The organism is Kitasatospora albolonga (genome assembly GCA_002082585.1).
Taxonomy (GTDB): domain Bacteria; phylum Actinomycetota; class Actinomycetes; order Streptomycetales; family Streptomycetaceae; genus Streptomyces; species Streptomyces stephensoniae.
Window position 1 is genome coordinate 4,704,685 of record CP020563.1, and the last position, 57,671, is coordinate 4,762,355.

The following is a 57,671-nucleotide window of genomic DNA, read 5'->3' on the forward strand; positions in this document are numbered from 1 at the left end:
ACCGGAGGTGATGCCCTTCGCATACGCCCTGCCCTTTCCATCGACTGTGTAGACGGGCCCGCCCGAGTCACCGGGCCTGGCGCACGCGCTTTTGGTCCTCTTCGCAGCCCAGGACCGACGGCTCGGCTCTCTCTGCCATCCGGCTCTGCCCCCCCCGGACTGGCGGCCAGATCCTACGACTCGGCTCTCGCAGCCCGGCCCTGCCGTTCGGGTCTCCTGCCCGGGCGCACCGCTTGGAGCTGGCGCCGGGTCCTGTCTCCCGGCCCTACTGCCCGGGCCGACCGCTCGTACCCGCTGCCCCGCCGCCCTGCTGCGCCTCGGCATCGGTCTTCTTCCACGGCCTGACGCCGAGCTTTCCGGTGGTTCCCAGATCGAGGCCCGGGGTCACCGTCACCGGTTCGGCACCGGCCTTGGCCCGGACCTGGACGTAGGGCACGTTCACCGGCGTACCGGACTCGGTGGTGTTCCGCCAGACCAGGCCCGCGGTCGCCGTTTCGCCGGGGCCGAGGGTGACGGGGCGGGGCGGCTCGTCGGGCCCGGCGCCCGTGGTGATCTCGCCGCTGCCGTCGAGGATCTCGATGCCGTCGACGGGCTTCATGCCGTGGTCCAGGAGCCTCAGCAGGGGATAGCCCTGGACGGTGTAGTCACGTGTACCGCAGTTCTCCAGATGCAGGCCCACGACGCGCAGCCCCATGGCCGCGTCGCCCTGGTCGGCGCTGACCCGGATGCCGGAGGCGGGGCACGTACCCGGTTCGGCGGGCGCCTCGCTCGCGGGGACCTTGGTCACCTGGAGCACCTTGGCCCCGGTGATCCGGGGCGCACCGGGCGGCAGCCCCTCCGCCCGGACCGTGCCCCGCACGGTCTTGCCGGGGCCCACGTCGCGTACGGTCGCGGTCTCGTTGGCCATGGCCCCGCCGTCGTCGCTCGTGAAGGTGATGATGACGGTGTACGTCAGCTTCTCCGAGCTCTCGTTGGTCACCTCGAAGTCGGCACCGGCCCCCGTGTCCGGGGCGAGGCGATCGGCGGAGACCGCATAGCCGTGGCTGGGCGAGGGGGAAGCCGAGGGGGAGGCAGGGACTGACGGGAGGGTCAGCGAGGTGACCCGTACGCCGTCCTTCCCCGGGTCGTCGACCGGCGTGGAGGACGACGACGGTCCGGCCGCGTCGGGAACCCCGCCGCCCCCGGTGTCCCCGACACCCGCGCGCTCCGTCCCGCAGGCCGTGAGCAGCAGGGCGGTCACGGCGACGGCCGACAGGAAGGGGGCGGGGCGGAGCGGAGAGGTTCGGCGCATCGAGCCATCTGATCAGTACGTGAACCACGACTATGTGATGGAGGGCACAGTTCCGGTCACAACGCTGCTACAGAGGGGGGAGGTTGGTCCGGATGAGCCGGTCGGGTGGGTGGGGTGCACCGCGCAGACGACGCTGCTGCGGAAAGGGGGCAGAGCCAACCGCGCCGCCCCGCCCGGTCTCGCCCCGCGTCCCACCCCCACGTGCCCCACGTCTTGTTGTCCCATTTTCCGGTGGGATTGCCCAGGCCGGAGGCCCGGCCGTCCCGCGGTGTCCCGGGACGACCGCGCGCACCCGCCCTGGGACGGCAGCCGAACCGTACGGTCCTTGCGATTCCTCCAAACCCATACAGGGAGAAGAGCATGCGACTCAGCACCTGGAAGCGCTCGTTCGTCAGCAGCGTCGCCGCTGCCGGAATCGTTGTCGGCACCCTCGCCGGTGCGAGTGGCACCGCCGCCGCGGCCCCGGCGGACACCAAGTCGGCCGCCGCCACCAAGATCGCCCCGCAAGCGGTGCAGAACCTCGGGCTGAGCGTCAGGCAGGCCAAGGGAATCCAGCGCCGACACCAGGAAGTCGGCTACAACCCCGGTGCCATCGACGGCCAGTTGGGCACAGGCAGCTGGAAGGCGATCCAGCGCGCACTGCGCGATCATCACGGATACGCGGGTGCCATCGATGGGATCGTCGGCCCCAACACCATCAGGGCGCTGCAGCGTTCGTTGAAGGCCAACAACTGGGGCTACACCGGCGCCATCGACGGCATCGCCGGGCCCGGCACCCGGGCCGCCTTCGCGCGCTGGGCCAACTGGTGCGTGGACCGCTACAACTACTGATCCGAACCTCCGTGAGGCCCCTCGGGCCACCTCCACTGCGGAGGCGGTCCGAGGGGATTCTGCCGGTCCGGCCCGCGAGTGATCACGGCCGGTGGCGGGCCCTCACCCGGCCGGGACGGGCGTCGCCTGGTGGTAGTACAGCCGCCACGCCGTCCCGCCGTCCTGCCTGCGCCACAGCGAACTCCGCCGGGCCCGGTTGCCGTCGAAGACGCTCTCGTACGTGAGATGAACGAGCCCCGGAGCCAGTACGGTCCCCGTCATACCGGACGCCTCGAAGCGCGGTCCGCCGCCCGTGTTCCCGCCGTCCAGCTGGGGCAGCGCGGCGAGCATCTCCTCGTACGTCCACCGCCGCCCCGAAGCCCCGACCTCGATGAACTCCGGATCGAGCAGCTCCGCGGCGAGTGACGGCGACATGCGCACATCGGGGTCCAGCAACTGCAACTCACCGGTGATGGCCGCGCTGATGTCTGTAGTCTCTCCGCTCATCCACTGATCTTCCCCAATGGCATCGGCGCTGGGGACTGGGGGGCTTGGGGGCGAGACGTCAGCTGATGCTGTCCCGGCGGAGCCGACGCCGTTCACGTCGCCGCTCGGTCCTACGCGCGCGAGCTCGCCGCAACCGCTCCTCACGCATACGACGCTGACGCTCCTCCTGCCTGGCGCTACGAGCCTCAGGGGTGTTGAAGTGCGCGAGCCAGGGGACCAGGACACCGGTCCCTACGAGGGCGAACGCCACGATCCAGTGGCCGACGGAGCTGCCCATGACCAGGGCGAGCACGGCTCCCGCGCCCGCTCCGGCCGAGTACCCCAGGGCCGGGCGCCAGTCTCTGCGGTAGAACCCGGTCCTGACCATGATGAGGAGCGGTACGGGCGAGGCCATGAACGCCGCGAAGTGCTTTCCGCCACCGTCCGGCACACCACAGCCCCCTCTGGGGTGCGGAGCGCACCCCAAGGTCGCCAGCCCCGCCAGCCCCCAGCCGAAGCACAGGGCCAGCACCGCCGCCAGGACCGCCCCCACCCATGTGGCACGCATCCCCGCATCGTAGGGGAGAGGGCCCGGCGGGTCGGTCAACTGTTCGCCCTCAGACGGGTTTGAGGAGGTCGCGGAGGTTGGCCATGCGCGCCTTGACGTCGGCGACTTCGGCGGGTTGGACCGGGGCTTCGGCGGTGTGGGCAGTACGACAGGGGCGGCAGAGGCCGTCGGGGAGGTTCTCGGGCTGGCCGGGCCGTCCGCAGTCGGTGCACTCCATGAGGACGCGGCGGGTGGGGGTGTTGGCCGTTGTGGGGGTGGGGAGTTGGGGTGGGAGTTTGTCGGTGAGGCGGCGGCGGACGAGGCCGGCGGGGTGGTCGACCGTGGTGGGGAGTCCGGCGGTCAGCGCGCTGGTGAGGTAGTCGACGCTCACGCCCCGGCCGAGCCATTCGGCGGCCCGCGCTTCGAGGGCGGCGCAGTCGTCGGCGGAGAGGGCGAGCCGGTGGTCCTGGTGGCCGAGGCGGGCCAGGGCGAGGTAGGCGGGGGAGGGGAGGTCCGCTGCCGGGTCTTGGTCCGGGGCGCGTTGAGGCGGTACGGGGTTGGGCTCGGGGGCTTGTCGCGCGGCGGGGGCCTCGGGGGCGGGCCGGGCTGGTGCGGGACTCACGGCCTGCGTGGCCTGTACGGCCTTCTCGGTGGCGAGGTAGGTGCTCCACCATTCGTTGTCGCGGGCGGTGCGGGACCAGAAGGTGCGGAAGACCCAGCGGGTTTCGTCGCCCGCGCCGACCGAGCACCGTACGCGTCGCAAGTGCCCGGCGACGGAGAGGGCGTTGAGGGCGGTGGAGATGGCCTGCTGGCCGTAGAGGGGGAGCTGCTTGGCGAGCTGCTTCACGCTCATGGCCGCGCCGTCGGGGAGGTGGTCGACGAACCCGGCGACGTACCGCTCGCGGGTGGGGAGGAGAGTGAAGTCGTTGCGCGTACGGGGTTGTTGGTCCGGGGTGGAGCGTTTGCCGTAACCGGGCTTGGCCATCGGGTACGGGTCGGCGGGTGCGGGGGCAGGCAGGGCGGAGCTAGGCTGCTGTGTAGCCACGGGATCGTCCTTTAGGTTGTGCGCGATCTTGCGGTCAGACCCCGGCGTCGGTGTGGCAACACCTGCCGGGGTCGTTCGTTTCTCGAACCGTAAGCAGTCGTGACGCTCCGCCGCAAGCTGTCACGATTAGTCATACTTCCCCGGCCGCGACCGGGGAGGGAGGTAGGGGAGGTCTCCCCAACCCCCTTCTCGTGCCCGCCGGTTAAAGAAGGCGCTCGAACCTCGAAGCTCGCATCCCGACACCCGTGTCCCGGGACCCGAGCTTCGGACCGGGACCCGTCTACGTACCCCCGCAAGAGCGAACCGGACGCCCCGAAGCTCGGGTCCCGGTTCTTGGGACCCGAGCCCCGAGTCCCGGGCTTTCACATGAGTGGTGATCAGCGGGGCGGGAAGGAAGCCAGCGAAAGGTCCCACTGGTCAGCCGCGCGAAGCAGCGCCGCGGCATCCGTCCTGATCTCCACGGCATACTGGTAGATATCAGCCCTATCGTCATCTTGCTGCCATGGGGGCGCTGCCTCCAATGACAGATGAACGCGAATCGCCACGGCCCCGCCCTCGCTCCGACCGGCGAGGCTGAAAGCCACGACCGGCTCGATGAAACAGATGTCCGGCGACAGCTCACCTTCGGCATCGGGTCCGGTCACGGCCACTGTCCCTGCGGCCACTGCTCGCAGCCACGCGGCCACCTGGAGAGCCTCATTGGTGAGCAGACACGGTTCGGTGAAGGACCAGCTTCCCTCGGGAGTCGTCACCGTACCGTCAATGACCAGCCAGTTGTCGTCGTACGAGTCGCCCCGGACCGTGGAGAACTGATAGCGCACGGGGCGGAGGTCGACACTGCTGGTGAGATCGTTCAGGAGCACTGGACCAGGGTGCCATGCGCGGGCCAGCGGGGCGGCTGCGCCTTCCGGCTCGGATACCGCAGAGAGCTGGAGCGCCACCCCGGACTGCCCGCCGCTTCGGGAGCACGACCAGGGGGAGCACCGCGAGAGCCGATCACAGCAGCCCTCTGACCTGCTGCTTCGGGTTGGCGAAAGCCCGCTGGACCATCCCTGCATGCGCAGGGACCACTTCGAGGACCCGGCGCGGGACTGGGCGGCTTGGGGGCCATCCCCGCACGCGCGGGGACCACGTCCAGGCGATGCCCGTGCTCCGGTTCGAGCAGGGACCATCCCCGCGCACGCGGGGACCACCGGCGGTACTACCGCCCGGGCCAAGGTCGTCAGGGACCACCCCCGCACGCGCGGGGACCACGACGAGGAAAATTCCGGCCTGCTCCTGCTCGGAGGACCACCCCCGCACGCGCGGGGACCACGGACTCGTTCAACCGAGCCTGTGCAGCGTGACGGGACCACCCCCGCACGCGCGGGGACCACTCGGTCGCCACGCTGACCGCGTGGAAGTCGACGGGACCACCCCCGCACGCGCGGGGACCACCGGACGAGACGGTCAGCGGAGGCGGGAGGCAGGGGACCACCCCCGCACGCGCGGGGACCACCCGATGGGGCTGTCGGGCTCGGGGTGGCCGCAGGGACCACCCCCGCACGCGCGGGGACCACTGCGCCCGGACCACGAGCATCGGCGGCGCCTTGGGACCACCCCCGCACGCGCGGGGACCACCCGTTCTTGCCGGACTGGCGCTCGGACTGGCGGGGACCACCCCCGCACGCGCGGGGACCACGCAGCCCGTGTCCGACCGGATGGGAGCCGGGAGGGACCACCCCCGCACGCGCGGGGACCACATGGTCTTCTTGCAGTGGTAGGCGAGGGTCGGGGGACCACCCCCGCACGCGCGGGGACCACTTCAAAGCACCGGAACAAGAAGGGCCGGGGCAGGGACCACCCCCGCACGCGCGGGGACCACGAGGGCACGGTGCGCCTGTCGCGTGACGTGCGGGGACCACCCCCGCACGCGCGGGGACCACGGAGCGCCTCGTCACGAATGCATCGCTGCAGGGGGACCACCCCCGCACGCGCGGGGACCACGGCTGATCGTCGCAGGGTAACGGTGACCAGCTGGGACCACCCCCGCACGCGCGGGGACCACAGTTCGTGACCTGCGGGTTTATGAGGCCAGGGGCTCGTTTTTCATCACTTCCTGAGAAACGGACATATCCCCCAGCCTCATAGGTAGCTTCCGTCGGAACCCGTGCAGCCCTCATTGTCCCGAACACCCGCCACCGGTACACACGTTTCCTCCGTACCCATGCCGCCCTTGGACAGTGATTGCCAGCCGGGACCAGCCTTACGGCATGTGAGCCGACCTGGCACGCTGTGCGAGAGGCCCTGAGCGTGAACCGAATCGAGGAGACAGGTTGATCACGGAGTACCAGCAGCGCCTGCGTGAGCGCTACCTCGCTGCTCCCGTCATGCCGTCCCCGGCGCCCTGGCATCCAGTCCTGGACCGGAGCATTCCCATCGGCGGCCTGCTCGGCATCGGCTTCGCCGTCCATCCGGAGACCGGGCACGACCTCGCCATGGTCGTATCCCACGACGGGCACGGACTCTTCGACGCAGCCACCAGCAAGAAGATCGCCCGCGACCGGGACCCCGACCCCGCCACCAGCGCCCCCGAAGCCCACCCGGACCTCGCCTGCCCCGGACTCGGCCCCGTCGCGGGTACCGAGATCCGTATCGCCGGACTCTTCGGCGGCGGGCTGCACACCACCACCTCGGACGGCTGGACGGTGGATGTCGTTAGCCCCGACTGGCCCCACGACCGCGTCATCCTCTCCGCCGACGGTGGAGCGAACAACGGTGCTGCGGGAGGCACTTGGTGGCACGTCTTCCACTCGGACTACTCAGAACTGCGCACCGCCGGTTTCTCCCCAACCGGTCTCACCCTGGCAATCGCGACCAGCAGTGATCTCACTCTCTGGACCCGCCCTCAGTTCCACAGCGAGAACTGAACCGCCACCGGACCGCGTTCGGGCACCTTCCCGTCCATCCCCAGTCGGCAGTTGGCCCAGGCGGGCCGGACGGCACGTCCTCGTCCAAAGTGCTCCGCCCTCAGGACAGGGGGCTACTTCTCGGCCTCACCCAAGGCGCTGCGCAGCCAGTCGATGGTTCCCTGGGCCAGGAGTTCATCGGCCAGCCGGTTCGCCGTTCCGGTGACGAGGCGGCCGCGGCTGTTGTCGATCCAGCGCTGGGCGTTCTCGTAGCCCTGGGCCTTGTACTCGATGCCCTGGAGCAGGCACTCCAGCTTGTCCGCGTCGCGGGCGCAGACCGCTTCCGGTGACTCCTTGGCCTCGTACTCCGCGATCAGTTCGCGGACCGCCGTGGCCAGTACCTCCGGCATGCCCGCCGTCTGGTCGGCGGTGACCTGTTGCGGGTCGCCGGCAGGCGCGCGCTGTGATCAAGCTGGTCAAGTCTGTACCTCAGCCGGACGGGGCCTACCGCGTGTTCCTCGAGCACACCCTCAGTTGCGCCGCCTGCCGACTCTCCGGCGGTCCTTGTCCTACTGCGGCCCGGCTCGTCAGGGCCTGGCGCGAGAGCCGCCGATGAGCGCCACCGGCCCCGGGAATTCGCGCCCGCGGCCGCTGCATGCGCAGGAGCACCGGTGAACGCCTAGTGCCGCATCAGGCAACGTGCGTCCCGTCTTGTAGGGCGAGGCGGCAGCAGACGCCTATTGGATGCACCCTGCGTAGTCTCGCGGGGTGCATTCTCATCTGAGCTTCGAGAACCCTCCCGCGCTGCCTCACGAGGTGGTGGTCGAGACGCTGGAGCGTGCTCTGCGTGACCGTTCGGCTGAAGGCGAGGCGGCGGCGGTGCTGGTCGGGACCGCGCTGAACGACGACGACGCGGAGTTCGTCGAGCACTGGTGCGTGCAGGTGGGAACGCGGGCCGTGCCGGGCAGTCCGTTGCTCGGGCTGGCCGGCCTGTGCCTGGGACACACCGCCCGCCGCTTCAGACACCTCAGCGATGAAGCCCTCGCGCTGGCCCAGTCGCTTTCGGCGCGGGCCGAGACCGACCCGGCGGACGTGGACGGCCGGGCCGTCGACGGTTACGACGACGTCCGGAGCTTCCTACACCTGTGGTGACGCCGTCTGCTGGCGTGGCAGGTCAGGCGGCGTTGGCCCGGGTTCACCAGGGCTTTAAGGCGCTTGTCGGCGGCGTTCTTGTCCCGCCGTTTTCGCCGCTTCGCCAGATGATGTAGCGGCGGATCATGCTGCCCTGAGCCCCTGTGGGTGGGGTGGCCGGTGCCGTCGAGGGTGAAGTAGCGCAGGGCGGGCCGTACGGGAGACGGACCTGGCGTCACCACGCTCCGCCCGGCTCGGCGACACACACCGACGTCCCCGACGCCCCGGCCGCCGTCGACCGCATCGCTTCCAAGCCGTCGACACGGATCACACTCTCGATCCGGCCCCCGTCCTCGCTCAGCATGACACTCAGCACCGGCACAGCCTCCGCCCCCGCCATGCGTACCGTGGTGCGCCAGGGAAGACGCGGTCCCTCGACCACCACCTCGCCCGCGTCGCCACCAGGTCCTGTGGTGTAGGAAATCTCGCTCACGCCCACGCCGGTGACCACATACTCCACCTCGAAGGACCCGGCAGCGGCGTCTGCGGCCGGCAGGCTGAACGCCTCCGCCCCGCTCACCGCGCCCCGCAGAACCTCGGGGTCCTTCCAACGATCGCTCACCACTTGCTTCCTTCCAGAGAGGATTGGGTCAAACCTGCCCGTGCGCTTCGGACGCGGCAAGCGTCACGCATGCCCACGTCTATGTCACCACCGGACAGCGGGCCGACCACCGTGACCACCCGTCCTTGCTGTCAAACCGGCCAGAGAGTCTGCCAGGCAGCGGCCGACATGAGACTGTGGGCCCACACAATGATGCATGGGCCAGAAATCAAGTGCTCTGTCGGGGTGCAGAAAGGCCAGTCGGCGCTTGGCGCCGACTGCCACCTTCAGGAAGTCCCCGAAAGAAGAACCGAGTTCCCGGATTTGCCGTGCCAGCGGCGGGACTGCGAAATGTTTGTTTGACCCACTCCAGCGGTGACAGGTTGCCGTCAAACGGTACGAGGCTCTTCCAAAGAATTCGAGAGGGCCTCGTTTCAATGGCTACAATATTTCTGTCAACCATTCTCCTGTCCGGGGAGGAAGGCGCTCGAGGATTTAACGCAGATGAACCCTGCCTGCCCTGACCCCGACCCTGGACCCTATGCGAGCTGATTCACTGCGCGGATTGGCCTCAATCACCCGGTACTACCGCCTGGATGGAGGTTGAATCGTCATCCGGCCAAAGGAAGAATCCGAAATCATCGCCCAGGGGCACCTCTGCCTCGGTCGGCAGATCGACCCCCTCCCTGCATACCAGAATTTCTGGTGAGACTCCGCCGATCGACCGAGAGAAGATCACGACCGGCAATTCTTCGGCCATGGTGGCCGACTCAATTGCAGGCAGGAGATTTTGCCGGGAGATCCATTGGACGTTTGCGTCAAGATATGCCGTAACCAAGGAATGCGGTCGAATGGATCTGGAAATTATCGAGAGGTCCTCGTCCAAAATGGGATGCCATCGACAGCCGTAGGACCCATCCGCCCAGCGCTCAAGGATTGCAGTTGTGCCTCGCGACAGCCTGACGCTCTGCGCGACCTCCTCCCAGAACTCGCCATCTGCCGGACGGGAGGCCGCATCGCTTTCTTCTTTGCCGCAAGGCACAGAGACCACATGCAGCCCCAGGCGTTTCACCTCATCCAGAGAGTCCACCGCATCCGGTTGGATCTCCACCGAGAGGTAAAAGTCAGTCTCGACCGCCACCCGCAAGGTATCTCCACTTGTCAAAGTGCAAGAGAGCAAGCCATGTCGGAGCATCCACCTGAGCAACCTCAGGGCAGTGTGCCGATCAACAGAGCAGCCGTCATAAACGGCGCCAAGCCAGGCCGGCGGGGGCTCGTTGAGAACTAGGTTCCTCAACTCGAATCTGTCCGCCTGCATCGCGTCGGCCAGGTATGCCACGGCTGAGATGTAGGAATCCTCCACCCGCCGATACTCGGCAGCCGTCAGCACTTCGCCATTGAAGGACTTGCCGACATCTTCGAAGGAAGTCCAGTCGGCAATCAAACCACTACGCCTGGGCTCGTCATATTTGGAGACAAGAAAACAAAGAGTCACGGGCGAAGCCATTCCAGTCTGCCGGACTTTCCCAGCTCGTACGGACCGCTCCGGAGTGTACTCCTGGCTGTCTGGAGCGACTCAACGGAAGGCCCGGCCTTGTGAAAAGGTCCACGGTACGCCCGGCCGCCACATCAGCTGGGCGCGATCCGGCAGACACCCGCCCACAGGGGTGCCCCACCACTTGGCGGGCCGGAGCTCAGGCAGGATCGGGACCTGAGCGGGCGGAGAGGGACTCCCTCCCGCGACCCCGAACCCCACACCACGACGAAGCCGCACCTGACCCACATGCCCCACCCCCTCGGAGGGAGGGCCGGGGGCTGGGGCGGAGCCCCTGGAAAGGTTCGCTGGGTGGCTGTTGCGCGCCTGGTCCGGCGGGGTCGTCGGCAAGCAGGGCGGAGACAGGAGCGGGCGGCGGCCCCGAGGGGCCGGGCGCGCGGGTCGCGCCGGCGGGCCGCCTCGAACCAGTGAAGAGCTTTGAACAGCTCCGCTTGTGTGGACACCCGTCCCTGTCCTGTCGCATGCGGCGTGGCAGTCAGCGCCCGACCGCCACCCTTCCCTGGAGCAGGAGGTCGAAATCGTCGTCAAGGAACCGGTCGGACGCACCCGCATCGGTATTACCGCGCGTCCGTTCCGCCTCCGGCGCGACGCCGTCGACCGCCTTGAGGCTGCGCGCCCTCCGTACCCCTCGCCGACACAGGTCAGACCGGAAACTTGACTGCTTCACTTCAGGATCAGTTGCACTCAGCCGCTTCAGGACGCCTGGATCGCATCGCTGCCGATGGCGACAACCAGCGAGCCCGACCCCTCGGCCAGATAGCCATGTTCTGGGAAGTAATCCACATGAAGGTGGTCATTCTGATCCGCCTCCAAAGTGAACCCTTCGATGTTCTCAGCAAGGAGAGAAAGGGACTCCTGCCCGCCCTCAACCTCCAGAGCTTCACCATCTTCGGAAGAAGAAATTCTCATCTTCCCACTCGCTTGCTGAAATTCAATCCGCAACAACGATTTCGTGTACGGGAACGGATTCGAGACCTTCGCCAGGAGTATTTCTCCCCTGCCGTTCCGTAGCTTCTGAGCCAAGGCCAGCAGCTCGGAGCGGGTTCCGGACAGCTCCAATTCCCCGGTCGAATCGTCGCGCAATACCTTCAACATCGCGCCTCCTTCATCGGCCTAGGCCCTGTCGTCAAATGATCCCTGCTGGTGGATCATGATGTGGTGATACGTCGCCATGAACTGTCGGATGCTGAGTGGGAGTTCGTCCGGCCGTTGCTGCCTGTGTCGTTGCGGGGGCGGAAGCGTCTGGATGACCGCAGGGTCCTGAACGGGATCGTGTGGAAGTTCCGGACGGGGGTGGCCTGGCGGGATGTGCCCGGGAGGTATGGGCCGTGGGCCACGTTGCATACGCGTTTTCGCAGGTGGGCGGCGGACGGGGCGTCGATAGACCGCCGGACCTCAGTACTACCAAAGAGATTCCTGGGGAGTGGTGCTTTCCTTGCTCAGCGTCGACCTCAGTCTCTGGAGCATCGCAAGCCACTCTTCTCCGTCTCCTTCTTGGCTCCGGTCGTCCCACAAATCGTTGTCCTTGACAAGTAGGCGAGATACTGCGTCAACTGCCAGGGATATCACTTCTTTGGGGATATCCGGAATATCGCAGGATGGGCCACAAACCTCCGACTGGAACTCTCCTCCGCCTTCCGTCCTCCATGCGACCAAGGCGGCTGCGGCGATTGCCATCTCCGCGCTGCCTCCATCGACATGGGAGCTGGCGTCGTTCGCCACCGAAGCAAGAGTTGCGCGTAGCATCTCGACCCGTTCGGACTGCAGTGCACCATCTAGATCGCCAGCGAAGTCGGCGGCTGTGTCATTTTCAAACGGTTTGTGCCCCCATGTTCCCATGGATGCTCCCTAGCTACGAAAACCTCAGGTTCCCTATTGATCTTACTGGCGAAAGGGGATTTCGAGCTGAGTTGCCTCTGCTGGCGATCATTGAGCCTTTTCCAACCTCACGCTGACGCGTGGTGAAGGGCGAGGATGACCTGGATGATTGCTGTGATGCGGGTGGTGCTGCAGCGGAGCTTCCGTAGGAGACGCCAGCCCTTCAGGGTGGCCATGGCCTGCTCGCCGAGGCATCGGATCTTGGTGTGCGTGCTGTTGTGCCGGTGCTGCCACCGCTTGAGGCGGCGGCCGCGGAAGGGCACCCGGATGGGGCCGCCGGCACCCTGGTATGCCTTGTCGGCCCAGCACTTGAGGTCGGCGTCGGTGAGTGCGTCGACGATGCCGTGGGTGCGGGCGGCGGTCAGGTCGTGGGCGGATACGGGAAGCGCGGGCCAGGCCCACAGCAGGCGGCCGAACGGGTCGGTGAGGACCTGGACGTTCATACCGTGACGTTTGTGCTTGCCTGAGTAGTACGGCGTGCCGGCGGCGATCCGCCGATCGGCAGCAGAGTGCCGTCCAGGACCACGAACGCCTTCGTCCTCGCGATGCGTATCGCCTCGGCCAGGGTGGGCGCGAGCGCGGCCAGCAGATCGACGGCTTCGCCTATGTAGCGGTGTGCGGTCGCGATACCGATCCCGAACCCGGCGGCAAGCTGGGCGCAGGTGTCACCGCACCGCAGGTGGGGCCAGGGCGAGGAGAGCCTGACGGCTGGCGGTCAGGCGCCGCCACCTGGTCCCGATCTCCCTCGCCGCACCGCGAGTCGTCCAGTCAGGCACCGCAGGGTGCGACTGGACAGGTCGATCGACGACGGGTAGACAGCACGCGAAGCTCCTGGCGGACAGCGGATCTTGGTCGCGAAAACCGTCTACCAGGAGCTTCGTCGTTCCGTAGATCCGTCCAACACGCCAGCGTCGGCAGGTTGGAAAAGCTCACTTACGCTGCCGTCAAGGCGGAGCGGAAGTTGACGTATCAGACGCACCGAAGGCCCGAGGCTGCAGATGCAAAGTCTTGGGGCCTTCGGTACGTCTATCAACGCAGACCGCGATCAGTCGACAAGGATGTGGGTCGAAGGGACTCAGTCTGCCATCCGCTCCAGGATCAGATCGATCTCAGATTCGATCTCCTGGTCAGCAGTAAGGTGGACATGCATCCCATTGCTTACGCCCTCCTGCGCAAGTGTAAGAAGGTGTCGCGCCAATGAAGTGAGCCCCGCGCGGTTGGCCTTGATCAGCACTTCCGATCGAGTCGCAGAGACCGTGATCTCGAAACCCTCATCCCACGAGAAGCGCAGCCCTTCATTAGGCCGGTAATCGGGGGTGATAATTACTTGCTCCATCGAGTGCTCCTAACTTTCTGACCAGCGACTTCGCTGCTTAAAGGGAAGTGCTAGCTTCCTCGGACAGTAAAGTCACTGGAATTGCCCTACTCGAGATAGATGTGTCGATTCTCGGTGACCATCATTTTTCCAGGCTTCTTCGGATTGGGGGCGAGCCGCTCAAAATTCATATGCGGGCCACCGCCATGCTGTCCAGTGATATCCGATTCACCCATTCTTGCGACACGCGTACCGCTCCTCGAAACGTATCGCCCGCTACCCGGAACAGGCTCCCTGTATCCACGGCCAAGCCATTTCTCTGCTGCATTGAGCGCATCGTTCGTCGGTATGCGGGTTCCGTCCACCGGGTGGCCATCACCGTCATACTTGCGCACCGAGGTCCACGGACAATTTGAATTGTGAACCAGGACCGGAGTCTTCCTCGCCAGCACATAGTACGTGTGCGTGTCCGCAATGGTCAGGTTGTGAACAGTGGCGTTCTGTGTCCATGCCTGGACTGCGGTGATCTGCAGCCAGCTTCCCGTTGAGCTCTGGAGCCGCTGGCCGGGTTCCAGGTCATCGGCGTCCACCCACTCACCGAGGGCCGGAACCCAGAAGGGGTGTCCGTCCGTGGCGACGACCGTGCCGGTAGCGGTGCCGGCAACGTTCCCGTTGTTGTCCGGCTGGAGCTGGAGCAGCCCGGTGTCGACGGGAACCCCGTGGTCATCCCGGTTACTGGCCCGGACAGCATCACCGATGTTCCCGGGGGGTGCGTCCCCGGTCCGGACCGTGACCTTGACCAGGTTTTTCGCCCCGTCACCGAGGATGGTGGCGACCACCGGCTGCGCGGTTGTCTCACCGGTCTTCGGGTCGGTGGCCAGGACCTTGTCGCCGAGCTTGACGTCCTCGATCGGCTTACGGGTTCCGTCCGCCATCACCACGAGGGTGCCGGGCACGAAGCTGTTGCTGGGGCAGCCGACCTGCTCGGTGACAGCCTCCTCGGCCTGGCCCCTGGCCTCGCTCTTGATCTCCTCACGGGCCTTGCTGCCGGCCGACTGCTTCGGGCTGGCCTTCTTCTGCTGGGCCGGCTTCGCCTTCTGCGACGGCTTCGGCCTGGGCCTCGGCTGCGACTTCGGCTGCGGCCTGGGCTTGGGCTTGGCCTTGCGGGCGGCGGCGCGGGCCGCCTGGGCCCTCTTCGCCGCGGCGCGCTGGGCGCGCTGCTTGGCGCGGGCGGCAGCCTGGCGGGCTGCCGCGCGCTTTGCCGCGGCGCGCTGGGCGGCCCGCTTGGCGGCGGCGCGCTTCGCTGCTGCGGCCTTGCGGGCGGCTTCGCGCTTGGCCTTGGCGGCGGCCTTCTTGCGGGCCGCGGCGATGGCGCGCTTGCGGGCTTCGGCCAGGAGCCTCTTGCGGAGGGCCTCGGCCGCCTTGCGGGCGGCGATCTGGGCGGCCCGGCGGGCGGCGGCGCGGATGGCCGCCTGGATCGCGATACGGGCCGCGATACCGATCAGGATGGGGAAGAAGAGGCCGTCGGGGTCGGAGAAGGTGGCGGGGGCGTTGTTGGAGTAGGCGTAGGGGTTGATGGTGGCGGGCTGCTGGTAGTCGACCATGGGGTCGACGGACAGGAAGCGGCCGGTGGCGGGGTCGTAGGGGCGGGCGCCGAGCTGGGTGAGCCCGGTGTCCTGGTCGCGGGTGCCGCCGACGAATCCGCGGTATCCGGGCCAGGTGGACGGGGCCGCGCCGCGGTCCTCGCCGAACGGGGTGAGCAGGCGCCGGGTGACCGGCATGCCCGCCGCGACCATGTCGACGGATGCCTGGGTGGAGCCGTGGTGGTCGGCGAGGAGGATCTCGCGTCCGCCGTCGGAGGAGCGGACGGTGGTGGCGCCGTCGGGGTGCGCGTAGGAGCGCTGCACCGATTCGGTCCCGTCCGCCTTGACGGTCAGTTCGGTCTCGCCGAGGTAGAGGGTGGTGGCTCCGTCCGCGCCGGTGCGCAGGAGGCGCTCGCCGGAGGCGCCGTAGAAGTAGGAGGTCTTCTTCTCGCCTCCGCCTTCCAGGGGTTCGGTGACGGACTCCAGGTTGCCCTCGATGTCCCAGGTCAGGGACTGGGTGGTGCCGCCGTTCTGGCGGGTGGTGGTGTTGCCGGCCGTGTCGTAGCCGAAGGTGGACCTGGTGGTGCCGTCGGCGCCGGTGGAGGTGATCTCCCTCAGCCGGTTCGGGCCGCCCGCGTCACCGCCGTAGCTGTAGGTGCGGGTGATGTCCTTGGCGGCGTTCCCGGTGGGGTCGTGCTCGACCAGCTTGGTGCGGTTGCCGGACGCGTCGAACTCGTAGGACTGCCAGTACGCCTCGGGTCCGCCGACCGTCGCCCTGCTCGGGCCGTCCGCCGCGCACTTCTCCCGCGCCGTCCAGGCCGAGGTCATGCGGCGCAGCTGGTCGTAGGCGAAGCACTGGGTGTCGGTGCCGGTCTGCGCGTCGGGCATCCCCGGACCGGGGGTGCGGGAGATACCGGTGACGTTGCCTGCCTCGTCGTACGAGTAGGTGGTGTCGTCGATACGGCCGGGCTGGACGGAACGGTCGTGGACGACGCGGTCGGTCCGGCGGGTGAAGTCGTTGTGGAAGTAGGTGGAGAACAGCTTCTTGCCCGCGGGTCCGGCCTCGGAGCGCAGGATCTCCCCGTACTTGGAGTACGTGACGTCGGTGACGTAGTTGGCGGCGCCGGAGATGGAGATGGGCAGGTCGTCGCGGTTGTACCGGAAGACGATGCGTTCCTTGGCCATCGGCCCGACCTTGGGCAGCTCGACCCAGGACAGGTTGCCGGTGGACGTGTAGGCGTAGGTGTACGTGTACTCGCCCGCGGCCTTTCCGGCCGTGGCGGGGATGGTGGTCTTCGTGGTGCGGGGGCGGTAGTTGGCGTCGTACGCCGTCACCTCGTCGCGGTAGGCGTTGCCGTCCTTGTCGTAGCGGATGGAGGCGACGGGCAGGCCCTTGCCGAGGCTGTCGTAGGTCCACTCGAGCCGCTTGGGGCCGGTCGCGGAGTTCTCGCGCAGGCTGGTGGGGCGGCCGCCCTTGTCGAAGGTGGTGACCAGCTTGTTGCCGCGGGCGTCCACGACGGTGGTGAGGTTGTCGCCCCGGTCGTACTCGAAGCGCGTGGTGCCGCCGTCGGGATCGGTGGCCGAGGTCTGCCTGCCGCGGGCGTCGTAGGTGAAGGTGTGCTCACCGCCGCCGGGCTCGGTGACCTTGGTCAGCTGGTCCTGGTCGTCGTAGCCGTAGGTGGTGTCCTGCCAGGCGGACCGGTCGGCCTTGGTGTACTCGCGCAGCCTGGTGTCGCGGCCGTCGGTGTCCTGGTAGGTGGTGGTCACCGTCTCGCCCTTGGGCGGGGTGACGGTGACGGCGTCGCCGTCCTTGACGGTGGTGCTGCGGAGCTTCTCGTCCCCGTAGTGGTAGGTGACCTCGGAGGTCTCCTCACCGAGGCCGTTGAAGACGACCCGGGTCTGCGAGGGCACCACGTTGTCGCCGACGGTCAGCAGGCTGGGGGCGACGTTCTGGTCGTTGAAGTAGCCGTCGTTGCTCTTGTACGTACGGCCCACGCTGTCGTAGAAGGTGTCGCTCACGATGCGGCCCTCGCCGCCGACCGCGGCGTCCTGCGTCTGGCGGGTGCGCAGCAGGCCGTCGAGGATCTCGTAGCTCGTGGCGTACGAACCGTCGTCCTTCAGGGTCCTGTTGGTGACGACCGTCGGGCCGTCGCGCCGGATGGTGTAGTCGTACTCGGCGGACGGGGACTGGGTGGCCGGGTTCCGGTCGATGTCCCAGACCTTCAGCAGGCGCCCGAGCGGGTCGTAGCGCATGTCGACGCGCTTGCCGTTGGCGTCGATCTCCGCGGTGGGCAGGCCGCGCTGGTCGAACTCGGTGGTCTCGGTGTGGCCGAGCGGGTCGGTGTCGACCTGCTTGGTGGGGACGGCGCCGGTGGCCGGGGTGAAGGTGATCCGGGTCTCGTCGCCCTCGACGTCGAAGGTCTTGGTCTCCCGGCCGTGGATGTCGTACTCGGTCCGGTCCACCGTGATGTGGCCGTCGCCCGCCGCGTTGAGCTCCTGGACCTCGGTGACCAGGCCCCGGGTCGGAGCGGCCTTGTACGCGCCGCCGTCGTAGAGGGACCGCGTGTCGTCGATGACCTTCCCGCCGGTGGCACCGCACGCCCCGGTGGTGGTGACCTCGCGGGACTCGGTGTCGAGGATGTGCTTGGCGGTGTTGCGGGCGTACTCGATCCGGGTGCACGCCTTCTTGCCCGACGGGGTGGTCTCCTCGACCTCGGTGGGCAGTCCGGTGCTGTCGTACGTGGTGGTCTCCGAGCTGCGCCGCCAGGTGGTGTCCTTGACGTGCTCACGGGTCTCGGACTTGACCGGGGACACCATGTACGCCTGGAGCGGGGTGGTGCCGGTGCGCTTGCGCTCGGCGGTCTTCACCGCGGAGGGCGTCAGCTTGGTGGCCGCGGCGATGGCTCCGCCGTCGGAGGCGTAGGTGATCTCCTCGCGCAACTGGCCCTGGAACTCCGGGCGGTCGGCGATCTTGCCGCCCTCGGAGTCCTCGATCTCCACCGAACGGGTGCCCGACGGCAGCTTGTCGCCGTGCATACCGCGGAAGTAGCGGTTCTCGGTCAGCTGCTTGACGTCGGTGCCGGAGCCCAGCCGGGTGCGGACCCGCTCGTAACCGCGGTACTGCGACCAGGTACGCCGCTTGGCCTCGGTGTTCTCCGAGTCGTCGTACGCCCAGGCCGCGCCGCCCAGGTACTCGTAGCTCGTCACCTTGGCCACGGCGTCGGTGACGTTGTCCTCCTCGCGGACCTGGGTGACCAGGTACTTGTGGAAGTAGTCGGTGATCGGCTCCAGGGCGCCCTTCGGCGTCCAGACCTGCGGGTAGCAGCGCAGCGTGTTGGTGTGCGGGCTGGCGGGCATCGTGCCGCCGCGCTTGCACTGCTGCGGGGAGTAGGTGACGCCGATCGTGCCGCCGTTCTCGGTGTCCACGGCGTGGATGCGGTAGCGGGAGAACGGCTCCAGGCCCTCGAAGCCGTCGACCCGGTTGTCCATCTGCTCACCGCGGAAGGTGACCTTCGGCATGGTCGCGGTGGTGCCGTCCTGGCCGTGACCGGTGCGCTCGATGGACTTCAGCCACAGGGCCGGCGAGGTGCCGTCCCCGGTGGCGGGGAAGCTCTGGTCCAGGGTGAAGGAGTCGACGTTCTTGAAGCCGCCGTTGTTGACCTGGGTGGTGATCTTCGTGAGGCGCTTGGTGGACCAGAACGTCGGGGAGTTCTTGTCCTTGCACTGAGCACCGGCGTTGCACTGCTGGTCGATCGGGGTGTCGGGCCAGTGCCTGGCGTTGGCCGGGGTCCGGTCGGCCTCCGCGCAGCTGAAACCGGAGCCGGGTATGCAGCGCTCGGCCACGGTGAAGGTGATGCGCGCGGCGGCGTTCTGGGTGAACAGCTTGTCGGAGCGCTGGCCGTAGTCGATGTTCTTCAGGTAGGCGCCGCGGTCGTACTTCACACCGGCGGGCTTGTTGTTCTTGCCGTAGTGGTTGGACTCCTTGGTCCACCACAGGGACATGGCGTCGCCGCGCGGGTCGACGACGTAGTCCAGCATCCAGCGCCAGCCCTGGTCGCAGAACGAGTCGGCGAACGCGGAGGCGTAGCAGGGCTCCCCGGAGTGGTTGCCCGCGACGGGCACGGTCAGGGTGGAGTTGGTGCGCTGGGCGGCGGCGCCGGGCAGCTTGTTGAGGCCGAAGTGGTACTGCGTGCCGTCCGTGGTGGTGAGGACCCAGTACTCGCCGCCCCGGGCGCCGTTCTCCGCGCCGGTCTTGCGCTCCAGCCTGGAGCCGTCGTCGTCCGCGGGCCGCCAGGCGCCGCTCGTGTCGTCCTTGACCAGCTCGGTGGAGGACCCGCCGAGGGACATCACCATCTGGTCCGAACCGAAGCACAGGTCCCCGGTCTTGCCCGCCTGGCCCGGGTTGTTGGCACCGGTGCCCTGGTCGTCGGAGCAGGAGCGGTACCGGCGCTCGATGAAGCCGGGCTCGTAGTCCCAGCCCTCGGCGATCCACGAGGACTGCGCGTTCGTCGAGGCGGTACGTCCGTCGATGGCCTGCGAGGAGTACCCCAGCGCGACCTCCGGCTCAGGACCGCCCGGGACCTCCGGCGCGTCCACGGGGTAGGTCCAGGAGAAGCCGCCCGACGAGGAGCCGCCCATCCAGGAACCGGAAGGCGACAGCGAAGTGGCGGAGTAGTCGCCGCCCGATCCCGCCGCCCGTGCCACCGCGGCCAGGGCGACCGGCTGGGCGGCCCGGCCCGCGCGGGTCTCGGGGAGGTCGATCTCGCCGGTCAGCTGACGGGCGGAAGTGTCGTTGTGCTGGGTGAGCGACTTGCCGGTGGCGGTGTCGATCAGCTCCAGGCGGGAACCCCAGTTGGCGCCGAAACTTCCCTCGAAATCACGGTAATTGAACTTGACCTCTGCTTTACCCGAGGGGGGTTCTTCCATCGTGGAGACGGCTCTGCTCGCCATAAGCGGAACGGTGGGAGTCACCGTGAACAGGACCCCGTTGACGCCTGCCCGCTCGGCGGCCTTCCGGTCCAGGACTTCGATTTCCACGAGGCCGGTGTCGGCGATGTCCTCGGCCGGGGCGTCAGTCGCCTGCCGCACCGATACCGGTCCCGTGTCGAGGGCGGCCGCCCGGCCCTTGGCCGAGGTCGGGGCCGAGGCTGCGGCGATCCGCTCGGTCTGCTGGCCGGTCGGCCAACTCGCGTCAGGAGCCTTCCAGTTGCGGTCCGAGCCGCTGGAACGGTCCTGCTTCCCCGGTACGAAGTCCTTGCCGGGTATGGACTTCTCGTGCTGTATGCCCGGTGGTTCGGTCCGCTGTTCGGCGGCCTGGGCGACGTCCATGCCCGGGATCAGGGAGGCCAGAAGCGCCACCATGGTCACGATGGCGATGGTGACCAGCACCTGGGCCAGGTAACGAATTTTGGGCAGCGTGGTGTCCACGTACACGAGGGAATCCTCACAAGATCGCCGAGAGGCGCTCAATGTAAAGTTAATGTGAAGGTAAAGTCAATCCTTGACCTTTCCTTTTGGATGCAGATCACTTGCCCCTGTGCGGTCGACTCCCCGGGCGGAGGTGATCCGCGACCGGAAGGACCGCGCAGAGCGCCTCACGCAAGACGCACATACGGGCCCGAACGCCCCTTGTACGGCTTGCGGCTGTCGACTTCTCAGCAGAAGAAAGTGACCACATGTCGCACATACCGGGCAGGGCGAGACGGCGGCGCACCAGTGCGCTCCTCGCCGGCCTCCTCACCGCCGCCTGCCTCTCGGGCACCACCCCCGCCATCGCCGCACCGGGGCAGCCCGCAGCGGCCCCTGACGAGGCGACGGCCCTCATGGCCGCCGAGGCCAAGGCGTCCGCACGCGCGACGGCCGAGGGCGAGCCGGTCGAAGTCACCTCCGCCCGTACGGAGACCGGCGAGGTCCACGCCATGCCCGACGGCACCATGCGCCGCACCGAACACACCGCGCCGGTACGCGTCAAGCGGGCCGGCCAGTGGCGGGCCATCGACACCGACCTGCACCGCAGCGGTGACCGGCTGGCCCCCAAGGCGGCTCCCGGCGAGGTCACGTTCTCCTCCGGCGGCGACACGGAGCTGGCCACCTTCACCGACAAGGGGCGCAGCGTCACCCTGAAATGGCCCGACCCGCTGCCGCAGCCGCAGCTGGAAGGCCCCACCGCGACCTACCCGGAAGTCCTCCCCGGTGTCGACCTGGCGGTCTCGGCGAAGCTGGACGGCTTCGGACACGTACTCATCGTGAAGGACGCGCAAGCCGCCGCGCAGCCCCGTCTGAAGACCATCACCTACGGCCTCGAAGCGGACGGGGTGAAGATCGAGAAGGACGAGGCGTCGGACACCCTCCGCGCCCTCACCCCGCAGGGCCAGGAGGTCTTCTCCACCTCCACACCGCGCATGTGGGACTCATCGACCACCGGCACGGCCCGCCGTACCGCCCTCGCCCAGGAGTCCGACCCGGGCGTCCGGACGGCCGACCTGCCGCTGACCCTCTCGCCCGACGCCCTGACCCTGACGCCCGACCAGGATCTGCTCAACGGCGACGCCACCACCTACCCGGTCTACCTCGACCCGAACTTCAACGGCGCCCGGCAGGCGTGGACCATCGCCTACTCCCGCCACCCCTCCACCTCCTTCTGGAACGGCACCAACTGGAACGGCAGTTACAAGGACCAGCCGCGCGTCGGCTACGAGAAGGACACCGGCGGCAAGTCCCGCGCGTTCTTCCGCCTCAACTCGAAGGGCCTGGGCGGGGTTCAGGTCCTCTCCGCCCAGTTCCAGATCACCAACACCTACTCCTGGTCCTGCTCCGGGCGCAACACCGAGCTGTGGCTGACCGGCGCCATCTCCAACAAGACCACCTGGAGCAACCAGCCCTCGTGGTCGACCAAGCTGGAGACCAAGTCCTTCGCGTACGGCTACAACTCGAGCTGCGCCGCACGCGGGGTCGACTTCAACGCGAAGGTCGCCGCCGAGCGGGCCGCCGCGGGCAACTGGGCCGACATCACGGTGGGACTGCGCTCCACCTCGGAGACGGACACCTACACCTGGAAGCGGTTCAACAGCAACCCGAAGATCATCATCAACTACAACCGTAAGCCGAACACCCCGTCCAGCCTTCAGACTTCGCCTTCCACCAGCACGGACACGGCCTGCAACGTCGCCCCCTACGTCACCCTGGGCAACACGGACGTGACCCTCAGGGCGAAGGTCTCCGACCCGGACGGAGGCACCGTCAAGGCGCGCTTCCACCTGTGGCCCACCGGCAAGCACCCCAATGACGCCGCGGACGGCGTCATGATCATCAACCGCGATGTCCAGGTCACCTCGGGCAGCATGGCCTCCACCGTGGTCTCCAAGAACGACCTGAAGCGCTACGAGGGCTTCGGCTCCAGTGGCCGGTTCTCCTGGAAGGTGTCGGCCGTCGACGCCCATACGTCCTCCGGGTTCACGCCCACCGGCGGCGGCTGCGCGTTCGGCTTCGACTCCAGCCGTCCCTCGTCCCCGCCCGGCGTGACCTCAACCGACTTCCCGAGCGGTGACAGCGGATCGTGGGGCGCGCCTGCCCGGACCGAAGGATCGTTCACCCTGAACTCCGGTGGCGTCTCCGACGTCGTGAAGTACACCTACGGGCTGAACACCAACCCGCCCACCACCGTGGCCACTCCGGCGGCGGCAGGCGGCTCCGTGACGGTCAGGCTCACCCCGACCCACACCGGCCCCCACACCCTGTACGTCGTCAGCCACGACAGGGCGGGCAACAAGTCCGACACCCAGGCGTACCTCTTCTACGCGTCCAGCCCCGGCACCCCCGAGAAGCCGGGCGACCTCAACGGCGACGGCCATCCCGACCTCTACGCCGTCGACGCGAGCGGCAACCTGCGCTTCTACCCCGGCAACGGCGAAGGCCGCCTCGGCACCCGGATGGACGTCTCCACCACCGGCGAGTGGGCGGGCTCCCTGATCACCCACCGCGGCGACTGGACGGCGGACGGGTACGAGGACCTGATCACCCGCCGGAGCGACGGCAGGATCTGGCTCTACCCCACCGACGGCCTCGGCCGGGTGGACGAGGAGACCCGCCAGGAGATCGGCCAGTTCGCCTCCCCGGGCGAGCCCGAGTACATCGACCCCGCCTCCATCGACCAGCTCGTCTCCCTCGGTGACATGGGCGCCGACCCCGACGCCGCCAAGGTCGACTTCGCCGCCGTGATCGGCGACGCCCTGTGGTACCTGCCCGGCTACACCGGGGGCCACCTCGACTACGGCTACCCGATCGCCGCCACCGGCTGGAAGAACATGACCCTGGTCTCTCCCGGTGACCTCGACGGCGACGGACACACCGACCTGATCGCCCGCGACACCGTCAGCGGTCAGGTCTGGCTCCACCGGGGCAAGCCCGCCCCGGACGGCGGCACCGACCCGGCCTCCCTCGCCGACCCGGCCACCCGCACCGCCTACGCGACCGGCCTGCCCGCCGCCACCCACCCGCTGATGACCGCGACCGGAGACGCCAACGGGGACGGCGTCACCGACCTGTGGTCCACCCACCTGGTCACGGGCAGCGGCAACCTGATGTTCCACCCGGGCCGGGCAACCGGCGGGGCACAGCCGCCGCTCCTCGTCGGACCCGGCGGCTGGCACACCATCAGGTCCATCGCCTGACCCTGCCCCGATGACTCCCGGGGCGGTGCGGCCCGAACACCGAAGGGCCGCACCGCCCCGGGAGGCAGCAGCCGGGCCTTGGTGGAAGGGCCGGCGAACCGTGCCCCGGGCCTCGGCAAGAGCCGGGGTCAGCTCGGCGAACCCGCCCCGGGGCCACCCGGCAGACCCTCCGGCTCCGCCGTCCCCGCCGCCTCCCGCCGGTCCGGTGTGACCGCTTCCGCCGCCGTCAGCCGGTCCTCCGCCCTGATGTCCCTGGCCTGCTCCGCCACCCACTCGGGGCTGATCGCCGGAGTCTCGCCCGGCACCTGGTCGCTCACGACCAGGCAGAACGGGTGACCCGCCGGGTCGAGGAGCACCCGTACGTCGTGCTGGGGCTGGAACTCCGCCGGGATCGCGCCCTCCGCCACCGCGTGGGCCACTCCCGCCTCCAGGTCCGTCACCTCGAAGTCCAGGTGCAGCATCATCAGCTGGTCGCCGGGGGAGGCGGCGGGGGCGGGCCAGACCGGGGGCACGTACGCCTCCTCCGTCTGGAAGGCCAGGCCGGAACCCCCGCCGGGCGGCACGAGCTGCACCCAGCCCGGCTCCTCCCGCACGGTCTCCCACCCCAGGAGGCGACGGTAGAAGTCCGCCAGCTCCGCCGCGTCCGGGGCGTCGAGCACCGTGCAGGTCAGGGTCAGGGAGGGTCGCGGCGGTCGCGGGGTGGTGGTCACGGCGGGCTCCTCGGGTCGGAGATGTGCCGGTACGAGTACCCCGTACCGGCACATTCACCGGGCCCGCCGCGCCGTCCTCACCCCGCCGCGCCGTCCTCACCCCACGATGTCGGCGTACCCCTCGATCTCGCGCGGGTTCCGCGACCCCGGGCCCACGTACGTCGCCGACGGACGGACCAGGCGGCCCGTGCGCTTCTGCTCCAGAATGTGGGCCGACCAGCCCGCCGTACGGGCGCACGTGAACATCGACGTGAACATGTGCGCCGGGACCTCCGCGAAGTCCAGGACGATCGCCGCCCAGAATTCGACGTTCGTCGCCAGGACCCGGTCCGGGCGGCGGTTGTGCAGCTCCTCCAGTGCCGCCTTCTCCAGCGCCTCCGCCACCTCGAAGCGCGGCGCGGCCAGCTCGCGGGCCGTGCGGCGCAGGACGCGGGCGCGCGGGTCCTCGGCGCGGTAGACGCGGTGGCCGAAGCCCATCAGCCGCTCGCCCCGGTCCAGGGCGCCCTTCACATACGCCGTGGCGTCGCCCGTACGTTCGATCTCCTCGATCATGCCGAGGACCCGGGACGGGGCGCCGCCGTGCAGCGGGCCCGACATCGCGCCCACCGCACCGGAGAGCGCGGCGGCCACGTCCGCGCCCGTCGAGGCGATGACCCGGGCGGTGAACGTGGAGGCGTTCATTCCGTGCTCGGCTGCCGACGTCCAGTACGCGTCCACCGCCTTGACGTGCTTGGGGTCCGGCTCGCCGCGCCAGCGGATCATGAACCGCTCCACCACGGACTGGGCCTTGTCGATCTCGCTCTGGGGCACCATCGGCCGTCCCTGACCGCGTGCCGACTGGGCGACGTACGACAGGGCCATCACGGCGGCCCGCGCGAGGTCGTCCCGGGCGGTCTCCTCGTCGATGTCCAGCAGCGGTTTCAGGCCCCAGACGGGCGCGAGCATCGCCAGCGCGGACTGCACGTCGACCCGGATGTCACCGGAGTGGACGGGGATCGGGAACGGCTCGGCCGGCGGCAGCCCGGGGTTGAACGCCCCGTCCACCAGCAGGCCCCACACGTTCCCGAAGGAGACATGGCCGACGAGATCCTCGATGTCGACCCCGCGGTAACGGAGCGAACCGCCTTCCTTGTCCGGTTCGGCGATCTCCGTTTCGAACGCGACGACTCCCTCAAGACCGGGTACGAAGTCGGACATCAGGCGGCTCCCTCAGTTCGGCGGGCGGCGGGCGGCGGGCCGCGGCTGTGCGCGTACGCAGCAGGTGTACGGAGGCCGCGGCTGTGCGAAGGCCACAGGGGCCTGCCCCACGATATTGGCGGGTTCCCACGGAGCGGGGAAGCGTGACATCCGGCACAGGACTCCATTCCGGCGGTGAGTGGTTACGGGCCCTCCGGGCCGGGCACACTCGGCCACTGCGGCAGGATGGGCCCGTGTCCACATCAGATCACTCCGTGCCCACTCCGGATCACGCTGTGCCCGCACCGGATCACGCTGACCACCAGGCTCCTTCCGCCGGGCCCTCCGGTACGCACTCCCGTACCGATTCCACCATTGATCCGGCGGCCATGCGCGAGCAGTACCGCTCGGAGGACTTCACCGAGCGCGACCTCAGCCCCGACCCGATGGACCAGTTCGCCCGCTGGTTCCGCCAGGTCGCCGTGGGCGGGGTGCTCCACGAGCCCAACGCGATGGTCGTCTCGACCGCCACCCCGGACGGCCGTCCCTCCTCGCGCACGGTGCTGCTGAAGCAGTACGACGACCGGGGCTTCGTCTTCTTCACGAACTACGGCTCCCGCAAGGGCCGCGAGCTGGCCGCCAACCCGTATGTCTCGCTGCTCTTCCCCTGGCACCCGATGGCCCGCCAGGTGATCGTCACCGGCAGCGCGTCCCGGGTCTCCCGCGAGGAGACCGTCGCCTACTTCCGTACGCGCCCGCACGGCTCCCAGCTCGGCGCCTGGGCCAGCGACCAGTCGACGGTGGTCCCCTCCCGCGAGGAGCTGGTCAGCCGGTACGAGGAGCTGGCCGCGCGCTACCCGGAGGGCGAGAAGGTCCCCGTACCGCCGGAGTGGGGCGGCTTCCGGGTGGTCCCGGAGACCATCGAGTTCTGGCAGGGGCACGGCAACCGGCTGCATGACCGGCTGCGGTACGTGAAGGAGGGCGCGGACTCCGCCATGTGGCGGGTCGAGCGGCTCTGCCCGTAGGACCGGGGGCAGGGAGCCCGGGGGCTGGGGCCCGGGGCCGTACTGCCGGGGAGAAGGCTGCCCGGTGGAACGCAGAAACCCGCAGGCTCGGGGTCCTCCGTGCACAGAGGAGCCGGCCGGACTTACCGGCGAGCCTGCGGGTCGGTGACTGCTGGGAATTGGCCGGCGTCCGGCCAGGTGCACTGCGCAGAGTGCGACGGCGGGCGTCAGCCCGCAGTCACCTCACGAGTCCGAAAAGAAATCACTTCCGGAACACCTCCTTTCCTGTGTGCTGAACAGCCTAGGAACCCCGCGCGGGGCGCTCAACCGATTTATTCGGCGGCTTCACACTGCCGGGGCCCGGCCCCGGAGGTCAGTGGACGCTGAAGGCGTAGGTCATGGGGATGTCCTGGACGTAGAAGCCGGAGACGCGGTGGAAGAACAGGCGTCCGTCCTCGTAAAGGATCTTCTCCGGCATCCCGGGCTCGGAGATCTGTGCCGTCGCGTTCGAGGCTGCGAAGGTGTCGGGCTGCTTCAGGAGCACGGTCTGCTCCCCGTCGGCGGCGGCCAGGCGCAGCACACCGCTGCCGTCCTGCCCCGCCCCCGCGTTGCTGTAGGCGACGACCCCGTCGTCCTCGGCGCGCAGGGGCAGCATCTCCGACGAGCCGACGCTGTCCACGGTCCACTTGCGCTGCCCGGTACCGAGGTCGAACGCCGCGATGTGGTTGCCGCTGCTGAAGTTCTCCCGCCGACTGGCGAGGTAGACGGTGTCCTTCGAGGTCGCGACCGCGTTGCACCCCGTGGCCCCGCAGCCGGGAACGTAGTTGTCGATCTTGATCGTCGTCCTGACCGAGCCGTCCGGGTGGAACGTGAACAGCCTGTTCACGTCCAGTCCGCCCGCGTTGCCCACCTGGGCGCCGACCACCAGCGGGTCGACCGAGGCCAGATAGGCAGAAGTCGGCCCGGCGGGCAGCTTGATGGTCCGGGACGGCTTGCCGGTATCCGGATCACGTTGCGTCACCGCGAACCCATCGCCGCAGTAGGCCAGGCCCGTCACCGTCCTGCCGCCGAGGTACTCCTCGTAGTCGCATCCCTGCGGGGGCGCGTCCCACACCGGGTCGCCGGTGCCGATGGCGAAGCCCCGGGACGATGTGCCGTCCGACCAGCCGACCGCGGCGAAGTTCTCGGTGACAGCGACGCTGAGGTCCAGCCCGAAAGCGGCGTCGGGCAGGGACTTCTGCCAGACCTTGCGCCCCTTGTCGATGTCGATCACCGCGAACTCGGTGCACCTGCTGCGCTCCTTCTTGGAACCGGCGAACGACACCGCCACGTACCCCTTGTCGGTCACGTCCTGGGACGCGCCGCACAGGGTGCCGTCCAGCGGCACCTTCCAGGTCTGCTCTCCGCTGTCCAGGTCGTAACCGAGTACGGAGAAGGGGCCGCCGGAGGCGTAGGAGCGCGAGGTCACCCAAGTGCCGTACGCCCGGTGCCCGGTGTCCTCGATGTCCTCCTTCGGCGGTGGCACCTTGATCAGTTCGCGCCCCTGTGTGGGAAGGGCCGTCGGGGACGCGGACTTCGTCGGGGCGCTCGCCTTGGCGTCGGCCTCGGCCGGGCTCTCCCCGCCGTCGTTGAAGTGGAGGAACGCGAAGGTACCGGCGGCCAGGACGGCCACGGCCGCGGTGACGCAGCCCGCGATGACCGCGGTCCGGCGCTTGCTGCCTTGGGGCACTTGGGGCACTTGGGGCGGCGGCCCCGGGACCCCGGGAGGGACAGGGGGCATGGGCGGCTGCGACATGCGAGTTCCAGCTCCTTGTGAACCAGGCGGTGGCGGTGGGAGAGCCCCCGTGGGAAGCGGTGGCCGGTGTCGCCACAGGCTACGAGAGGTCGGTTTCCGGGACGGCGGCCAGGGGCCCGGTACGCGGAGGGCGGGATGGCGGGGCCCGGACATGCCGGTGGGCCCGGCAGCAGCCGCTGCCGGGCCCACCGGCTGCCGCCGGTACGAGGAACGAGCTTTCAGCTACGTCCGGTTACGCCCGTGTGTGCCTGTGCCCTCTCCCGGCTCCGGCGCTTGTCGCTCTTTCAGCACTTGTAGTTCTTCGCGCCGATGTAGGTCGGAATCGGGGTGATACCGGGAAGGGTGAACTTCATTTCCACGCACTTCTTGTACTTGGCCGCCGAGCTCCAGACGCCCGCGAGATGCGTGAGCGATCCGCCGGTGATCGCACCGCAGGCCACCGAAGCCAGCGGAATGGCGAGAAGGCCGCAGAGAACCGCGCCGCCCGGCGCGTACTTCACCTTGGATTCGTACTTCTTCACTTCGGACTTGCTGAACTTCACGTAAAGGAACCAGCCGGTGCTGACCTTGGGGTCGGCCACGACGGGAAACGCGGTGTCCTTGTTGATCTCGACGTCCTGGATGAGGGTCGACCCGTTCAGCTTGTAGCTGGTGGGTACGTCCTTTCCGTTTGCATCCTTCGCCCACGGGGCGTCGATGGCGCCGATGGCGACATCGGGGCCGTCGCTGTCGCTCCGGCGGACGAGGTCGAATCCACCGGTCTCGTTGGCGACCGCCTGGGTTCCGGCGGGGAGGTTCAGCTCGTAACGCTGCTGGGCCGGGGCGTTCGCGTCCTTGAGAGAGGTCAGGGCGCGGGCGCCGCCGTCGGCGGTGAGCTGGACGGCGATGTCCGTGGAGGCGGCGGCGTCGGTGTAGACCGTGGTCCCCGCGCCCGCCAGGGAGCCCTCGACGGTACGGCTCTGAGGCAGGCTCAGGCCCACGACGCTGCCGTCCGGCGCGGTGATCTCGATCTCGCCCGCCGAGCTCTTCGGGGCCCGGGCGGTGGTGGTCACACCGCTCTCGTCGGTCACCGACGCGGTGAGCGCGCCGTTCTGCGGGACTGCCGCGGCCAGGTCCTGGGTGCCGGTGGCGCCCTCGATGATCCGTGCCGTCCGCTCGGCCTGCGACGGCAGTCCGCCTGCCGTGGCGGTGGGCGCGATGGTCATCAGCAGGGCGCCCGCCACGGTGGTTGCGACGATGCCGCTGGTCATACGAGTGGTCCGCATCATATGCGGTTTCCCCCTTGTCGAAACGTTTGACGAAACGTCCGGGCACACCGCTGGTCGAGCTTCTTCCCCCATGGTTGAAGCAGGCGGCATCCCCGATTGGCCGTGGTCATTGAAGCATCCGGCGGAAGCGGCGCATTCAGGGATTCGAGAGGGCTTCAGAGACCGGAAGTTTGCAACTGCACTTCACCTTGCAGGGGCACGGGAATGGCCGGAATCGTCCTTCTACCGCTTCTGCGGTTGTACGGAGGCACGTGGAACGGCAGCCGCGCGCGGGCGAGGTGACCGGGGCGGGGGGCGGCCGGTGGGGCGGCCGGGAGGGTGCGGGGGATTCCCGTCTGACCGGTCGGTATTCGGGGGTTCCCGCTCCCGTGGGGAGGAAATACCGGCCGGACTTCCTGCTGTCGTCCGTGCCGACGGTGCCGCCCGAACCGGACGGGCGGGGGAATTCCCCATCGCGGGGTCAGTTGAACTCCATGGAGGGGAAGTTGGGATTTCTGCCCGGGATTCTCAGGGGTTCGGCGGGGCGTTCCGGATGCCGGGCCGGAAGGTGTCCGGAACGGCCCCGCCGGGTGCGGGCGATCCCGGGGCGCGTCAACGCCCCGTGGCGGGTGGGGCGGTGGCGGATGTGCCCGGTGGCTTGATGGTGATGGAGCGGGAGGAGGCCGGAACGTCTGCCTCCTCAACCGGGCTGGCGGCCGCCCGGCCTTCGGCTTCGGGGGTGGACCCTCCGGCTCCGGTGGGAAGTGTTGTTGAAGCCGATACCGTTCGCTGGCTCAAACGAGACGTCCCGGTCGGTTTCGCCGGGTGGCGGGGCGGACGGGTTTTCGAGAAAGTGCTGTGCGGTGCGTCACATTCGAGTTCAATGGTCTGACGTGCGGCCATGGCGGACACGTCCTGCGGGGGGTTCGGGATGAGTGTTTCCACGAGCAGGGGGACGACCGACGCCCTCGGCCCCGATCCGTTTCCCGGGTCCGAGCTGCTGGCCGCCCTGCTCGACGGCATGGACGCGGCGCTCTGCGCGTTCGACGCGTCCGGCACCGTCACCCACTGGAACCGCGAGGCCGAGCGCATCCTCGGCTGGTCCGCGCAGGAAGCCGTGGGGCGTACGGGGTTCGCAGGCTGGGCGGTGCGCCGGGCCGACGCGGACGAGGTGCAGGCGCGGCTGATGTCGGCCATGGACGCGCCGGGGCGGCAGGTGCACGAGTTCGCGCTGCTGCGCAAGGACGGCGGCCGGGTGCTGGTGCGGACCCAGTCCGCCGGGGTGCGCGGCGCGGAGGGGAAACCGGCCGGGGTCTACTGCGCGTTCAGCGAGGTGCACGCCCAGATCGACCTGGAGCGGGCCATCGCGCTGAGCGAGGCGCTGCTGGAGGACGCGTCCTGGGGCGTGGTGCTCGTCGACGTCGACCTCCGCCCGACCGTCGTGAACGCGTACGCCTCCCGGGCCCTCGGCGGCGGCCGGACCACCCTGCTCGGCCGCCCCCTCGGTGAGCTGGTGGTCCAGGGCGTCGAGGAACTGGAGGCGGCCCTGCACCATGTCCTCGCCGAAGGCGCGCCGGGCGCCCCGGCCGAGATGTGGGTCACGCTGCGTACGGCGGAGGGCGAGCGCCGCCGGTGCTGGCGCAGCGGGTTCCTGCGGCTGGCCTCGCCGCTGACGGAGGAGCCGGTTCCGCTCGGGGTCGGCTGGCTGTTCCGGGATGTGACGGCGACGAAGCTCGCGCAGCAGGAGGCGGACCGCCTGCGGTTCCGGACGAGCCAGCTGCACCGGGCGGGCCGTACGGCCTCCGAGTGCGAGGACCCGATGGAGGCGGCGACCTCCCTGCTCGACTTCGCGCTGGCCGGGTTCGCCGACCACGTACTTCTCGATCTGACGGCGGCTGACACGGCGTCGGGCGGGCCGGTACCGGGTGGGGGAGCGGCGGGCGACTCCGCGGCGGGCGGGCGCCTGGTGCGTACGGCCGCCACCCCCTCGGACGCGCCCGGCCCGTGTCTGCCGGTCGCGGGCGGCTCCCTCCCGGTCCGGTACGGGCCCGGCCACCCGGCCCTCCAGGCCGTCGAGCGCACCGGCTCGGTCCGTACGAGCGCGGGCGCCGGGAACCCCGGAGCGGCGGCGGCCTGGGCGGCGGAGCGCCGCTGGCCCGGGGACGCGGCCCACGCCCTGTGCACGGTGCTCCGGAGCCGGGGGCGGACGCTGGGCGTGCTGACGTTCCTGCGCGCGGCGAACCGGGCCGCCTTCGAACGCCCCGACACGACATACGCGGAGACGGTGGCGGCCCGGGTCGCGGGAGCCGTCGACCTGGCGCGGGCGGTGGGGCGGCCGGCCGACTGAGAGAGCCTTCCCGGCAGGACGGTCTGGGCAAGACCGTCCGGGCGGCAGGCAAGGCCCGGCCGCCCGGTCCGCCGACGCTCAGTCGATGCTCAGCTGAACATGTCCCTCCGGAGGGCGATGATGCGCCCGGCTTCCTTGACCCTCTCCGGTCCCAGCGGGAAGTTCTGGAGGTAGGCGGTCATGGCGACCGGGTCCTGGACCGACAGCAGGAACTCGGCCGTCTCCTCCCTCCTGACCACGTCGCGGAACTCGCTCTCGGTCAGGGGCGTCACGCCCGGAGCCGTCGAATCCATCTGCTCGATCCCCACGATGTCGTAGGGCGCGCTCTGCTTCGCGATCCAGCCCTTCTCGGAACCCGTAGCCCCCTTCGCCAGGTACTTCCGCTTGATCCGGATGGTGAGGACGTATCCGTACCGCGCCTCCGCCGCGAACTTGGCCGCTATCGCGGGGTCCGTGGAGAACTCGATCAGCTTCGCCGTCTCCTCGTCGCGGGCCTGACTCACATAGCCCTGGACGTGCTCGGGGTCGGGCCGGGTGGCGTTCTCGTCGGGCGCCGCGACCATCTTCGGGAGGCTGATGAACGAGCCGCGGATGATCTCCTTCTGGAGGTGCTTCCGCTGTGTGGGCGTCACGCCGCGCTTCAGGATGACCTCCTGTTCGCTGTCCTCGGGAAGCTGCCCGATGGCGTCCTCGGCGCTGACCGCCAGCGCCGGGTCCGCCAGGTCCCCCGGAGTGATCCGCCGCCCGGCCGGGGCGGCCTCCGACTGCCCCGGGTCCTCCATCATCCGCTGGACGGGTCCGTGGGAGCTGTTCGCCGTTCCGCGCGGGGCCGTGACGGAGGGGGCGGTACGCGCCCCCGCGGCGTAGGCGGCGCCGTCCCTCTCGGCCGCCCGCTCGGAGCTCTGCCCCGGGTCGGTGACGGTGACCCCCGCGCCGTTGCTGTGGCCCGTCTCGGGCAGGCCCTTGAGGTTCTTGTCGACGTGGCTCAGCTCGTGACCGATCACCTTCTGGTCGCTCGCCGCCCCGGCGGAGAGGAAGATGTGATGGCCGACGGTCATGGCCTGGGCCCCCATCGCCGCCGTGGCGCGCTGGGCCACCGCGCCGCTGTGGACGCGGGTGGAGGAGAGCGCGTCGTTCCGGTAGAAGGCTCCGGCCTTCGCCGCAACCGAGGAAGGCAGCGGAGCGCTTGATGAGTTCATGGCGGCGGCCAGCAGCGCGCTCTGCCCTTCCGGGCTGGTGTCCCGCACCTCGCCGTGGACGTGCTCGTCCTCCGCTCCCCGCGCGGCGTCCGTACCGCCCGGGGAGCGCTGCACCTGGGACTCCCGCGACGGATGCCCGCACGCGGGACCGTGCTGATGCCGGTCCTGCGCTCCCGGGTGGCCCGCCTTCCGCAGCATCGCGACCACCACCTGGTTCCCGGCACTGCTCTGTAAACCGGGCAGCCGTTGCACGGTGCTTCCGGTAGGTCCGGGAGCCGCCCGCGGGCGCCGGGGCGCCTGCGACTTCCCTGCCGCGGTGTTGTCCTCACGGGCCAGTCCCATACGTTTCCCTCCGGCGGTCCCAGTCGTACCAACTTCCTTACGCTCGCACGGAGTACGGGAACACCCCCAGGGCCTCGGGGGCAGAATCGCGGCACTTCGGGGTTCCCGGGCGGGCGCACCGGGGAGAACTGGCCGCCCCTCCCGGCCCGGCTCCCCACCCCTGCCGGGCCCCGCCCTCACGCCGCGTGCGGGGCCAGGGCCGGGGAGAGGCGGGACGCCCGTACCCGCCGGGTGGAGGCCCGCCTGGGGCGAGGCCCGCCCGGGTGGCGCTGCGGACGTGCGAGGGCGGCGGGATCAGCGGCGCTGTGCGGGGCTCAGCGGCGGTTCGTGGAACAGCGGTGGTGCGCGGGGGATCAGTGGCGGTAGAAGATCCGCTCCCGGTACTCCGTCATGACCCGGCCGTTCCAGTCGTGGCCGCCGTCGACGTTGGCCGAGCGCAGGAGCGGCGGCTCGATGCCCCGCGCCACCAGCTGCTCGGCGGCGGCGGCCAGCATCGCCTGCATGATCGCGCTGGTCACCACCGTGGAGGCGGGGGCGAAGGGGGCCTCGATGCCGGGGGCCGTCAGCTCCGCGTCGCCGATCGCGATCTTGCTGTCCAGCACGATGCCGCAGTGGTCGCGCAGGAAGCCGCCCGAGACGTGCCGGGAGCGGGTCTGCTCCGCGTACGCCACCGAGGTCACGCCGATGACCGTCAGCCCGAGGGCCCGGGCGTTCTGGGCCATCTCGACCGGGAGCGCGTTGCGGCCGGAGAGCGAGATGATCACGAGGACGTCGCCGGAGGTGGCCGGGCTGGAGTCCAGGACCGCCGAGGCCAGGCCGTCCACCCGCTCCAGGGCGGAGCCGAGGGTGGCGGGCATGACGTCCACGCCCGTGGTGCCGGGCACGGTGAGCAGGTTCATCAGGGCCAGCCCGCCCGCCCGGTAGACGACGTCCTGCGCGGCGAGGGAGGAGTGCCCGGCCCCGTACGCGAACAGCCGGCCGCCCGCCTCGACGGTGTCGGCGATGGCGCTCCCGGCGGCCGTGATGCTCGCCGACTCCTCGTCCCGTACGCGCTGAAGCAGACCGATCGCCGCATCGAAGAACTGACCGGCCAGCTTGCTGTCGCTCATGGGAGGAGAGCCCTTTCGACGGGGTTTGCGCGGGGCGGGAATGGCGGCGCCGCGGATCACGTTGCGGTCTGGACCAGTGGCCTGTCAATAGCGCCTGGCGGCCTCCGTCGCACGGTCTTCGGCCGGCGCGGCACGGTTGTCGGTGCTATGCGTCAGAATTGGTGCAGGGCCATCGCACGACGATTTTCTGTCACAGCATCGAGGGGCACGTATGTCCGGACTGATCGACACCACGGAGATGTATCTCCGCACCATCCTCGAACTCGAAGAGGAAGGCGTGGTCCCCATGCGCGCCCGGATCGCGGAACGGCTGGACCAGAGCGGTCCGACGGTCAGCCAGACGGTGGCCCGCATGGAGCGCGACGGGCTGGTCCAGGTCGCGGGCGACCGCCATCTGGAGCTGACCGAGGAGGGCCGCCGCCTCGCCACCCGGGTGATGCGCAAGCACCGGCTGGCCGAGTGCCTGCTCGTCGATGTGATCGGCCTGGAGTGGGAGCAGGTCCACGCCGAGGCGTGTCGCTGGGAGCACGTGATGAGCGAGGCCGTGGAGCGGCGGGTGCTGGAGCTGCTGCGCCACCCGACGGAGTCTCCGTACGGGAATCCCATCCCGGGCCTGGAGGAGCTGGGCGAGAAGGCGGAGGCCGATCCGTTCCTGGACGCCTCGATGGTGAGCCTGGCCGAGCTGGACCCGGGCGCGGAGGGCAAGACCGTGGTCGTGCGGCGGATCGGGGAGCCGATCCAGACGGACGCCCAGCTGATGTACACGCTGCGGCGGGCCGGGGTCCAGCCCGGTTCGGTCGTCAGCGTGACGGAGTCGCCCGGCGGGGTGCTGGTCGGCTCCAGCGGGGAGGCCGCCGAGCTGGACGCGGAGGTCGCCTCGCACGTGTTCGTCGCCAAGAGGTGACGTGCTGACGCCTTTGGCATCGGCTTCCGGGCCCTGGGCCCGGGGCCCCCGGGTGGGTTTCCGGCGGAATCGCAGCGGCCGGGCGGATCGCGTGCCAGGCTGAGGCCAGGCATATGACCTGAGGGTGCCGGACCGGATGCGGTCGGCACGGTCGGGGAGGGAGCAGGGAATGCGCCCGTCGTACCGGCACGTCCGCCGTTCGGTGGCTGCCGCGGTCCCGGATGCCCTGGTCAGGGGCGGTTCGGCGGCGGCTCCGCCGCTCTCTGCCATCGTTGTCGCGGACAGGGGTCGACCCCGGCGCCCGAAGGTGCCGGGGTCGGTCCTCCCCTGTGCTGACCCGGAGCCCCGAGCTCCCAGGGTCATTCCCTGCGGACCCCTGTCCCCGAGCGGTCCGCCTCCCGTTGGAGATCTCCCCAGGGGGATCGGCCGCAATCCTCGCCGGGTGTCACTCGAACGTGGGGTGTTGAGCGGCGCATCCCTGTTTTCGAATAAGAGTTCGATAGCCTGGTGTTGTGCGACCACGCGGTGACCGAGGACCAGAAGGGGGTGCCAGGACGATGGTGCGGCGCATCGATGTGACCGGACACGACGGCGTACGCCTCGCGGCGTGGGAGTTCGCGGACCCGCCGAAGGAGCGCGCGGAGGCGGCCGGGGCGGGAGCGGACCGCGCCCCCGGGGTGTTACTGCTGCACGGGCTGATGGGCCGGGCCTCCCACTGGGCGCCCACCGCCCGCTGGCTCGCCGAGCGGTACCGGGCGGTCGGCCTCGACCAGCGGGGCCACGGCCGCAGCGACAAGCCCGCCGACGGGCCGTACACCCGCGATGCCTACGTCTGCGACGCCGAGGCCGCGATCGAACAGCTCGGGCTCGGCCCCGTCACCGTCGTCGGCCACGCCATGGGAGCGCTCACCGGCTGGCAGCTCGCCGCCAAACGCCCCGACCTGGTCCGCGCCGTCGTCATCTGCGATATGCGGGCCTCCGCGCTCGGGGCGGCCTCGCAGCGCGAGTGGACCGACTGGTTCGCGTCCTGGCCGCTGCCCTTCGCCACCCTCGCCGACGTACGGAAGTGGTTCGGCGAGGACGACCCCTGGGTGGAGCGGCCGAACCCCCTGCGCGGCGAGTTCTACGCCGAGGTGATGGCGGAGCGGGAGGACGGCTGGCGCCCCGTCTTCTCCCGCAGCCAGATGCTCAGCTCCCGCGCCACCTGGGTCTACGACGCGCACTGGGAGGAGCTGGCCCAGGTCCGCTGCCCCGCCCTGGTGCTGCGCGGGCTCGACGGGGAGCTGGGCCGGGCCGAGGCGCAGGAGATGGTGCGCGTCCTGCCCCGGGGCCAGTACGCGGAGGTGGCCGACGCGGGCCACCTCGTCCACTACGACCAGCCGGAGGGGTGGCGGGCGGCGGTGGAGCCGTTCCTGGAGCAGCTCGCCGAGGAGCCCCGGGGCGACCGGGAGCCGGTCGCCCCGTAGCAGCCGCCTGTTCTCAGCCGACCCCGTGAGGCTCGCTGCCCAGCGGTGTACGCGATCCACGCGGCGTACGCTCCGCGCGCAGCCCCAGCACGCACCCGGCCACGACGGAGCCGGCGGCCGGCACGCCCAGGCCCGCGATCACCGTGTCGGGCCCCGGGGAGCCGGTGACGGCGGCGTGGAGGAAGGACGCGGCGATCCCCAGCTCCAGCAGACCGAGCAGGGCGAGCAGGACCCAGCGCACCGGGCCCGGCACCCGGGCGCCCGCCGGGGCCGAGGCCAGCACCAGCGCGCCGGCCGCCATGACGACCGCCACCCCCGCCACCGTGGCCCAGTACACCGGCAGCGCGGACCCCGCAGGGGCCGGCTCCGCCGTCGCGGGGGCCAGGAAGGCGAAGGCGAGCTCCATCAGCACCAGGTACAGCAGCTGGAGGATGACGAGGGCCGGGGCGATGCGCCGGTGCAGGACCTGGCTCATCCCTTGCTCACCGCTGTCAGGATCTCCGGCAGCCGGTTCGCCGTGCGCGGTGCCGCGATGCGCAGCCCCGCCCACCCGATGAGGGTTCCGTACGCGAGCCCCGCCGGGATCACCAGCCACAGCGCTTCCTGGCGGCCCGTCAGATGCAGCCAGGCCACCAGCACGATCACCGGTGCGGCCAGTACCAGCGCGGCCAGCATGCCGAGAAGGATGGAGATCCACGCCAGCCCGCCCTGCCCGGGCGCCGCGTTCTTGAACGCCCCTTCCTGCGGGATCGAGTAGGGGAACACCGCCGAGGCGAGCGCCCCCGTCGCCATCATCGCGCCCAGCATCGCGAAGGAGAGGCCCAGCGCGCCCGGCAGGGACCGCCACTCGCCCAGCACCGCCGCCGTCACCCCGCAGATCAGCAGCGTGTACGGGAGCGTGATCAGCAGCAGGGCCACCGCCCGCGCCCGCAGTTCGACGTACGCGTCCCGGGTCGAGGAGATCGTCAGGGCCACCATCCAGAACGCGGAGGTGTCCTGGCCGAACTGGTTGTACATCAGCATGCCGAGCATCCCGGCGGCGACGCAGGCCAGATAGACCGAGCCGGTGCCCTGGACCGCGTTGATCAGGGGCACGATCGCCCCGAGCGCCAGCGACGTCACCCAGGCCGCCTTGGTCTTCGGGTCCCGGACGATGTACAGCAGGCTGCGGTGCACGACCGTCGCCGTACGGCCTTCCGGCAGCAGCCCGGACAGCCCGGCGCGGTCCGACGTCTTCTTCCGGTCCGGCGCCGCGGCGGCCAGCGTGGAGCCGTCCGGCGCGGTCATCAGCTTCACCAGCCCCCGCTGCCACATCCACACCAGCGCCCCCAGGGCCACCACCGTGATCAGCAACTGCGCGACCGCGACCCCGTACGCACCGTCCGACGCCGCGTCCACCGCCGCTATGGCGGAGGCCCCGGGCAGCCAGCGGACCACGTTCGCGGCCGGTTCCAGGGCGGAGAGCCCGCCCGCCTCGCCGAGCCGCTGCGCGCCGAAGTTGACGAACTGGATGCCCACCGCGATCACCAGACCGCTGAGCACGGCCAGATCGCGGCCCTTGCGGGAGTTGAGCAGCCGTACGTTGGCGGTGGCGACGGCCCGCGACAGCGCCACGCAGAGCAGCATCGTCAGCGGGACCGCGCCCACCGCGAACAGCACGCCCGCCGCCCCGTGCGCCAGCGCGAGGACCGAGCCGAGCACCAGGCAGAGGGTGAACAGCGGCCCGATGCCGACCATCGAGGAGACCAGCAGGGCCCGGACCAGTGGCTCGGGCCGCAGCGGCAGCATCACCAGCCGGGTCGGGTCGAGCGTGTCGTCACCGCTGGGGAAGAAGAGCGGCAGCACGGCCCACCCCAGCGCCACGATGCCCGTCAGCAGCACCACGACCGTCCCCGCCTGCGCGTTGCCCCGCAGCAGGAGCAGCCCGAGCACCTGGCCCGCCGCGAGCAGCAGCGTGAAGACGAGCGAGATGACGAACACCGCCCTGCGCCCGCTGGACTGCCGCAGCCCGTTGCGCAGGAGCGTCAGCTTGAGCCGTACGAAGACGGCGGTCAGGCCCGCCGTCGGAGGGACCGGGGCGGCGGTGGTGGTGACGGGGGTGTCCAGCACGCTCATCGGGAGCCGCCCAGCCAGTCGAGCGTGTCGCCGGAGTCCCGGCCGCCCGCGCCGACGAGTTCGAGGAAGGCGTTCTGCAGCGAGGGGGCGTCACCGCGCACCTCGGCCAGGGTCCCCTGCGCCTTGATCCGGCCCGCCGCCATCACGGCCACCCAGTCGCAGAGCGACTCGACGAGCTCCATCACATGGCTGGAGAAGACCACGGTCGCCCCGGACCGGGTGTAGCGCTCCAGCACCCCCCGGATGGTCTGCGCCGACACCGGGTCGACGCCCTCGAACGGCTCGTCCAGGAAGAGCACTTCCGGGTTGTGGAGCAGGGCGGCGGCTAGCCCGATCTTCTTCCGCATCCCGGTCGAGTAGTCGACCACCAGCTTGTTCTGCGACCCCGCGAGGTCCAGGACGTCCAGGAGCTGCGCGGCCCGCTTGTCGACCTCGTCCCCCGGCAGCCCGCGCAACCGCCCGTTGTACGCGAGCAGCTCCCGCCCCGACAGCCGCTCGAAGAGCCGCAGCCCCTCCGGCAGCACCCCGATCCGCGACTTCACCGCGACCGGGTCCGCCCACACGTCGTACCCCGCGACCTCGATCTTCCCCATGTCGGGCCGCAGCAGCCCGGTGACCATCGAGAGCGTGGTCGTCTTGCCCGCCCCGTTGGGCCCCACCAGTCCGACGAACTTCCCGGCGGGCAGCTCCAGATCGATCCCCGAGACGGCGATCTGCTCCCCGAACCGCTTCCACAGCCCCTGTACACGCACAGCGGGGGGCGCGGTCGACGCACCGCCCGCCGTGGCGTCTGTTTCCTCACGTGCATCTGCCCGGTCCGGCATGGCACAGCCTTTCGATATCCCCATAGATGGGGACCACCCTACGAAAGGCCCCTCCGGGCGCTACATTCAGTGCTACAGAGCGCGTGTCCGGGCGTCCGCCGCCTCGCGGGCGCAGGCGTACGCGAGAGGGCTGATCAGTTCGTCCACATCCGGCAGCCAGCGGTTGACGGTGGTGGGCTTACGGGCCCACTGGACCGCGCCCCGGCCGCCGACGCGGGTGGGCGGGGCGGCGATGTAGTGGCCCTCGCCCCGGCCGGCCAGGTCGATCGCCTCGGCGTTCCAGCCGAGCGTGCGCACCAGTTCGGCGGACTTGGCGGCGGCGCCGGGCAGCACGAAGAAGAGCATCCGGCGGTCGGGGGTGCAGGTGACCGGGCCGAGCGTGAGGTCCATCCGCTCCATCCGGGCCAGCGCCAGGAATCCGGCGGCCTCGGGGACGTCGAGGGCGTCGAAGGTGCGGCCCGTCGGCAGGAGCACCGAGGCGCGCGGCTGCTTGGACCACATACGGCGGGCCGCGGCCCCGCTGCCGGTCGCCTGGCCCGCCCAGTCGGGGCGGTCCGCGTGGGCCCCGGGCAGGGCGCAGGCCGCGTCGCCGCAGGAGCAGCGCTCCGTCCCCTCCACCGCCTCCAGCCAGGTGCCGGGGAACACGTCCCAGTGGCGCTCTTCCGCGTACCGAACGGCGGCGTCGAGCAGTTGCTCGCCCCGCTGCTGAGGGACCTGTGCGGCTTCCGTGACTCCGATGGGCTCTTCCACGCACAGCTCAACTCCCGGCATCACCGGGGGTTACGGGCGCGGGCGGAGCGGGTCACGGTGCATCGATCCTGCACGCGGGGCGCATCGGAGCACGGGCGGGGGCGCGCGTGAGGGGGCGGGCCGATGCGGGGGTAGCACCCAGCAGGACCGGGCGATCCGCCCTGCCCGGACGGGCAACTCACCGTTCCCGTACCGAATGCCGATGGAATATGCGCATTTCTTGTGTATGTGACGGGCAGTGATGCTTCCACCGATCACCGCCCATTCGACTGTTCCAGGGGGAAATATGGCAGCAAGGCCACTCGTAGCCCGCCAGCCCAACGAACGGCTCCAGACACTGATCCAGGAAGCCGCCTGTTCCAACGCGGGCCTCGCGCGCCGCGTCAACATGGTCGGGGTCGAGCGCGGTCTCGACCTGCGGTACGACAAGACGTCCGTGGCCCGCTGGCTGCGCGGACAGCAACCCCGGGGCCGGGCCCCGGGCATCATCGCCGAGGCGCTCGGCCGCAAGCTCGGGCGTACGGTCACGATCGAAGAGATCGGCATGGCCAACGGCAAGAACCTGGCCTCCGGCGTGGGCCTCCAGTACGCGCCGACCGTCGCCGGGGCGATCGAGCAGGTCTGCGAGCTGTGGCGCAGCGACGTCGGCCGCCGCGATCTGCTCACCGGCTCCGCCGTCGCCGCCTCCGCCCTCGTCGAGCCCAGCCGCGACTGGCTGATCTCCGGCAAGGACCCCCAGGTCGAACGGGCCGCCGGGGCCCGGGTCGGGATGGCGGACGTCACGGCGGTACGGGCGATGACCACCGCCCTCACCGACCTCGACCACCGCTTCGGCAGCGGCCATGTCCGCCCGGTCCTGGTGCACTACCTCAACAGCGTGGTCTCCGGCCTGCTTTCGGGGGCGTACCGCGAACAGGTCGGCCGCGAGCTGTTCGGCGCGGTCGCCCGACTCACCGAGCTCGGCGGGTACATGGCGGTCGACACCGGTCAGCCCGGCCTCGCCCAGCGCTACTACATCCAGGCGCTCCGGCTCGCCCAGGCCGCCGGGGACCGCGCGTACGGCGGCTATGTGCTGGCCGCCTCGATGAGCCACCTCGCCGCCCAGCTCGGCAACCCGCGCGAGATCGCCCAGCTCGCCCGCGCCGCCCAGGAAGGCGCCCGGGGCCAGGTCACCCCCCGCGCCCAGGCGATGTTCTACGCGGCGGAGGCCCGGGGCCACGCGCTGCTCGGGGACGCCCGGACCTGCCAGGTGGTGATGGGGCGGGCGGTCGCCGCGCTGGAGCAGGCCGACCCGGAGAGCGGGGACGACCCGGACTGGATCACCCACTTCGACCACGGCTACCTCGCGGACGAACTCGCCCACTGCCACCGGGACCTGGGCCAGGCGCCGGAGGCCGCGCGGCGGGCCAAGGAGGCGCTGGCCGCCCTCCCGGAGACCCGGGCCAGGCGCCGGGGCATCGGGCTCGTGCTCCTCGCCTCGGCCCAAGTCCAGCAGCGCGAGGTGGAGCGGGCCTGCCACACGGGGACGCGGGCGATGGAGCTGCTGGGGACGGTGCGCTCCAGCCGGGGCGCCGAGTACCTCGACGACCTCCAGCAGCGCCTCGCGCCGTACGGGCAGGAGCCCGCGGTCCGGGAGTTCGGCGAGCGGCTGGAGCTCCAGGCGGCGTGAGAGCGCGGTGAGAGGGGAGTGACGGGGGCGCGTCGCCGTTAACAGCGTTCCGTGTGTGCCGGGTGTTACCCGGGCTGTGAAGGGGCGGTGAGAGGGGCCACGCGCTTGGCGGAGGCGGGTGACCACCCGATAGCGTGAGCCGACGGTTCCGTTGGTTCACACGTAGGAGTCCCCGGTGACGCAGAGCGGACAGGGCGGCGAGCAGGAGCTCCCCGCTGGACGACCCGCGCACGAAGGTGTCGTGCTGCCCTCCGACGGCGGTGCCCCCTGGACCCCGGGGGCACCCACCGCCGGACAGGGTGTGCAGGGCGGCCAGGCGGTGCCCGCGGGCGGGCAGCCGTGGGGGCAGCCCTGGGGGCCGCAGTCCGATGCCCCGCCGCAGCAGCCGGGGCCGGAGCCTCAGGCGCCGGGCGCGTACGGGTACCCGCAGCAGCCGCCGCAGTCCCAGCCGTTGCCGCCCGCGCAGCCCGGGGCGCCGTACGGGCAGCAGCAACAGCCGTACGGGCAGGGGCCGGGGGCGTACCAGCAGGGCCAGCAGCCCCAGCAGGGCCAGTACTCCGACCCGTACCAGCAGAGCCAGCAGTACCCGCCGCATCAGCCCCAGCAGCACCAGCCCTACCAGGCCCAGCAGCCACACCAGCCCCCGCAGGCTCAGCCCCAGCCGTATGCGCAGCCCCTGCCCCCGGAAGCCGCACCCGGGCCCGGACCGGGGGCTCCCGGTGTGCCCGGCGGGGACGCCGACGCCACCCAGTACATCGCGCCGGTCCCGGCCGGGGACGTGGACGCGACGCAGTACATACCCCCGGTGCCCGGCGGAGCCCCGTACGGGATCAGGCCGGGCGCGCCGGAGGACCGGCAGCCGCCCGCGGAGTTCGACAACCTGTTCCGCTCCGAGGGGCCCGCGGACGCCACCCAGCAGATGCAGTACGTCGACGGGGCCGGGGCCGGGGCCCAGCAGGCGCCGCGTCAGCAGTACGGTCAGCAGCAGCCCCAGCCCCACCGGGCCCAGCAGCCCTACCCCGGCGGCCAGTTGCCGCCCCAGGCGCCGCAGGGCTACCCGTCCGGGCCCCAGGGACCGCGGGGCGGCGGCGGGGCGTCCGAGCCGCCGCTGCGCGACGACGACCCCCCGCGCAGGCGCTCGGCCCACATCCCGCTCATCGCCGCGGTCGTCGTCGGCTGCGCGGTCGTCGGGCTCGGCGCGGGCGCGCTGCTGAGCGGCGGCGACGAGCAGGCGAAGGACGACAAGCAGCCGGTCGCCTCGCAGAGTTCACCGGCGCAGAGCGTCTCCCCCAGCCCCAGCGAGGAGCCGGTCGACCCCGCGAAGCCGCAGGCCGAGGCGTTGGACAAGCTGCTGGCCGACAGCAACAACAGCCGCGCGGCGGTGATCAGCGCGGTCGAGAAGATCAAGTCCTGCAAGGACCTGGACCGGGCGAACACCGACCTCAAGGACGCCGCCCAGCAGCGCCGCGACCTGGTGACCCGGCTGGAGGACCTGACCCTGGACAAGCTGCCGCAGCACGCGGCGCTGACCTCATCGCTGAAGCGGGCCTGGAAGGCGTCCGAGGCGGCCGACGAGCACTACGCCGCCTGGGCCCGGCAGGCCAAGAGGAACAAGAGCGTCTGCAAGGACGGCCAGGCCCGCTCGACCAACGAGACGGCCCGCGCCAACCGGCAGAGCGGCGAGGCGACCAAGGCCAAGCAGGAAGCCTCCGTGCTGTGGAACGCCATCGCGGAGAAGCACGGGCTGACCAAGCACACCCCCCAGGAGCTCTGACCCCCCTCTCCCCGGCCAAGCCCGGCCGGGGCGAGGGGGAGGGGATCAGCCCGGTGTCCGCCGGGCGTCCGACAGGGCCTCCGCGACGTCCACGAACCCCTTCTTCTGGGCGATGAGCCGCCCCTCACGGACCACCTGGAACGTCACCTCCGCGTTGACGATGCGCGGGTAGGGCGAGGTGCCGAGCAGGTCCTTGAAGCGCCAGCGGAGCACCGGGGTCAGCCCGCCGGTGTCGACCTCGGTGCCCCGGTTGAGCGCGGAGGCCACCTTGTTCGGGGTCACCGTGTCGTCCCCGATCGCCCGGACGACCGCCCGCAGCGCCGTGTACGCGATCCATGTCGTCTGCACACCCGTGTCGTCCGGGTCGATACGGGTGTCCCCGAAGGCGTGCTTCCGGATCACCTCGCGCATCTCGTTCCAGCGCGCGTCACCCGCGTCCGGGTACCAGCCGGTGATGTAGGCCCCCTCGAAGGGGCTCTTGCGGCCGCCCGTGCGGTCGATGAGCGGCTGGCTGACGCTGCCGAGCACGGAGGAGATCCGCACCCGCTCGCCCTCCGGCTCCAGTCGGCGGAAGGAGTCGAAGAAGGTCTCCGTACGGGCGCCGAGCACCGCCGTGACGCAGTTGCCGCCCGCGCGCGGCTCCAGGGCCTTCGCCGCCTGCTCGTCGTAGGAGGTGGCGTGCTCCGGGGCCAGGATGTCGGTGGACTCGGGCCGCTGGGCGGCCAGCAGCCCGGTGTTGAGGAGCTGCGGCATCCGGGCGCCGCCGATCGAGTCGGGCCGTACCAGCGAGACCTGCTCGCAGCCGCGCGCCAGCTGCCGTCCGTGGCCCGCCAGAAGCGCCGACTGGCCCCCGTTGACCGGGTACGAGAGGTAGCTGCGGAACTCCTCGTCGGAGGCGCCGTAACCGCCGATGTACGGGACACCGCCGGACTCCAGCACCGGCATCGAGCTCTGCCCGTGCCTGCTGTACGAGCCGACGACGGCGGCCACCTTGCGGTCGACGGCCTCCCGGGCGCACCGCTCGGCGCCCGCCGCCGAGTCGCGCTCGTCGCAGGTGATCACCTTGAGCTCGCGTCCGTCGATGCCGCCCTGCTCGTTGATCCAGCGGGCGTAGGTCCGGGCCATCGCGGGGACGCCCGGCATGCTCACCGCGTCGGCGTCGTCCACCCGGTCGGGGGCCCAGGTCATCACGGTGACGGGCTCCCCGGAACCCCCCGATCCGCCGGGGAGCACGCCACAGCCGGACAGCAGCAGCGCACCGGCCGCCGCCGTACCGATCAGGGAAGGGAAGGGGCGGGGGAAGGCGGTACGTCTCCGTCCGGTCATGGACAGCAAGGCTCGCGCCCCCGGGGTAACTCCACGCTGTGCCGTCTTCAACGCTCGGTGACGTAAAGGTGAATTACGGGGGTGTGCGCGGGCCCGCAGGAGGGGAACGTACGATCGACGACCGTGCAGCAAGGTTCGGAGAAGTCTTCCCGTCACGGCCGTCGCTCCTCCACCATGGGCGTCATGCCGCTCACTGACATGCCGTGGTGGCGCTGGCGCACCAACGTGCGCTCGGCGCTGCACATGCTCTCCGACCCCGTCTTCCACCACGAGTACTGGCTCGCCGGCCGGGAGGGGTACGGGGACGTCACCGACGCCGTGTACCGCCTGGTCGAGGACACCTGGCTCGACAACTGGTCCGCCGAGAAGTACGTCGGCACCATATTCAGGGACTCCGCCGAGGCCGCCGCCGTCGACACCGCCGCGCTGCGCGTCCTGCGGATCATGCACCAGGTCGGCGCGGACGCCCCCGTCTCCGCCTATCTGGAGCACCACGGCTGGCCGGAGGCGGTCCGGGCGGCCCGCGAGGCGCATGTGATGCTCGCCACCAACGACGCCGAGGACCCGGACGTCCCGCCGCGCTCCCTGGACGTCATCCGGATCATGACCAGGGCCGCGTGACGACCGGGGCCGCAGCGTGAGCAGGGCCGCCTGACGACCCGGGCCGCGCGGTGATCCGGGGCCGTGCGACGACCCGGGCCGCATGCTGAGCAGGGACCGCCCGGCATCCGGCCGCTGTGGCACCCTACGGGGATGACCGCACCGCAGCCCGCCGCCGCCCTGGCCGCCTCGGACACCGACCTTCCCGAGCAGTACGTCCTCACGCTCTCCTGCCCCGACAAACAGGGCATCGTGCACGCCGTCTCCAGCTATCTCTTCATGACCGGCTGCAACATCGAGGACAGTCAGCAGTTCGGGGACCACGACACCGGTCTCTTTTTCATGCGCGTCCACTTCTCGGCGGAGTCCACGGTGACCGTGGACAAGCTGCGCGCCAGCTTCGCCGCCATCGGTGAGGCTTTCCGGATGGACTGGCAGATCCACCGGTCGGCGGAGCGGATGCGGGTCGTGCTGATGGTCAGCAAGTTCGGCCACTGCCTCAACGACCTGCTGTTCCGTTCCCGTACGGGGGCGCTGCCCGTCGAGATCGCGGCCGTCGTCTCCAACCACACCGACTTCGCCGAGCTCACCGCCTCGTACGGCATCCCCTTCCGGCACCTCCCGGTGACCAAGGACAACAAGCCCGAGGCCGAGGCGCAGCTGCTGGAGCTGGTCCGCGAGGAGAACGTCGAGCTGGTCGTCCTCGCCCGTTACATGCAGGTCCTCTCGGACGACCTCTGCAAGCAGCTGAGCGGCCGGATCATCAACATCCACCACTCGTTCCTGCCGAGCTTCAAGGGCGCCAAGCCCTACCACCAGGCGCACGCCCGGGGCGTGAAGCTGATCGGCGCCACCGCGCACTACGTCACCGCCGACCTCGACGAGGGCCCGATCATCGAGCAGGAGGTCGAGCGCGTCGGCCACGACGTCACCCCGGACCAGCTCGTCGCGATCGGCCGGGACGTGGAGTGCCAGGCGCTGGCGCGTGCGGTGAAGTGGCACGCGGAGCGGCGCATCCTGCTCAACGGCCGCCGTACGGTGATCTTCAACTAGAGCTCGTACGAGGGCACTACAGACGGCTGAGCGAGGCCGACGCGAACAGGATGTCGCGGATGGCCTCGCGGTCGCCCTCCTGGCCCGCCGCCGCTTCCACCGGCGAGATGTGGCCCGCGACCAGCTGGCAGAACTCCACCCCGTCCAGGGCCACCTGCGCCACCGCCCGCTCGCGCGAGCCGACGGCGGCCGGGGAGTCGAGCGGGATGTACCAGTCACCGCCGCCGTGCCCCTCCACCTCCAGATGGACCGAGCGGCCCGGCTCTCCCGCTCCCACCAGGTCCTTCGCGGGTGCGGCGAGACCGGCCCGGCGGCGGGCCGCGAGGGTGGCCGGGAGCAGCCGGGCGGCCAGGTCGATCATCCGGTGCAGATGGGCGGCGGACGGCGGATCGTACGGGTAGGCCACCGCCTCCGCGATGTCCGTGCCGTGCACCCAGCACTCGAAGGCCCGGTCCAGCAGCGCGTCCTGGAGCGGCAGGGCGAACTCCCCGTACGAGACGGAGCGCTCCCCGGCGTGCCGTCCGGCCAGCGATGCCGTACGGATCAACTCGTGGGTCAGGTCCCGCCAGGGCTCACGGACGGCCCGGGTGGCGGGCGGGTGCGTGGCGGCCCAGTACGTCTCGGTGCGCCGGGTCGGCGAGAGCGGCACCCCGGCGCCACCACCGGCCGCCCCGGCCCCGTCGAGCGGGTCGTCCAGGCCGAGCGCGGCGGAGACCAGCCCGTCGACGGCCATCAGATGGCCGATCACCCCGGCCACCGTGGACCTGCGGCTGACCGCGCGCTCCTCCTCGAACCACCGCAGCTGCACGGGCGCGTGCCAGTCGGCGTCCCCGATGTCCCGGAGCAGCGCGTCCAGCCGGGCGGTCTCGGCGTCGTACGGAGCGGCCCACTCCGGTACCGGGATACGGGCCGGGCGGCGCCCGAGACAGCCGTCCAGCACCCGGCTCCGCAGCCCCGGGTCGAGGTCCAGCGAACCGTCGGTGTGCAGCAGCCCCACCGCGTCCCGCAGCCGCAGCGCCTCGTCCGCACAGGGCGCGCACACGGTGAGGTGATCCTCCACGGCGGCGGTCTCCCCGGCCGAACAGGCGGAGAGCGCCCAGGCACCGAGGAGAGCCTTGAGCACCCGATGGGAGAGCTCCGGGGCGACGGCGGGCTCGCTGGTCATGGCGTGGGGCGGCGGTACGGGGTCGGCGGGACCGGTGACGTCGAGCGGGGCGGTGGCGTCTCCGGGCTCGTTGGCATCGAGCGGTGCGGGTGCGTCCCCGGGCTCGGCAGCGCCGAGCGGGGCGTCCGCAGGCCCGGTCTCGGCGCTGTCCGGTACGCCGTCCCCGGGCCTGGGCCCGGTCTCCGCGCCCTCCGGCCCGCCCTCGTCCACCGCACCCGCATCCACTCCCCGTACGACCCCGTCAGGAACCCCCTCAGGGACCCCACCAGGAACCCCCTGCTCCGGTACGGCTTCGTCCGGTGCGGGCTCTCCCGGCGGTGGCAGCACGGGCCGCTCCACCGACTCCAGGTCGAGGTCGTCCACCGCGCCGCGCGGGCCCGGTATGCGGCGGGCGCCCCGCACCTCGTCGTCGCGCCGGCCGCCCTCGCGTCCGTCGCTGCTCATGGGGTGTGCCCGTAACCGGGCGGTGGGGACCCCTGGGGCGAGCGGGGTCCCGCGGTGGACAGGAGCTGGAGCCCCAGCCGGAGCCGGCGGCGGGCCTCGTCCTCGGTGACCCCGAGGTCGGCCGCGGTCTGCCGGTAGTCCCGGCGCTGGGTGTACGCCAGCTCCAGCGCCCGCCGCAGGGAGGCGGGCATCGAGGAGACGATGTAGTCGGCGCGGGCCGCCGCCGTGGCGCTGCGCACCCGGCGCTCCAGCTCCTCCGGGTCCGGCACGGCACCCTCGCCGTGCTCCGCCGCGTAGGACACGGCGACGGCCCGCCGCAGCCGCCGTACGGACCGGTCGTGGGTGAGCCGGGCCACCCAGGACCGCATCGAGCCCTGCTTCGGGTCGTACGCCTCCGGGTTCTCCCAGACCTGGGCGAAGACCTCGCGGGTCACCAGGTCGGCGGCGTCCTCGTCGTCGAGCATCCGGTACGCCTGGCTGTGGACCAGCGAGGCGAACCGGTCGTACAGCTCACCGAGCGCCGCCGCCTCGCCGCGGGCCAGCCTCTGCTGCATCCTGCGGTCCCAGCGGGGCGGTGCGTCCTTCGCCATGAAACCCCCAGCCCCAAGCCCCAGCCCCGGCACCGGTGCCCCGGCTCCGTGATGGATCGTGATCCAGCCTCTGCCCTCGTTGTCCGAATGTAGTCCGCCGCGCGGTCCGCGCACCTGCCTTTGCCGCAACTGTCCGGTGTAAGGACGAGGGTGGGGCGGCGGTGAGGACGACGGTGAGGGCGGCCGGGGCCCGGCAATTCATTTCGGCCACTCTCGCCGCCCCGGCGGCCCTGAGCAGGGGAAACCGGCCGAAGTGATCATTTCCACCGGAAACCCCCTGGGCCCGGGAGGGTGGGTCGGTGTTTCATGGATGCGCGGTTGGGCAGCCGCGAGGAGGAACGGAAACTTCCGGATTGCCGGAAGCCCCGGAACGAGAGGTCCAGTCGCGTGGCGCTGAAGGTGGACGAGACCGAGCAGGGCGACTGGACCGTGCTGCGCATACGCGGTGAACTCGATCTCGTGAGCTCACCCGTCGTGCGTCAGTCCGTCCACGACGCGGTGGCGGAGGGGCAGCACGACGTGGTGCTCGACCTGTCCGACGTCTTCTTCTGCGATTCCAGCGGGGTGGGCGTACTGATCGCCTCGCGCCGCCTGATGAAGTCCTGCGGCGGCCGACTGCGGCTGATCCTCCCGGCCCGGGGCGCGGAGGACGGCTCGCACGTCAACAAGGTGCTGGGAGCGCTGGGCGTGCGCCGGCTCTTCGACGTCTACCCGGACACGCTGTCGGCCACCGACGAGGAGTGCAGGCCGCTGAGCGCCTGACCTCCACCGGCCGGCCGCCGGGCCGGGACAGGCGGTGCCTCTCCCGGCTGTCAGCCGTACTCCGGTCTGCCCGCCGCGAGCTGGTCCGCCACCGCCCGGAGCCAGCTCTCCGCGGTGAACGGGGCCGGGGGCTCGACCTCCATGCCCAGTTCGCTCACGGCGACGACGTAGTCGTCGTCCTCCAGCCCCAGCGCCAGCAGTTCGTTGATCTCGCCGACCAACCGCGCGGTCAGGTGAGGGTCGGCCCCCGCTCGGTAGTCGCGGATCGCGGCGTCGTGGTCCGCGAACTCGTCGGGCATGTCCTGCGAGAACCAACCGCCGAGGAACTGCCCCAGCTCTCCGAAGCGGGCGTGCCACTCCCAGTGGGTCTGCGGCGTGGCCGGGGGCGGTACCTCTCCGGACTCGATGCTGTGCTTGATGTGGTCGGCCATCTCGGACAGCCAGCTCTGCGTCCGAGACTCGGGGAGTCCGAGGTCGGGCACCGCGTAGAACTCACCGAGCCGCAGCCGGAGGCGGCCCGGCGGGTTCCGTGCGTACTCACGCAGTTGCTGTTCGGCCACGGAGAGGGCCCACGGCCTGGTGTGCCAGGTGTGCCGGAGGTACGCCTGGAGGGCGGGTGGCACGGTGTCCGTCTCCGGGCTCTCGGCGTCCTGTCCGGCGAAGGCTGCGACGACGACGTCGAGTTCGCCGTACCGGCGGTCGAACTCCAGCGGCTTCATGGACACTGCGGCACCTTCACAGGTAGATCGGGTAAGTGGCGTGCACAACGAAACCGTGCGGGCTCGAAGCCTCGCGTCTCAGTGTCACCCGTGCGGCCCGCACGTCCACGGGCTCACGTCCGGCGAACATCATCGCCTGCAGCAGCACACGGCCGACGGGTTCTTCCCGGGACGGCCAGGCGGCCTCGATGGTGAGCCTCGGGCGCGTGCCCTGGGCCAGCCAGCGGTGTACGGCCTGCTCATTGCGCGTGACGACCTGTTGCGTACACCACTGCGCGGTCGCGTGGTCGGGATAGGTGGCGGAACGGGTACGCACGAATAATCCTCAATCGATGGTGAAGCCCCAGAAGACACCGACTTCCGTGGCGGAGAGAGCGATGACACCGCAATCCATGACGTGCTCGGTGAATCCTTCGTACGTTCCCTCCCGGCGGAACATGTCGGCGTGCGGATCATTCCGTGCCGACACCGCATTGGTGAAGAACAGGGAATCTTCTCCGAACCGGTCCAGGACCCCGCGCGCATGAGACATCAATTCAGCTTCCCGGGCGGGGAAATCCGGGATCTCGTCCGTCTGGAACCATTCGCCCTGGAGGGTGACCACGATCTGCTCGGCCCCCCTTCGGGACACCGGGAACACGCCGGTGAAATCGTTCGGCGTGACGGCGCCGAACGGGCCGTTCGGACCTGGGGCGTACGGGGCGCCGCCAGGAGCGGACACCTGCCGCGGCCAACCGCGTGGCTCCGCCGTCGCCAGCCGCATGACGTCGAGGGCGTCGCGCCGCCAGTCGTCGTGTCGCCGCGCGCCCACGGCCGCGAACATCCCTTCCCCGAAGAGGGCGCGCAGGGAACGGGTCCACGAAGCCTCGTCGATCCGCGTCATGTTCCGTACCTCGGTCTCCACAAGTGCGTACTACGGGTGCTGGGTCTTGTCGGTGGGCATCGATGTGAGAACGACGAACGGAGGTGTGCTTCCGGGGTTGGGCCGCAGAACGACCCACACATTGGTCACGTCACGCGCGGCGCTGTCACCCCGGTCCCACGATCTTCCTACGGGGTCGTTCGTCGTCAGGAGGAGCGAGCGCGACGAATTGGGCCCGGGGTTGCCCGCGAGCCAACGGTCGATCTTCCTCTGATTGGACGGTTCGTCCAGAGCCGCCTGAGTGTATCGCTGCGCGTCCGCGAGGGTGTTGAACGTCGAGACGGCTTCGGGGCGAATTCCGGAAGGCCGGACGATCTGCTGATCCCTCAGCCGCTGTTCCAGCTGCTCATCCGTCTTGCCCACGTGCTTGTCCACCACATGGGCCCCGGCCATACCTTCCTGATTCGCGAGATCGAGCGGGTATTTGTGGTTGCTTTCGTCGTCGCCCGCCACGGTGTAGAGCGGATCGTCCTTGAAATCGGTCAGCGCGCGGGCGCCGAAGGACTCCGCGCGTGCCGACTCCGCCTGGAACGTGGGGGCGCTGGTATACGCCTCGTCCAGGGCTGCGTGGAGTTTGTTGAGCTCGTCGACCTGACGGCGCACGCGGTTGTTGTACGCCTCGACCGCCGCGTTCATCGCCGCCTCGTCCACCTCGAGGGCGAAACCCTCCGCGAAACCCTTCCCTATGGTGAGGAGTCCTCTGCCGATGCTCTTGAGATCCTTCATGCCCAGGCCGTCACTGGTGTCGATGTGCGGCAGGGCCTTCATGACGGCTTCGTAGTAGAGCTTGCGGATATCGTCCCGGACGTCCTTCGCGGCGATGGCCCACGCGCCCAGAGCGTCGCTCATGACGTCGCAGGTCCTGACCATCACGTCCATGACGGGGTGGCTGCCGGCCTGTCCCGGCTGCGCGGAGTCGTGTTTCCACTGGTAGCCCTCGCGGCTCTTGCCCCACGCGCTCGTCCCCCAGACAGCGCTGCAGAACTGCCGCATCGCCGCCGCCCACTCACCGTTCGAGCGGTCGGTGTGGTTGTGCACGGCACTGCTGAGGTTGCCGTCCGTGGTGGTGACGACCATGCTCGCGGAGACCCAGGCCACGGACATGTTGTCCAGGCCCAGGTAGTCGGGCAGCGGCATGATCTCAGCCGCCTTGCCCATGCGGTAGGCGTCCTCCAGGAGAGGGCGGATGATCGCCAGGACACCGGCCTCCAACGCTTCCAGCGCCAGCTGGAACATGTCCTGGCTCTGGTCGATGTCCGCCCACTTGAGGTCCGTCACGGGCCCGTAGTCCGGCGGCTTGTCGATCACGACCGGCGGCGGCTGCGTCCGGGCAGGGGCGCCGGAGGGGTCCGTGGCGGCGTCGGCGGTCGCGTAGTTGTTCGCCGTCACGGCGAAGCCGACCGCGGCGCCTCCGACGCTCGCCACCGACCTGGCCCACACCTCGATGAAGCGGTCGCCCACCTTCTTGTAGGCGGTGCTGAACTCCCATGCGGCAGTCCCGTACCCCCCGCAGTCCGGGTACCGGCCGAGCTCGCCCAGGAGCTGGTTGGCCCCCCTGTTCAGCCCGTCCTGGAGGTGCGCCACGTAGCCCGCGAGCGTGTGGAGGGCCATCGGGGTCACGTCGATGTCCCCGCCGCTCTTCACGGGAGGCGGGGGAGGGGGCATGCTCATCAGCCCGCGCCCCATCCCCGGAGCACCGCGGCATGGGCCGCCACGTAGTTGGTCTGCCCGTTGGTGACCACGCCGTGGAGCCACGCCTGTGTCTCCTGGAGCCCGCGAGCGGCTCTGTCCCACTCGTCGAGCTTGTCGATGAACGCCTCGCGCGCCTCCCCCTCCCAGGTGAGGACGACCTTCTCCACGCGGTCGTGCATGGTGTCGACGTTCTCGTTGAGCTCCTTGAGGATCGTCTCCAACTGGCCGGAGAGCAGGCGCAGCGCGGCGAAATCCACCGCGATGCTGTAGTCGCTGTCTGCCATGCGATGTCCTCGTCAGAACTCGTTCAGGTGGCTGGTGGGCGGCGCGGGCGGTCTCGCGGTGTTCGGAGTCGACAGCTTGTCGGCCTCCTTGTCCACATCCACGGCCACCTGGATTTTGCGGAAGGCCGCCAGCGTGTCGAGCTCCTGCTCGGTGAACCCGTCCCGGCTCATCCGGACAGCGGCCTCGAGCAGCTTCATGAGCTCACGGATGCGTACGGCTTCCTTGGCCGCCGCACGGTGCTGCTTCCGGTAAGCCTTCGCCGCGGGGCCCCGCCAACGGGCTTCGATGGCGTCGACGACCGTGTCCATGCGCTGGACCTGTCTGTCGAGGTATCGCTGCATCTCGTCGAGATCATCGGCGAGCTTCGTCAAGCTCCTGTTGCTCACCCGCAGCCCGGGTTCTGCCGACACGCCCGCCCCCATGCCCAGTCACCGCTCAACTGATCAAAGATGCTCTGCTTGCGCACTTTAACAAACCGGAACAGTCGGTCACTGGGTGATCAACTTATCGTGAGGGAGTGCGTTCTCGTCATTCTCCGGCGGTTCCCGCCGCTCCGCCGCCGTGCCGATGCGAGGTTGTCACACAGGAACAGCTCCGCGGTGACACGTGAGCGCCTCCGGCGACGTACGCTCCCCGCATGGACAGCGCAGAGTACGAGCGAAAGATCGCGCACCGTTTCGCCGCCTTCGACCAGGACGGCAACGGCTACATCGATCGCGCCGACTTCAACGCCGCAGCCGCCCGTCTGCTCACCGAGTTCGGTACGACGGCCCGCTGCGACAAGGGCCAGGCGCTCTACACCGGGGCCGAGGCGTTCTGGCAGGGCATGGCGGGGATCGCCGATGTGGACGGGGACCAGCGGGTCACCCGTGAGGAGTTCGTGGGCGGGGCGGTGAAGCGGCTGCGGGACAGTCCCGAGCGGTTCGCGGAGATCGCCCGTCCCTTCCTGCGGGCGGCGATCGCGGTCGCGGACAGCGAGAACCAAGGTGGCCGGGCGTCGGTGGCCTCCGTGGAGCGGGCGCTGAGAGTCCTCGGGGCCGGTGCCGGGATTGCGGGTATCGCGGCCCAGAGCCTGGACACGGACCGGGACGGGCTGATCGCCGAGAGCGATGTGGTGTCCGCGCTCGCCGTGTACTTCACGGTGATCGAGCCGGACGCGCAGTAGTTCCGGGCGCGGGACGTACGGGAGCGGCGCGCCGCTCCCGTACCTGACGTACGCGCTCCTCACCCGCCGAACCGCTCCCGCAGCTGGTACTTGAGCACCTTGCGCAGTGTCTCGTTGCGGGGCAGGGCGTCGAGCACCTCCAGTTGCTCGGGCACCTTGTGGACCGAGAGCCCCGCGGCCCGCAGATGGGCCGCCAGCCCGGCCAGGGTCGGCGTGGGTGCGCCCGGTGTCCGCTCGACCACCGCGCAGACGCGTTCGCCGCGCTCGGCGTCCGGGAGCCCGATCACCGCCGCGTCCGCCACGGCCGGGTGGGTGTGGAGCAGGTCCTCGATCTCCTTGGCGGAGATGTTCTCGCCCTTGCGGATGATGATGTCCTTCAGCCGCCCGGTGAGCGTGAGGTGTCCGCTCTCCCGGAGCCGGCCCAGGTCCCCGGTGATCAGGAACCCGTCCGCGTCGAAGGCGGCGGCCGAGGCGGCGGGGTCCAGATAGCCCCGGCAGACCGCCTCCCCGCGCAGCCGTACCTCGCCCTCCACGCCGTACGGGAGCGGCTTCCCCTGCTCGTCGGTGATCCGGATCTCCATCCCCTCCGGCGGCCGTCCCTCGGTCAGGGCCAGGTGTTCCGGGGTGTCGTCCGGGGCGCCCATGGTGATCATCGGGACCTCGGTCATCCCGTACCCGTGGGTGAGCTGGACCCCCATCTCCCGCACCACCGCGTGGTACACCTCCGGCGGCTTCGGCGCCCCGCCGCCCGCGAGGAGGCGGAGGGAGGGGATGAGGCGCCGGTCCGGGGCCTTGCGCTGCTCGGCCAGGAACATCGCGTAGAAGGCCGTCGAGCCGCCCGCCACGGTGACCCCGTGCCGCCGGTACTCCGCCAGCGCGTCCGGCAGCGCGAACTGCTCGAACATCACCGCCGGGAACCCGTACAGCAGGAGCATCACCGTGTAGTCGGGCCCGGCGACATGCGCGTACGGGAACGCCATCGAGCCCACGTCGTCCGCCGAGAGCTTCAGGGCGTGGGCGAGGCAGGACCCGCCCGCGATCAGCGAACGGTCCGTGTGCAGCACGCCCTTGGGGTCGGAGGTGGTGCCCGAGGTCCAGTAGATCCAGCGGACCTCGGTGCCGGTCGAGGGCTCCGGTGGGGGTGGCAGCGTCGTCGGATCGCCGTCGGGGAGGTCTTCGTACGCCTCGAAGTCCCTTGGTGCGTCCGGGAGTTCGCAGGCGATCCGCTCCGCCATCGCCGTGTGGTCGAAGCCGCGCCACACCCCCGGTACGGCGAAGAACGCGGCCCCCGACTCCCGTAGCGCGAACCGCACTTCGCGGTCCCGGTAGAACGGGATGACCGGGCTCTGTACGGCCCCGAGCCGGGTCAGGGCGAAGGAGAGCAGGGCCGTCTCCAGCCGGGTCGGCAGCTGCCAGGCGACCACGCTGCCCGCCCGCACCCCCATTCCGTACAGCCCGGCGGCGACCCGTTCGGCCCGGTCCCGCAGCTGCCCGAAGGTCAGGGAGCGGTCCTCCTGGAGCAGGACCGGGCGGTCGGGGGTGAGGGCGGCGCGGGCCTCGATCAGCTCCCAGAAGGTGCGGGAGGAACTCAGCGCGTGCGCGGTCGCGGTCACGTCGTTCACGGCGGTCACAGGGGTCCCTCCGAACTGACGGCCAGTCAGATAGTGCGGAGAGCGTAGGGCTCCGCGCCTTGTCGGTCCAGGGGTGCGGGGCTAGCCTGAGTGCCGCAAGCGCATCTGACGGACCATCAGAAAGCACCTGGGGCCGGTGAAAGAGCCGACAGGTGCGCCGGAGGGGACGGCACACGCCATGACGGATGACGGCACCACGACGGAGTCGGAACTGCCCCGGATCGTCAGCGTCGACGACCATGTGATCGAACCCGCGCACCTCTTCTCCACCTGGCTGCCCGCGAAGTACCGCGAGCGCGGGCCCCAGCCGCTGACGGCGGGCATCGGGGAGCTGGCGTACACGGGCGGGAAGTACGTCATCACGATGGACCCGGACGGCCCGCCGACCGACTGGTGGATCTACGAGGACCTCAAGTTCCCGTACAAGCGGAACATCGCCGCCGTCGGCTTCGACCGCGACGACATGACGCTGGAGGGCATCACCCGGGCCGAGATGCGCCCCGGCTGCTGGGACCCGGCCGAGCGCCTCAAGGACATGGACCTCAACCATGTCGAGGCGTCCCTCTGCTTCCCCACCTTCCCGCGCTTCTGCGGGCAGACCTTCGCCGAGGCGCACGACAAGGAGGTCGCCCTCGCCTGCGTGCGCGCGTACAACGACTGGATGGTGGAGGAGTGGTGCGGCGACAGCGGGGGCCGCCTCATCCCGCTCTGCATCATCCCGCTCTGGGACATCGGCCTCGCGGTCGCGGAGGTCAGGCGGAACGCGGCCCGGGGCGTCCGCGCGGTCACCTTCTCCGAGATCCCCACCTACCTCGGCCTGCCCTCCATCCACACCGGCTACTGGGACCCCTTCTTCGCGGTCTGCCAGGAGACCGGCACCGTCGTCAACATGCACATCGGCTCCAGCTCCCAGATGCCCGCCGCGTCCCCGGACGCGCCCCCCGCCGTACAGGCGTCGCTCTCCTTCAACAACGCGATGGCCTCGATGATGGACTTCCTCTTCAGCGGGGTGCTGGTGAAGTTCCCGACGCTCAAACTGGCGTACAGCGAGGGCCAGATGGGGTGGATTCCGTACGCCCTGGAGCGC

General features: G+C 70.4%; 47 protein-coding genes, 3 pseudogenes and 1 CRISPR repeat array (1 of these 51 running past the window's edge). Of the genes and pseudogenes, 16 read left to right on the forward strand and 34 right to left on the reverse strand.

The genetic code is table 11. From position 1 onward, the window contains the following. Positions 1–265: 265 nt before the first annotated feature. Positions 266–1,291 (reverse strand): hypothetical protein, encoded by a 1,026-nt coding sequence (locus tag B7C62_20665; GenBank protein ID ARF74376.1) that lies wholly within the window; start codon positions 1,289–1,291, stop codon positions 266–268. A gap of 360 nt (positions 1,292–1,651) precedes the next feature. Between B7C62_20665 and B7C62_20670 the strand changes: the two genes are divergently transcribed. After that, positions 1,652–2,122: a hypothetical protein gene (locus B7C62_20670; GenBank protein ID ARF74377.1), complete on the forward strand. Its 471-nt coding sequence runs from the start codon at positions 1,652–1,654 to the stop codon at positions 2,120–2,122. Between the two features lie 102 nt (positions 2,123–2,224). Here the strand turns inward: B7C62_20670 and B7C62_20675 are convergent, their stop codons facing one another. The 4 genes from B7C62_20675 to B7C62_20690 form a co-directional block, all read right to left on the reverse strand. Further along, positions 2,225–2,608 (reverse strand): DUF4440 domain-containing protein, encoded by a 384-nt coding sequence (locus tag B7C62_20675; GenBank protein ARF74378.1) that lies wholly within the window; start codon positions 2,606–2,608, stop codon positions 2,225–2,227. A 58-nt stretch (positions 2,609–2,666) separates the two neighbouring features. Continuing rightward, positions 2,667–3,074 carry a hypothetical protein gene (locus B7C62_20680; protein ID ARF77295.1) on the reverse strand — a complete coding sequence of 136 codons (408 nt, stop codon included), beginning with the start codon at positions 3,072–3,074 and terminating at the stop codon, positions 2,667–2,669. Between the two features lie 130 nt (positions 3,075–3,204). After that, complete coding sequence (locus B7C62_20685) at positions 3,205–4,179, reverse strand: MarR family transcriptional regulator (GenBank protein ARF74379.1); 975 nt, start codon at positions 4,177–4,179, stop codon at positions 3,205–3,207. Positions 4,180–4,556: 377 nt separating this feature from the next. After that, positions 4,557–5,042: a hypothetical protein gene (locus B7C62_20690; protein ARF74380.1), complete on the reverse strand. Its 486-nt coding sequence runs from the start codon at positions 5,040–5,042 to the stop codon at positions 4,557–4,559. A 179-nt stretch (positions 5,043–5,221) separates the two neighbouring features. Further along, a CRISPR array of direct repeats spans positions 5,222–6,226; the repeat unit is 29 nt; unit sequence GGGACCACCCCCGCACGCGCGGGGACCAC. Between the two features lie 268 nt (positions 6,227–6,494). Between B7C62_20690 and B7C62_20695 the strand changes: the two genes are divergently transcribed. Beyond that, on the forward strand, positions 6,495–7,088 hold the full coding sequence (locus B7C62_20695) for a hypothetical protein (GenBank protein ARF74381.1): 594 nt from the start codon (positions 6,495–6,497) through the stop codon (positions 7,086–7,088). Positions 7,089–7,201: 113 nt separating this feature from the next. Here B7C62_20695 and B7C62_20700 read toward each other — a convergent pair. After that, positions 7,202–7,613: pseudogene (locus B7C62_20700) on the reverse strand (hypothetical protein). Between the two features lie 273 nt (positions 7,614–7,886). Here B7C62_20700 and B7C62_20705 point away from each other — a divergent pair. Continuing rightward, on the forward strand, positions 7,887–8,219 hold the full coding sequence (locus B7C62_20705) for a hypothetical protein (GenBank protein ARF74382.1): 333 nt from the start codon (positions 7,887–7,889) through the stop codon (positions 8,217–8,219). 214 nt (positions 8,220–8,433) lie between these two features. Here B7C62_20705 and B7C62_20710 read toward each other — a convergent pair whose 3' ends face one another. The 3 genes from B7C62_20710 to B7C62_20720 all read right to left on the reverse strand — a co-directional run bounded on the left by B7C62_20710 (position 8,434) and on the right by B7C62_20720 (position 11,449). Next, positions 8,434–8,823, reverse strand: coding sequence for a hypothetical protein (locus B7C62_20710; protein ARF74383.1), 390 nt, complete (start codon positions 8,821–8,823; stop codon positions 8,434–8,436). Between the two features lie 547 nt (positions 8,824–9,370). Then, positions 9,371–10,243 carry a hypothetical protein gene (locus tag B7C62_20715; protein ARF74384.1) on the reverse strand — a complete coding sequence of 291 codons (873 nt, stop codon included), beginning with the start codon at positions 10,241–10,243 and terminating at the stop codon, positions 9,371–9,373. 804 nt (positions 10,244–11,047) lie between these two features. Further along, on the reverse strand, positions 11,048–11,449 hold the full coding sequence (locus B7C62_20720; GenBank protein ID ARF74385.1) for a hypothetical protein: 402 nt from the start codon (positions 11,447–11,449) through the stop codon (positions 11,048–11,050). Positions 11,450–11,491: 42 nt separating this feature from the next. Between B7C62_20720 and B7C62_20725 the strand changes: the two genes are divergently transcribed. Continuing rightward, positions 11,492–11,890 (forward strand): hypothetical protein, encoded by a 399-nt coding sequence (locus B7C62_20725; protein ID ARF74386.1) that lies wholly within the window; start codon positions 11,492–11,494, stop codon positions 11,888–11,890. On the opposite strand, the gene B7C62_20730 is transcribed toward B7C62_20725, so the two are convergent. The 4 genes and pseudogenes from B7C62_20730 to B7C62_20745 all read right to left on the reverse strand — a co-directional run bounded on the left by B7C62_20730 (position 11,756) and on the right by B7C62_20745 (position 20,563). Continuing rightward, the gene (locus B7C62_20730) at positions 11,756–12,193 is read right to left on the reverse strand and encodes a hypothetical protein (GenBank protein ARF74387.1); all 438 of its coding nucleotides are present in this window, start codon (positions 12,191–12,193) and stop codon (positions 11,756–11,758) included. The two genes, B7C62_20725 and B7C62_20730, sit on opposite strands and share 135 nt — an antisense overlap. Before the next feature lie 107 nt (positions 12,194–12,300). After that, positions 12,301–13,079, reverse strand: a pseudogene (locus tag B7C62_20735) (IS5/IS1182 family transposase). 228 nt (positions 13,080–13,307) lie between these two features. Continuing rightward, entirely contained in the window at positions 13,308–13,568 is a 261-nt protein-coding gene (locus B7C62_20740) for a hypothetical protein (protein ID ARF74388.1), read from the reverse strand. Positions 13,569–13,963: 395 nt separating this feature from the next. Further along, a pseudogene (locus B7C62_20745) lies at positions 13,964–20,563 on the reverse strand (Rhs family-like protein). A 389-nt stretch (positions 20,564–20,952) separates the two neighbouring features. Here B7C62_20745 and B7C62_20750 point away from each other — a divergent pair. Further along, positions 20,953–23,799: a hypothetical protein gene (locus B7C62_20750; protein ID ARF77296.1), complete on the forward strand. Its 2,847-nt coding sequence runs from the start codon at positions 20,953–20,955 to the stop codon at positions 23,797–23,799. A 128-nt stretch (positions 23,800–23,927) separates the two neighbouring features. Here the strand turns inward: B7C62_20750 and B7C62_20755 are convergent, their stop codons facing one another. Beyond that, entirely contained in the window at positions 23,928–24,509 is a 582-nt protein-coding gene (locus B7C62_20755; GenBank protein ID ARF74389.1) for a glyoxalase/bleomycin resistance/dioxygenase family protein, read from the reverse strand. Between the two features lie 96 nt (positions 24,510–24,605). Next, complete coding sequence (locus tag B7C62_20760; protein ARF74390.1) at positions 24,606–25,706, reverse strand: citrate synthase; 1,101 nt, start codon at positions 25,704–25,706, stop codon at positions 24,606–24,608. Positions 25,707–25,960: 254 nt separating this feature from the next. Here B7C62_20760 and B7C62_20765 point away from each other — a divergent pair, with 254 nt between their 5' ends. Then, positions 25,961–26,710, forward strand: a complete 750-nt coding sequence (locus tag B7C62_20765) for a pyridoxamine 5'-phosphate oxidase (protein ARF74391.1) — start codon at positions 25,961–25,963, stop codon at positions 26,708–26,710. A gap of 352 nt (positions 26,711–27,062) precedes the next feature. Here the strand turns inward: B7C62_20765 and B7C62_20770 are convergent, their stop codons facing one another. From B7C62_20770 to B7C62_20780, 3 genes are all read right to left on the reverse strand, one after another. Then, a complete protein-coding gene (locus B7C62_20770) occupies positions 27,063–28,637 on the reverse strand; it encodes a hypothetical protein (protein ID ARF74392.1) in 1,575 nt (524 codons plus the stop codon). Positions 28,638–28,768: 131 nt separating this feature from the next. Beyond that, the gene (locus B7C62_20775; protein ARF74393.1) at positions 28,769–29,734 is read right to left on the reverse strand and encodes a hypothetical protein; all 966 of its coding nucleotides are present in this window, start codon (positions 29,732–29,734) and stop codon (positions 28,769–28,771) included. A 240-nt stretch (positions 29,735–29,974) separates the two neighbouring features. Next, entirely contained in the window at positions 29,975–30,205 is a 231-nt protein-coding gene (locus B7C62_20780) for a hypothetical protein (protein ID ARF74394.1), read from the reverse strand. A gap of 457 nt (positions 30,206–30,662) precedes the next feature. On the opposite strand from B7C62_20780, the gene B7C62_20785 reads away from it, so the two are divergent. Continuing rightward, positions 30,663–32,078 (forward strand): diguanylate cyclase, encoded by a 1,416-nt coding sequence (locus B7C62_20785; GenBank protein ARF77297.1) that lies wholly within the window; start codon positions 30,663–30,665, stop codon positions 32,076–32,078. 89 nt (positions 32,079–32,167) lie between these two features. Here B7C62_20785 and B7C62_20790 read toward each other — a convergent pair whose 3' ends face one another. Both B7C62_20790 and B7C62_20795 read right to left on the reverse strand, forming a co-directional pair. Continuing rightward, positions 32,168–33,619 (reverse strand): hypothetical protein, encoded by a 1,452-nt coding sequence (locus tag B7C62_20790; protein ARF74395.1) that lies wholly within the window; start codon positions 33,617–33,619, stop codon positions 32,168–32,170. 353 nt (positions 33,620–33,972) lie between these two features. Then, complete coding sequence (locus B7C62_20795; GenBank protein ARF74396.1) at positions 33,973–34,728, reverse strand: SIS domain-containing protein; 756 nt, start codon at positions 34,726–34,728, stop codon at positions 33,973–33,975. Between the two features lie 211 nt (positions 34,729–34,939). Here B7C62_20795 and B7C62_20800 point away from each other — a divergent pair, with 211 nt between their 5' ends. Further along, the gene (locus tag B7C62_20800) at positions 34,940–35,632 is read left to right on the forward strand and encodes a dihydrofolate reductase (GenBank protein ARF74397.1); all 693 of its coding nucleotides are present in this window, start codon (positions 34,940–34,942) and stop codon (positions 35,630–35,632) included. A 557-nt stretch (positions 35,633–36,189) separates the two neighbouring features. Beyond that, positions 36,190–37,098 carry an alpha/beta hydrolase gene (locus B7C62_20805; GenBank protein ARF74398.1) on the forward strand — a complete coding sequence of 303 codons (909 nt, stop codon included), beginning with the start codon at positions 36,190–36,192 and terminating at the stop codon, positions 37,096–37,098. A gap of 13 nt (positions 37,099–37,111) precedes the next feature. Here B7C62_20805 and B7C62_20810 read toward each other — a convergent pair whose 3' ends face one another. The 4 genes from B7C62_20810 to B7C62_20825 all read right to left on the reverse strand — a co-directional run bounded on the left by B7C62_20810 (position 37,112) and on the right by B7C62_20825 (position 40,808). Then, a complete protein-coding gene (locus tag B7C62_20810) occupies positions 37,112–37,573 on the reverse strand; it encodes a hypothetical protein (GenBank protein ARF74399.1) in 462 nt (153 codons plus the stop codon). Next, positions 37,570–39,213, reverse strand: coding sequence for a transporter (locus B7C62_20815; GenBank protein ID ARF74400.1), 1,644 nt, complete (start codon positions 39,211–39,213; stop codon positions 37,570–37,572). The genes B7C62_20810 and B7C62_20815 overlap by 4 nt, the downstream gene beginning before the upstream one ends. Continuing rightward, the gene (locus B7C62_20820; GenBank protein ARF74401.1) at positions 39,210–40,037 is read right to left on the reverse strand and encodes an ABC transporter ATP-binding protein; all 828 of its coding nucleotides are present in this window, start codon (positions 40,035–40,037) and stop codon (positions 39,210–39,212) included. The genes B7C62_20815 and B7C62_20820 overlap by 4 nt, the downstream gene beginning before the upstream one ends. A 72-nt stretch (positions 40,038–40,109) precedes the next feature. Then, positions 40,110–40,808, reverse strand: coding sequence for a DNA primase (locus tag B7C62_20825; GenBank protein ID ARF74402.1), 699 nt, complete (start codon positions 40,806–40,808; stop codon positions 40,110–40,112). Between the two features lie 265 nt (positions 40,809–41,073). Between B7C62_20825 and B7C62_20830 the strand changes: the two genes are divergently transcribed. Continuing rightward, entirely contained in the window at positions 41,074–42,456 is a 1,383-nt protein-coding gene (locus tag B7C62_20830; protein ARF74403.1) for a transcriptional regulator, read from the forward strand. A gap of 805 nt (positions 42,457–43,261) precedes the next feature. Then, the gene (locus tag B7C62_20835) at positions 43,262–44,230 is read left to right on the forward strand and encodes a hypothetical protein (GenBank protein ARF74404.1); all 969 of its coding nucleotides are present in this window, start codon (positions 43,262–43,264) and stop codon (positions 44,228–44,230) included. Between the two features lie 45 nt (positions 44,231–44,275). On the opposite strand, the gene B7C62_20840 is transcribed toward B7C62_20835, so the two are convergent. Continuing rightward, complete coding sequence (locus B7C62_20840; GenBank protein ARF74405.1) at positions 44,276–45,556, reverse strand: flagellar motor protein MotA; 1,281 nt, start codon at positions 45,554–45,556, stop codon at positions 44,276–44,278. A gap of 174 nt (positions 45,557–45,730) precedes the next feature. Here B7C62_20840 and B7C62_20845 point away from each other — a divergent pair, with 174 nt between their 5' ends. After that, positions 45,731–46,177, forward strand: coding sequence for a hypothetical protein (locus tag B7C62_20845; protein ID ARF74406.1), 447 nt, complete (start codon positions 45,731–45,733; stop codon positions 46,175–46,177). 132 nt (positions 46,178–46,309) lie between these two features. Continuing rightward, on the forward strand, positions 46,310–47,209 hold the full coding sequence (locus B7C62_20850) for a formyltetrahydrofolate deformylase (GenBank protein ID ARF74407.1): 900 nt from the start codon (positions 46,310–46,312) through the stop codon (positions 47,207–47,209). Positions 47,210–47,225: 16 nt separating this feature from the next. Here the strand turns inward: B7C62_20850 and B7C62_20855 are convergent, their stop codons facing one another. Then, positions 47,226–48,818 (reverse strand): immediate early protein, encoded by a 1,593-nt coding sequence (locus tag B7C62_20855; protein ARF74408.1) that lies wholly within the window; start codon positions 48,816–48,818, stop codon positions 47,226–47,228. Beyond that, entirely contained in the window at positions 48,815–49,408 is a 594-nt protein-coding gene (locus B7C62_20860) for an RNA polymerase (protein ID ARF74409.1), read from the reverse strand. The genes B7C62_20855 and B7C62_20860 overlap by 4 nt, the downstream gene beginning before the upstream one ends. Before the next feature lie 387 nt (positions 49,409–49,795). On the opposite strand from B7C62_20860, the gene B7C62_20865 reads away from it, so the two are divergent. After that, positions 49,796–50,170 carry an anti-anti-sigma factor gene (locus tag B7C62_20865; GenBank protein ARF74410.1) on the forward strand — a complete coding sequence of 125 codons (375 nt, stop codon included), beginning with the start codon at positions 49,796–49,798 and terminating at the stop codon, positions 50,168–50,170. Positions 50,171–50,220: 50 nt separating this feature from the next. On the opposite strand, the gene B7C62_20870 is transcribed toward B7C62_20865, so the two are convergent. From B7C62_20870 to B7C62_20895, 6 genes are read right to left on the reverse strand one after another with little or no spacing between them, the layout of a single operon-like run. Then, positions 50,221–50,895: a hypothetical protein gene (locus tag B7C62_20870; GenBank protein ARF74411.1), complete on the reverse strand. Its 675-nt coding sequence runs from the start codon at positions 50,893–50,895 to the stop codon at positions 50,221–50,223. 10 nt (positions 50,896–50,905) lie between these two features. Continuing rightward, on the reverse strand, positions 50,906–51,205 hold the full coding sequence (locus B7C62_20875) for a hypothetical protein (protein ID ARF74412.1): 300 nt from the start codon (positions 51,203–51,205) through the stop codon (positions 50,906–50,908). A gap of 9 nt (positions 51,206–51,214) precedes the next feature. Then, positions 51,215–51,772: a hypothetical protein gene (locus B7C62_20880; protein ARF74413.1), complete on the reverse strand. Its 558-nt coding sequence runs from the start codon at positions 51,770–51,772 to the stop codon at positions 51,215–51,217. A gap of 30 nt (positions 51,773–51,802) precedes the next feature. Further along, positions 51,803–53,455: a hypothetical protein gene (locus tag B7C62_20885; GenBank protein ARF74414.1), complete on the reverse strand. Its 1,653-nt coding sequence runs from the start codon at positions 53,453–53,455 to the stop codon at positions 51,803–51,805. A 26-nt stretch (positions 53,456–53,481) separates the two neighbouring features. Then, on the reverse strand, positions 53,482–53,787 hold the full coding sequence (locus B7C62_20890) for a WXG100 family type VII secretion target (GenBank protein ID ARF74415.1): 306 nt from the start codon (positions 53,785–53,787) through the stop codon (positions 53,482–53,484). A 12-nt stretch (positions 53,788–53,799) separates the two neighbouring features. Further along, positions 53,800–54,198 (reverse strand): WXG100 family type VII secretion target, encoded by a 399-nt coding sequence (locus B7C62_20895; protein ARF77298.1) that lies wholly within the window; start codon positions 54,196–54,198, stop codon positions 53,800–53,802. A gap of 227 nt (positions 54,199–54,425) precedes the next feature. Here B7C62_20895 and B7C62_20900 point away from each other — a divergent pair, with 227 nt between their 5' ends. Further along, entirely contained in the window at positions 54,426–54,953 is a 528-nt protein-coding gene (locus B7C62_20900) for a calcium-binding protein (GenBank protein ID ARF74416.1), read from the forward strand. Positions 54,954–55,012: 59 nt separating this feature from the next. Here B7C62_20900 and B7C62_20905 read toward each other — a convergent pair whose 3' ends face one another. Then, complete coding sequence (locus B7C62_20905; GenBank protein ARF74417.1) at positions 55,013–56,584, reverse strand: cyclohexanecarboxylate-CoA ligase; 1,572 nt, start codon at positions 56,582–56,584, stop codon at positions 55,013–55,015. 178 nt (positions 56,585–56,762) lie between these two features. On the opposite strand from B7C62_20905, the gene B7C62_20910 reads away from it, so the two are divergent. After that, positions 56,763–57,671: the 5' portion of an amidohydrolase gene (locus tag B7C62_20910; GenBank protein ID ARF74418.1), read on the forward strand. The gene runs 309 nt beyond the window's last position; 909 of the gene's 1,218 nt are visible here — the first part of the coding sequence; it begins with the start codon at positions 56,763–56,765; its stop codon lies beyond the right edge, outside the window.

What these genes read in the sequence shown, in the direction of transcription:
- B7C62_20720 (ARF74385.1), bottom strand. Translation starts at nt 11,449, where the DNA reads ATGTTGAAGGTATTGCGCGACGATTCGACCGGGGAATTGGAGCTGTCC.
- B7C62_20795 (ARF74396.1), bottom strand. Translation starts at nt 34,728, where the DNA reads ATGAGCGACAGCAAGCTGGCCGGTCAGTTCTTCGATGCGGCGATCGGT.
- B7C62_20670 (ARF74377.1), top strand. Translation starts at nt 1,652, where the DNA reads ATGCGACTCAGCACCTGGAAGCGCTCGTTCGTCAGCAGCGTCGCCGCT.
- B7C62_20750 (ARF77296.1), top strand. Translation starts at nt 20,953, where the DNA reads ATGGCCGCCGAGGCCAAGGCGTCCGCACGCGCGACGGCCGAGGGCGAG.
- B7C62_20675 (ARF74378.1), bottom strand. Translation starts at nt 2,608, where the DNA reads ATGAGCGGAGAGACTACAGACATCAGCGCGGCCATCACCGGTGAGTTG.
- B7C62_20830 (ARF74403.1), top strand. Translation starts at nt 41,074, where the DNA reads ATGGCAGCAAGGCCACTCGTAGCCCGCCAGCCCAACGAACGGCTCCAG.
- B7C62_20860 (ARF74409.1), bottom strand. Translation starts at nt 49,408, where the DNA reads ATGGCGAAGGACGCACCGCCCCGCTGGGACCGCAGGATGCAGCAGAGG.
- B7C62_20790 (ARF74395.1), bottom strand. Translation starts at nt 33,619, where the DNA reads ATGGGACTGGCCCGTGAGGACAACACCGCGGCAGGGAAGTCGCAGGCG.
- B7C62_20855 (ARF74408.1), bottom strand. Translation starts at nt 48,818, where the DNA reads ATGAGCAGCGACGGACGCGAGGGCGGCCGGCGCGACGACGAGGTGCGG.
- B7C62_20810 (ARF74399.1), bottom strand. Translation starts at nt 37,573, where the DNA reads ATGAGCCAGGTCCTGCACCGGCGCATCGCCCCGGCCCTCGTCATCCTC.
- B7C62_20900 (ARF74416.1), top strand. Translation starts at nt 54,426, where the DNA reads ATGGACAGCGCAGAGTACGAGCGAAAGATCGCGCACCGTTTCGCCGCC.
- B7C62_20840 (ARF74405.1), bottom strand. Translation starts at nt 45,556, where the DNA reads ATGACCGGACGGAGACGTACCGCCTTCCCCCGCCCCTTCCCTTCCCTG.
- B7C62_20780 (ARF74394.1), bottom strand. Translation starts at nt 30,205, where the DNA reads ATGGGGAATTCCCCCGCCCGTCCGGTTCGGGCGGCACCGTCGGCACGG.
- B7C62_20845 (ARF74406.1), top strand. Translation starts at nt 45,731, where the DNA reads ATGGGCGTCATGCCGCTCACTGACATGCCGTGGTGGCGCTGGCGCACC.
- B7C62_20890 (ARF74415.1), bottom strand. Translation starts at nt 53,787, where the DNA reads ATGGCAGACAGCGACTACAGCATCGCGGTGGATTTCGCCGCGCTGCGC.
- B7C62_20730 (ARF74387.1), bottom strand. Translation starts at nt 12,193, where the DNA reads ATGGGAACATGGGGGCACAAACCGTTTGAAAATGACACAGCCGCCGAC.
- B7C62_20805 (ARF74398.1), top strand. Translation starts at nt 36,190, where the DNA reads ATGGTGCGGCGCATCGATGTGACCGGACACGACGGCGTACGCCTCGCG.
- B7C62_20740 (ARF74388.1), bottom strand. Translation starts at nt 13,568, where the DNA reads ATGGAGCAAGTAATTATCACCCCCGATTACCGGCCTAATGAAGGGCTG.
- B7C62_20850 (ARF74407.1), top strand. Translation starts at nt 46,310, where the DNA reads ATGACCGCACCGCAGCCCGCCGCCGCCCTGGCCGCCTCGGACACCGAC.
- B7C62_20760 (ARF74390.1), bottom strand. Translation starts at nt 25,706, where the DNA reads ATGTCCGACTTCGTACCCGGTCTTGAGGGAGTCGTCGCGTTCGAAACG.
- B7C62_20785 (ARF77297.1), top strand. Translation starts at nt 30,663, where the DNA reads ATGAGTGTTTCCACGAGCAGGGGGACGACCGACGCCCTCGGCCCCGAT.
- B7C62_20770 (ARF74392.1), bottom strand. Translation starts at nt 28,637, where the DNA reads ATGTCCGGGCCCCGCCATCCCGCCCTCCGCGTACCGGGCCCCTGGCCG.
- B7C62_20815 (ARF74400.1), bottom strand. Translation starts at nt 39,213, where the DNA reads ATGAGCGTGCTGGACACCCCCGTCACCACCACCGCCGCCCCGGTCCCT.
- B7C62_20825 (ARF74402.1), bottom strand. Translation starts at nt 40,808, where the DNA reads ATGCCGGGAGTTGAGCTGTGCGTGGAAGAGCCCATCGGAGTCACGGAA.
- B7C62_20665 (ARF74376.1), bottom strand. Translation starts at nt 1,291, where the DNA reads ATGCGCCGAACCTCTCCGCTCCGCCCCGCCCCCTTCCTGTCGGCCGTC.
- B7C62_20775 (ARF74393.1), bottom strand. Translation starts at nt 29,734, where the DNA reads ATGACCAGCGGCATCGTCGCAACCACCGTGGCGGGCGCCCTGCTGATG.
- B7C62_20800 (ARF74397.1), top strand. Translation starts at nt 34,940, where the DNA reads ATGTCCGGACTGATCGACACCACGGAGATGTATCTCCGCACCATCCTC.
- B7C62_20820 (ARF74401.1), bottom strand. Translation starts at nt 40,037, where the DNA reads ATGCCGGACCGGGCAGATGCACGTGAGGAAACAGACGCCACGGCGGGC.
- B7C62_20880 (ARF74413.1), bottom strand. Translation starts at nt 51,772, where the DNA reads ATGACGCGGATCGACGAGGCTTCGTGGACCCGTTCCCTGCGCGCCCTC.